Source organism: Kitasatospora sp. NPDC004614, assembly GCF_042873675.1.
Lineage (GTDB): Bacteria > Actinomycetota > Actinomycetes > Streptomycetales > Streptomycetaceae > Kitasatospora.
The window spans coordinates 113,625-171,115 of the sequence record NZ_JBIALR010000012.1; the positions used below are offsets into that span (position 1 = coordinate 113,625).

Consider the following 57,491-nt stretch of genomic DNA (forward strand, 5'->3'; position numbering starts at 1 on the left):
TCGGGGGAGAGCGTCCGGGCGGCCTTCACCTGGTCCATGCCGGGCACCAGGATCGGCTGCTTGAACACCCCGGACTGCACGGTCGCGGCGATCGACGCCATGCCCAGCGGATTGGCGCGCACCTTGCCCTGGCCGATGAACTCGCTGGCCGCGCCCGCCATGTTGGTCTCGGTCGGGATGTCGGTGTCGAAGTTCGACAGGCCGGTCTTCCAGACCAGCCCGATCCCGAACACGTCCTTGGCGAGCGAGGGCAGGCTGTTCGCCTTGAGGGTGTCCTTGCCCTTCTCGATGAACGAGGTGTTGCAGGAATTGATGAACGCGTCGGTGAGCGTGTACTCCGGGTGCGCGCCCTTGAAGTCGTTGCTGATGGACTTGCCGGTGACCATGGTGGTCTCCGGGCAGGGCATCGAGCTGCTCGGCGTCAGGCCGGCCTCCAGCAGCGCGGCGGCGGTCAGCACCTTCAGGGTGGAGCCGGGCGCGGTCGCCCCGGAGAACGCCCGGTTCTGGCCGTTCGTGGGGGAGAAGGCGTAGGCCAGGATGCCGCCGGTGCTGGGCTCGATCGCCACCAGCGAGCCCGGCTTGCCCTGGGCGGAGACCGCGGCCTCGGCGGCCGCCTGGAGGTCCGCGTCCAGGGTCAGCTTCAGGTTGGGGACGGCCTTGGGCTCCTTCAGCGTGAACAGCTTCTCGGAGGCGCCGTTGCCGGCGGCCGGGGAGATCACCACGGCGGTGCCGGCGTCCTCCGGGCTGCCCTGCGGGGCGGCGGCCTTCAGCTGGTTGAGCAGGCCGGTGAGCGAGGCGTAGCCGGCCAGCGGCTTGCCCTTGCGGTCGGTGACGGCGGAGGGCGCGGCGAACACCGGCTTGACGCCGATGGTCTCGTTGGCGTCCAGCTTCGGGTGGATCACGGTGGGTGCCCAGTGCACGGCGGCGGTGCCGTCGCTCATCTTCACCACCCCGAGCACGCCGTCGTAGTTCCACGGGGTGCCGGTGTCGGCGAACTCCAGCGAGGCCTTGAAGCTCTCGAACACCCCGGTCGGACCGGAGTCCGCCGGAGCCGGCGCCGACGCGGATGCCGGCGCCGATGCCGAGGCAGCGGCGGACTTGGAGGCGGACGGGCTGGGCGCGGTGGTGGGGCCGCCGACGGTGAGGTGGACGGCGCTGGGCTTCACGTTGTCCTTGAAGGCCTGCATCGCGGCCTGCGCCTTGTCCGGGTCGTCGGTGAGTTTGGCGGCGGCGGACAGATCGCCCTTGCCCCAGGCGTCCAGGAACGCCTTGGCGCCGGACGCGGCGAGCTCGGGGCTGGGCGGTTCGGCGACCACGGTGCGGGGCTTCTTGGCGGATTCCTTGCTGTCCGAATCGCCGGAGACCAGGGCGTAGGCCCCGTAGCCACCGGCGAGGAGCAACACCGTGGCGGCCGAGGCGATGCCGATCTTCGCGCCGTTGTTCACGTGGAGCCCCCCGAGATGTGTCATGGCCGTCGGAATTCAGCGGCCACGACACCATAAGCAGACACCATCCGTGCACTCACGACACGCCGTCCGTTTGTGACAGATCCGGTACACGGTTTCCGGTGTGGTTCCGGTGGCTCAGATCCAGGTACTGAGCCACATTCGGCCGTTCCAGTCCGACATGGGGATCGTCTGGCCGGTGTAGATCGGATAGAAGTACAGGAAATTCCACATGATCGCTGCGATCAGCAGACCCGCACCCGTGGCCCCCGCCAGCCGGCGGTCCGGCGAGGCGTCGGCGGGGCCCAGCATCGCGCCGATCATCATCGTCACCGCCAGCACCATGAACGGCACGAAGCACACCGCGTAGAACAGGAAGATCGTGCGCTCCTGGTACATGAACCAGGGCAGGTAGCCGGCCGCCACGCCGCTCAGCAGCGCCGCCGCCCGCCAGTCGCGGCGCCACAGCCAGCGGTACAGGCAGTACAGCAGCGCGGCGATGCCCGCCCACCACAGCAGCGGGGTGCCGATCGCCAGCACCTCACGGGCGCAGTCGGAGGTGGTGCAGCCGTCCTGGCCGTTCTTCGGCGACTCGTAGAAGAACGACACCGGGCGGCCCAGCACCATCCAGCTCCACGGGTTGGACTGGTAGGTGTGCGGGCTGTGCAGGTGGGTGTGGAAGTCCCACATCGTGTAGTGGTAGTGCCACAGGCTGCGCAGCCAGTCCGGGCCGAAGCCGCCCGGGTTCTGCACCGCCCAGTCGCGGAAGTAGCCGCCCTTGCCGGGCTGCGTCGAGGACATGATCCAGCCGGTCCAGGTGACCAGGTAGGTGGCCAGTGCGGTGAGGCCGAGAGTCAGGCCGGACCAGAAGAAGTCCCAGGCGTACCGCAGCAGCCGTCCGCCTTCGCCGATCGGCCGCCCGTCCGGGGTGCGGCGGATACCGCCGGCCAGGCGGCGGGCCGAGGAGTCCCAGAACGCGCTGAGCAACAGGAACGCGAGGATCGCCGGGCCGCCGCTCCACTTGGTGCCCATCATCAGGCCGAGACTGACGCCCGCCGCCAGGCGGTAGGGCCGCCAGCCGAGGTGCCACCACTCGCCGCCGAGGCCCTGTTCGAGACGGGCGGCGACCAGGGCACGGCTCCTGTCCCGGTCGATCAGCAGCAGGCCGAACGCGGCCAGGAAGAAGAACATCACGATCAGGTCGAGGATCGCGGCGCGGCTGAGCACGAAGTGCAGGCCGTCGACCGACATCAGCAGCCCGGCCACGCAGCCCAGCAGGGTGGAGCGGAACAGCCGCCGCCCGATCCGGGCCAGCATCAGCACCGACAGGGTGCCGAGCACGGCCATCATGAACCGCCAGCCGAACGGGTTCATGCCGTAGATCTGCTCGCCCAGGCCGATGATCCACTTCCCGACCGGCGGATGCACGATGTACGCCGGGTCGGTGCGGAACGGGACGGTCGGATTCGGGCCGGTGATCAGGTTGTTGGCGTCGTCGGACCAGTTGGTCTCGTAACCGACCTGCCAGAGCGAGTACGCGTCCTTGGCGTAGTACGTCTCGTCGAAGATCAGCGCGTGCGGCCCGCCGAGGTTGACGAAGCGCAGCACGCCGGCGAACGCGGCCACCGCGATGGGGCCGAGCCAGCCGGACCAGCGGCACAGCCACGCCCAGAGCGCGTCCGGCAGCCGGATGCCCAGCCGGGCCAGCAGCGGGGACGGCGCGACGCGCTCCGGAGTGACGCCCGGCCCGTCCGGCATCGGCGGCACCAACTGCTCGTCCACCGCCGTGCGCCGCGGCGCGCGGTAGCCCACGCCGGACAGCGCCCGGGCCCACCGGGAGTCCGGCTCGGGCTCGGCGCGCGGTGCCGGAACGGCTGCCGGATCGGCCGATTCCAGCACGCTCACGCCACCCCATTCGAGGTGGTCCATACCACTGTCCATGTCGCCGCTCACGGGCCACATCGTAGGGGCAATGGCTGAAGCCACAAGGGGTCCCCGCACGGCCCGCGCCGCACCGCGCCGCGTCCGTCCCGGTGAGGACCCCCCTCCGGTAGGGGAGGATGGTGCCGTGACTGGTGTTCTCGTACTGGCAGGTACCCCCATCGGCGACGTCGAGGACGCGCCGCCCCGACTGCGCTCCGAACTCGCCGAGGCGAACGTGATCGCGGCGGAGGACACCCGGCGGCTGCGCCGGCTGACCCAGGCCCTCGGCGTGACGCCGACCGGCCGGGTGGTGTCCTACTTCGAGGGCAACGAGGTCGCCCGCACCCCGGAACTCGTCGCCGCCCTCCAGGACGGCGCCCGGGTCCTGCTGGTCACCGACGCCGGCATGCCCTCCGTCTCCGACCCCGGCTACCGGCTGGTGGACGCGGCCGTCGCCGCCGGGATCAAGGTGACCGCCGTGCCCGGCCCGTCCGCCGTGCTCACCGCGCTGGCGCTGTCCGCGCTGCCGGTCGACCGGTTCACCTTCGAAGGCTTCCTGCCCCGCAAGGCCGGCGACCGCTCCCGGCAGCTCGCCCAGATCGCCGCCGAACCGCGCACCATGGTGTTCTTCGAGGCCCCGCACCGGATCGCCGAAACCCTCGCCGCGATGGCCGAGGCGTTCGGCGCCGAACGGCCCGCCGCGGTCTGCCGCGAACTCACCAAGACCTACGAAGAGGTCAAGCGCGGCCCGCTCGCCGAACTCGCCGCCTGGGCCGCCGACGGCGTCAAGGGCGAGATCACCGTCGTGGTGGCCGGCGCCCCGCCCGCCGCCCCCGAGGAGGTCGGCCCCGCCGAACTCGCCCGCCGGGTCGCCGCCCGCGAGGAGGCCGGCGAACGCCGCAAGGAGGCGATCGCCGCCGTCGCCACCGAACTCGGCCTGCGCAAGTCCGTCGTCTTCGACGCCGTGGTGGCCGCCAAGCACGCCGGCTGACCCGACGAGTTCGGTGCCGTGGTGGCCGCCAAGCACGGCGGCTGACCCGGCGAGTGCCCGTGGCCGAAATCGGTCGTACGTTGGAATGAGCAACCCCAGCGGAGGGCCAATTCGGAACCAAGACTTGGCAAGCCGGGCATCGGACGGACCCTCCCGGGCATTCCCTGGGATGGAAAGACCCGCGCCGGGCCCGCCAGGTCGGGCGACGGGCTCCGAGCGAAGCGAGGTGGCGCATGAGCGACACGATCGACAGCCCCCTGGAAGGCGGAGCGCCCAGCGGCCTCGGGCTGACCACCCGGCCGCGAACCCCCGTGGAGACGGTCCGTGAGGCCTACTCCTTCGTCTGCCTCAACTGCGGCTACGGCTGGGAGCAGGCGTACGACATCGAACACCACATGGACCGGGACGGACACATCCTGGTCGAGTACAAGGCGAACGGCGTCAAGGTGCCGTCCCCGCTGCGTGAACTGGTCTGCCCCGGCTGCGGCGGCGAACGGGTCCGGATCATGCGGGCCGGCCGAGTGGCCGGACTGGCCGCCATGGCCGCCGCCCCCGGATACGCCCCCACCGCTGAACCCGAGGGCCCGCAGAAGCCCCGCAAGCCGAGGGTCCTGCACTGGTGGAACCGCCTCTTCCGGAGCCACCGCCCCCGCTGAACCGACCGACCCCCGGCCCCGGACCGCCCGTGCGGTCCGGGGCCGCGGCGTTCTCCGGTGACTAGGATTTCGTCGGGGGCCACCGCCGTGCCGCAACCCCGTGCCGGGCAACCCGTGGCGCCGTCCGCCGCCCTGCCGCCTCCGCCGCCTTGCCGCTTCGAAGAAAAGACTGCCGCCTGATGGCCAGCAAGAAGAACGACGACCGCAGCACCCCGCCGCCGCTCCCCGAGCCGCTCGCCGTCCCCGTCGCCGACTCGCACACCCACCTCGACATGCAGTCCGGCACCCCCGCCGAGGGACTGGCCCGCGCCGCGTCCGTCGGCGTCACCACCGTCGTCCAGGTCGGCTGCGACGTACCCGGCTCGCAGTGGGCCGCGGACCTCGCCGCCGAGTACGAGCAGGTGCACGCCGCCGTCGCGCTGCACCCCAACGAGGCCCCGCGGATCTTCCTCGGCGACCCCGACAACTGGTCTGGCCAGCGCCGTTCGCCCGGCGGCCAGGACGCTCTCGACAAGGCCTTGGGCGAGATCGACCGCCTCGCCGCCCTGCCGCACGTCCTCGCCGTCGGCGAGACCGGCCTCGACTACTTCCGCACCGGCCCCGAGGGCGTCGACCTGCAGAAGGAGTCCTTCCGCCGCCACATCGAGATCGCCAAGCGCCACGGCAAGGCACTCGTCATCCACGACCGCGACGCCCACGAGGACGTCATCGCCGTCCTGCTCGAAGAAGGCGCCCCCGAGCGCACGATCTTCCACTGCTACTCCGGCGACGCCGCCATGGCCAGGACCTGCGCCGAACACGGCTGGTACCTCTCCTTCGCCGGCCCCGTCACCTACAAGGCCAACCACCCCCTGCGCGAGGCCCTCACCGCCACCCCCCTCGACCGCGTCCTGATCGAGACCGACGCCCCCTTCCTCACCCCCCACCCCTACCGCGGCCGCCCCAACGCCCCCTACCTGATCCCCGTCACCCTGCGCGCGATGGCGGCCCATCTGACGCTGGGGGAGGACGAGTTGGCGACGGCGATCAGCGCCAACACGGCGCGGGCGTTCGGGTACTGACCGCATCCCGGTGCGGGGTCCGCTCGTTAGCATGGAGGCAGTGAGGAGGCTGTGATGAGCGCCGAACCGATCGACTTGATGTACCCGCCGGCGAATGGCTGGACGTACAGCGAGCTCAGCGTGATCGACCTGCCGTTCAAGTGGGAACTGGTGGACGGAGCGATCGTGGTCCGGGGGCAGACGAAGTGGTGGCACGACCGGGTGCGCAACGAGCTGTACTCGGCGCTTCGAGCGGCTCGGGTCGAGCCCTACGTCGCAGACGCCGAGCGCTGTGTGCTGATCGACGAGTACACCGTTCTCCTGCCCGATGTCGTCGTGTTCGACCGGACCGACCTGAACGTTTTCGAGTTGGAGTGCACTCCGCCCGAGTCGGTGGTTCTGGCCGTTGAGGTGGTGTCGCCCGGCTCACGTGTGGCAGACCGTTTCAGCAAGCCCGGGATCTACGCCGAGCAGCGAATCCCGTCCTACTGGCGGGTCGAGCGCGGCGACAACGACCTCCCCGTCGTGCACGAGTTCCGGCGTGACGAGCTGCAGGGCGTCTATCTTCCGGTCGCCGTGCACGAGGGACTGCTCCGTACCGACCTGCCGTTCCCGGTCGAGATCGATCTCAAGCAGTTGGTGGAGCTCTGACCCCCGTATCCTTGGCGGGTGAGCACCACCGAACCCACCTCTGACGGCCACCTGCTGGGGGCTGCCGACATTCGTGCGCTGGCCGAGGCGTTCGGCGTGAAGCCGACGAAGCAGCGCGGGCAGAACTTCGTGATCGACGGGAACACCGTGCGGCGGATCGTGCGGGCGGCGGAGGTGACGGAGAAGGACGCGGTGGTCGAGGTCGGGCCGGGGCTCGGGTCTCTGACGCTGGCGCTGCTGGAGGTGGCGCGGCACGTGACGGCGGTGGAGATCGACCCCCTGCTGGCGCGGCACCTGCCGGACACCGTCAAGGGCCGGATGCCGGGCAAGGCCGCCAATTTCGACCTGGTGCTGAGCGACGCGATGGACGTCACCGAGCTGCCCGGCCCCGCGCCGACCGCGCTGGTGGCGAACCTGCCGTACAACGTCGCCGTGCCGGTGCTGCTGCACATGCTGGAGACGTTCCCGAGCATCGAGCGCACGCTGGTGATGGTGCAGAGCGAGGTCGCCGACCGGCTCGCCGCCAAGCCCGGCAACAAGGTGTACGGCGTGCCGTCCGTGAAGGCCAACTGGTACGCGGACGTGAAGCGGGCCGGCGCGATCGGGCGGAACGTGTTCTGGCCCGCGCCGAACGTCGACTCCGGCCTGGTCTCGCTGATCCGCCGCGACCCGCCGTCCACCACCGCCACCCGCCGCGAGGTGTTCGCCGTCGTGGACGCCGCGTTCGCGCAGCGCCGCAAGACCCTGCGGGCCGCGCTGGCCGGCTGGGCCGGCTCGCCCGCCGCCGCCGAGGAGGCGCTGCGCGGTGCGGGCATCGACCACACGCTGCGCGGCGAGATGCTGACGGTCGAGCAGTTCGCCGCGATCGCCGAGCACAAGCCGAAGGCGCAGGAACAGTAATGGTGACGGTCCGGGTGCCCGCCAAGGTCAACGTGCAGCTCGGCGTCGGCGGGGTCCGCCCCGACGGCTACCACGACCTGGCGAACGTGTTCTTCGCCGTCGCCCTCGGCGACGAGGTCACCGCCACCGCGGCCGACGGCGTCACCCTGACCTGCACCGGCCCCGACGCGGACGCCGTCCCGCTGGACGGCACCAACCTGGCCGCCCGCGCCGCGCGCCTGCTCGCCGCGCACCACGGCCTCGCCGACCCCGGCGTCCACCTGCACATCGCCAAGGCCATCCCGGTGGCCGGCGGCATGGCCGGCGGCAGCGCCGACGGTGCGGCCGCGCTGGTCGCCTGCGACGCGCTGTGGGGCCTGGACACCCCGCTGGAGACCCTGCTGGAGCTGGCCGCCGAGCTCGGCTCCGACGTCCCGTTCGCGCTGCTCGGCGGCGTCGCGCTGGGCCGGGGACGCGGAGAGATCCTGGAGGCACTGCCCGTCTCCGGCACCTTCCACTGGGTGTTCGCGGTCGCCGACGGCGGACTCTCCACCCCGGCGGTGTTCCGCGAGTGCGACCGGATCCGCGAGGAGTCCGGCACCGGCGCCACCATCGACGACGTGCCCACCCCCGACGCCGACCCCGCCCTGCTCGCCGCCCTCGCCGACGGCGACCCCGTCGCGCTGGCCGACGCCCTCAGCAACGACCTGCAGGCCGCCGCCGTCTCCCTGCGCCCCTCGCTCGCCGACACCCTGCACGCCGGCACCGAGGCCGGCGCCCTCGCCGCCCTGGTCTCCGGCTCCGGCCCCACCTGCGCCTTCCTCGCCAAGGACGCCGACGCCGCCGCCCACATCGCCACCACCCTCCGTACCTCGGGCACCTGCCGCACGGCCCACGCCACGTACGGGCCGGTGCCCGGGGCGAGGGTGGTCAGCGCACCCACGCCTTGAACGGTTCGGTGTCCAGGCTGATCCCGACCGGGTCGGGCAGCACGACGGTCTTGCCGAAGGGCCGCCGCACCAGGCTTACGCACTGGCCGTCCTCGGGCCCGCTGTGGACCAACACTTCGCAGCTGTCCCGGTCAATGAGGAGATAGACCGGGATACTGGTCTCCGCGTAGGCCCGCGGCTTCTCGTCCCGGTCGCGGCGGTCGGTGTCGGTGTCGTACGAGGTCACCTCGACCACCATGACGACCTGGTCGGCGTCGGCCCATTCGCCCTGGCCGGCGAAGCCGCCCTTCGGGGCGAGCGCGCCGTCCGGCTTGGCGTGGCCCTTGCGGCAGGTCTCCACCCGCAGCCCGCGTTCGGGGTACAGCCACAGGTCGGGGCGCTGCTGCATGCACTGCTCCATCACCCAGCGGATGATCTCGTCGTGGTCGCCGTCGGGCGCTGCCTTGACTCCGATCCGCCCGTGGATGAACTCCATCCGCACGCCCTCGCGCTCGGCGGCCAGGGCGATGCGTTCGAACTCCTCGACCAGCATCTGCGGCCGGTCCTCCACTGCCGTCATCGCACACCTCCGGCTCTCCGCTTCGCCGTTGTGCTCTTCGCACGGTACCGCTCGGCAGGAACAGGCCGGGCGCTCGCCGTGCGCTGTGCGGTGGTACGGCTTGGCCGCGCGCCCGCGTGGGCCGCTGCTTGACCTGGAGCGCGCTCCGGGTTCGAGACTCGTCTCCGCGGCCCGCACCGGGCGGGCCGCGGAGACGAGGGGAACCCGGATGCGCAAGCGCACCATCGGAACCGACCCGCGCACCCGTCGCGAGGTCAGCGTGCTCAGCCTCGGCGCGATGCTGTTCGGCACGCTCACCGACGAGGCCACCTCCTTCGCGGTGTTGGACCGGTACGTGGAGGCGGGCGGCACCTTCATCGACACCTCCAACAACTACGCGTACTGGCAGGACGGCAGCCAGGGCGGCACCAGCGAGGAGGTCCTCGGGCGCTGGCGGGCCAGCCGGGGCATCACCGACGAGGTGGTGATCGCCACCAAGCTCGGCGCCCGTCCGAAGGCCCCCGGCACCGGGTTCATCGAGAACGGAGAGGGCCTGTCCGCCGAGGTGATCCGCGCCTCGTCCGAGGCCAGCCGCAAGCGACTCGGCGTCGAGAAGCTCGACCTGCTGTACGCGCACATCGAGGACACCGCGGTGCCGCTCGCCGAGACCGTGCACGCCTTCGGGGAGCTCGTGAACGGGGGGACGGTCGGGCTGCTCGGCGTCTCCAACCACTGGTCCTGGCGGGTCGAGCGGGCCCGCCACATCGCTGCGCAGGCCGGGCTGCCCGGCTACGAGGTGCTCCAGTACGGCCACACTTACTTGCGCCGCCGCGGCGACTGGCCCGGCCTGCTCAGCCAGGACGGCGACCAGGCCGCCGTCCAGGGCGACCTGATCGCGTACCTCGAGGAGAGCCCCGAACTCACCCTGGTCGCCTACTCCCCGCTGCTCGGCGGCGCCTACGTCCGCGACGACAAGCCCCTCGGCCCGTCCTTCGACCACGCCGGCACCCCGGCCCGGCTCGCCGCGCTCGATGCGGTGGCCCGCGAGACCGGGGCGACCCGCAACCAGGTGGTGCTGGCGTGGCTGCTCGGCGGCGAGCTTCCGGTGATTCCGCTGGTGGGGGCGTCGTCGGTGGCGCAGCTGGAGGAGAGCTTGGGGGCGCTGGAGCTGGAGCTGACGGCGGAGCAGCGGGATCTGCTGGACCGGGCGCGGTAAGGCGAACCAGGGGCGCGTGGGGGCACCTCCCAGCCCCATGGGGCTGGGGGAGAACTGCGCGAAGCGGAAGGCACCCAACGGCAAGATCGCGATGCAGGGCCATGACTTGCACGTGATCGCGACGTTTCGGACGTGGTGTGCGCTTGTCGCGCAGTTCCCCGCGCCCCTGATCGCTTGCTCGACGGCACTAGGCTGGGGGTTCGTTCCACCCCCCTTCCCCAGGAGTGCAGCTTCGTGGCCGTCAACCTCGCCACCATCGAGTCCGTCACCAAGGTGTACGGCACCAGGGCCCTGCTGGACGGGGTGAGTCTCGGCGTCAGTGAGGGGGACCGGATCGGTGTGGTGGGCCGGAACGGTGACGGCAAGACCACGCTGATCCGGATGCTGGCGAAGCTGGAGGAGCCGGACAGCGGGCGGATCACCCACTCCGGTGGGTTGCAGATGGCGGTGCTGACGCAGCACGACTCGCTGGATCCGACGGCGACGATCCGGCACGAGGTGATCGCGGACCGGGCCGACCACGAGTGGCTGGGCGATGCGCGGATCCGGGACATCATCCAGGGTCTGTTCGGTGGGCTTGACCTGCCGGGGTTCGCGAACGGGCTGGACACCGTGATCGGGCCGCTGTCGGGTGGTGAGCGCAGGCGAATCGCGCTGGCGAAGCTGCTGCTCGGCGAGCCGGACCTGATCGTGCTGGACGAGCCGACCAACCACCTGGACGTGGAGGGCATCGCCTGGCTGGCGAAGCACTTGCAGAACCGCCGGTCGGCGCTGGTCTGCGTCACCCACGACCGGTGGTTCCTGGACCAGGTCTGCACCCGGATGTGGGACGTTCAGCGTGGTGAGGTCCGCGAGTACGAGGGTGGTTACTCGGACTACGTGTTCGCCCGCGCCGAGCGCTCCCGGATCGAGGCGACGGAGGAGCAGAAGCGGCAGAACCTGGCCCGCAAGGAGCTGGCGTGGCTGCGTCGCGGTGCCCCGGCCCGGACGTCCAAGCCGCGGTACCGGATCGAGGCGGCGAACGCGCTGATCGCGGACGTGCCGGAGCCGCGCGACAAGTCCGAGCTGATGAAGTTCGCCAACGCGCGGCTGGGCCGGACGGTCTTCGATCTGGAGGACGTGACCGTCAAGGCGGGCGAGAAGCTGCTGCTGGAGCGGCTGACCTGGCAGCTCGGCCCGGGTGACCGGATCGGTCTGCTGGGTGTGAACGGCGCCGGCAAGACCTCGCTGCTGCGGGCGATGCAGGCCGCGTACGCGACCGAGGGCGACGTGCAGCCGGCCGGCGGCGTGATCAAGGTCGGCAAGACGGTGCGCCTGGCGTACCTCTCGCAGGAGGTGGCCGAGCTGGACCCGGAGACCCGGGTGCTGCAGGCGGTCGAGCAGATCCGTGGCCGGGTGGACCTCGGCAAGGGCCGGGAGATGAGCGCCGGGCAGCTGTGCGAGCAGTTCGGCTTCGGCAAGGACAAGCAGTGGACGCCGGTCGGCGACCTGTCCGGTGGTGAGCGTCGCCGCCTTCAGCTGCTGCGGCTGCTGATGGACGAGCCGAACGTGCTGTTCCTGGACGAGCCGACCAACGACCTGGACATCGAGACCCTCAACCAGCTGGAGGACCTGCTCGACGGCTGGCCCGGCTCGATGATCGTGATCAGCCACGACCGGTTCTTCATCGAGCGGACCACCGACACCTCGTACGCGCTGCTCGGCGACCGCCGGATGCGGATGCTGCCGAACGGCGTCGACGAGTACCTGGAGCGCCGCACCGCGATGGCGGAGGCCGCCGCCGCGGCCGCGGCCGCGCAGATCCCGGCCGCCGCGGAGACCTCCGGCCTGTCGGCGGGCGACCTGCGGGCGGCGAAGAAGGAGATGCAGAAGCTGGAGCGGCAGATCGCCAAGCTGGACCAGCAGGAGTCCAAGCTGCACGCCCAACTCGCCGAGCACGCCGCCGACTTCTCCAAGGTCGCCGAGCTGGACGCGCAGCTGCGCAAGGTCCGCGAGGAGAAGGAGGAGCTGGAGATGGGCTGGCTGGAGCTGGCCGAGCGGGTCTGAGCCCGGCGAGGGCCGCGCACCCGCGGTGCGCGGCCCTCGCGGGTCAGCCGAGCAGGACGTCCAGTTCGTCCGCGGCCCGGGCCAGTGCGCTGCGGGTCGGGTCGTGCGGGCCGGTCGGGCGGGCGGCGCGGCCGGACGGCGGGTGGTGGGCGCGGGCGGCGTCGGTGAGGCGGTCCAGCGAGTGCAGGACGCGTTCGATCACCTCCGGTTCGGGTTCCCGTCCGCCGTAACGGAGTTGGGCGGCGTACGCGGCGACCGCGCCGGCCAGCCGTTCCAGTGCGGAGGTGGCGGGCAGCCACTCCTCGGCGAGGCGTCCGGCGGGCGGGGGTTCGGCCAGGCCCAGGTCGACCTGGCGGCGGGCGTCGGCCAGTGCCCGGTAGGCGGTGCGGCGCAGCCACACCTCGGCGACGGGTTCGACCCGGGCCACCGCGGCCAGGTACTCGTGGACGGTGGCGGCGGCCTTGACGATGCCGGGCTCGATCCGGTGCGGGGCGCGTTCGGGCCACAGCAGGTAGCCGAAGACCAGCACGATCGCGCTGGCCAGCGTGGTGTCCAGGACCCGCGGCCAGAACTCGGCGGCGCCGCTCTCCCCGCCGAGCTGCACCAGGATCAGTGCCACCGGCGTCATCACGGCGGTGTTCAGCCCGTAGTGCGCGGCCGTCGAGTACGGCAGCAGCGCCACGCACAGCGACACCGCGACGCTCAGCGCCCAGGACTCCGTGGTGACGGCCAGCAGGACCGCCGTCGCCGCGATGCCGAGTACGGTGCCCAGCACCCGGCTGACGGCCCGATGGAACACCGAGCCCAGATCCGGCTTCAGGACGAACGCCACCGTCAGCGGCACCCAGTAACTGCGGCTCAGCGTCAGCGCGTTGACGGCCGCCTCGGCGACCGCCACGCACAGCGCGACCCGCAGGCCGTAGCGCACCGAGCCGGGCGAGAGCAGACGGGCGCGCAGCCGCCACGGGTCGGGCGGCGGCGGGGCGGCGGTGTCCAGCGGCGCCCAGCGGCCCGAGACGGTGTCGGCGGCGGCCCGCAGCGCCGTGTCGAACGCCGTCCGGGACGGGGTGTCCGGCTGCCAGTCCGGGTAGGCGGGCTCGGGTCCGCCGGTGATCTGCCGGGCCAGTGCCGCCGGGAACTCCACCAGCTCCGGCGGCACCGGCCGCCACGCCCAGAGCAGCCCGGCGGCGGCCTCGGTGGTGCCCAGCGCGGCCTCGTACGAGCGGCGCAGCCAGCGCAGCCGCGCCGACTCGCGGCGGCCCGGGCGGGTCGGCGGCAGCAGGTCCTGCATCTGGTTGAGGCGTCCGGTCAGCATCCGGCGGGCCGCCGGTCCGTCCGGGGTGCCGACCGCGGCCAGCATGCCGCCGAGCGCCCGGTAGACCTCCGCCAGCGCGACGGTGCGCGGGTCGGTGCGGACGTCGGTGCGGTAGCGCAGGCCCAGCAGCAGGACCAGCGCCGCGCCGCACGGCATCATCGCGGGCGCCGCCCACCACGGGTGGGGCAGCGCCATGCCGCCGCCGAGCGAGGCCGAGACCAGCAGCAGCATCCCGGCTGCCGAGCCGCGCGGGCCGGTCGCGGACAGGGCGCCGCCGGCGAAGCCGATCAGGGTCAGCGCGATGCCGACCAGCAGGCCGCCCGCGCCGAGGTGCTGGAGCGCCGCGCCGATCAGCATGCCGGTGGTGGAGGCGGTCAGCGCCAGCGCGATCCGCGGGGCGCGCAGCCGCAGCGGCTCCACCCGGTCGTTCATGGTGGCGTGCATCGCGCCCAGCCCCGCGAAGACGCCCAGGTCCAGGCGGCCGAACAGCAGGCCCGCCGACAGCGGCACCGCCATCCCGAGCGCCGCCCGCACCATCGGCCGCCACGGCACCGGCGGCCGGGCCGGCCGCAGGGCCAGCGCCCACCAGGCGGAACGGTCGGAGGAAGCACGACTGCGGCCGGGGGCTGACACGGGATCACGCGCTTTCGCTGAACGGGAGTTCGCGGCTGCTGGGCGACATTGCAGAGCAGATCGGGTCTTCTCGGGCAGTTTAGCCCGCCCACCTGGTCGAAGCTGATTTCCCAACCGGTCCGCCGACCATGTAATGTCTTCCTCGTCGCAAGGGGAACCGCAAGGAACCCGGAGCAACAAGCCCCTATAGCTCAGTCGGTAGAGCGTCTCCATGGTAAGGAGAAGGTCTGCGGTTCGATTCCGCATGGGGGCTCAGCAGACGAAGGCCCCGCCACTCGGCGGGGCCTTCGGCGTTTGCCCGTTTCCCGACTCTTGGCCAAACCGCGACGGCGGTTTTTCGGTACGTCCCCTGGCGGCCCGCGCACGAATGCGCTGTGATGGTGCGTCTGTCCTGCCGAACCGGGGAGGGGGCGGCATGAGCGTGCGGCTCGTAGTGGCGGACGATCACCGGCTGATGGCCGAAGCCCTGGGCACCGCCCTGCAACAGCGCGGCCACCGGGTGCTCGGCGTGGGTTCGCCGTGCGGCTCGGTGCTCGACCTGGTCGTCGGGCGGCGCCCCGAGGTGTGCTTACTCGGGACGGCCGCCGGCCCGGACGACCCGTTCGACGTGCTGCGCCGGCTGCGCCGCGACCGGCCGGAGATCGCCGTGGTAGTGCTGGGGCCGCTGAGCGCGCCCGGCCGGGTCGCGGCCGCGTTCGCCGCCGGTGCGGCGGGCTACGTGCGCAGCGACGAGCGGATCGACGTGGTGGACCGGGCGATCGCCCGGGTCCGGGCGGGGGAGGCGGCCGTCGCGGTCGAGGTGCTGCGTGCCGCGTTCGAGCACCTGCTGTGGCCGGTCGTCGAGCCCGACGACGAGGCGGTGCGGCTGCTGCGGCTGCTGACCCGCCGCGAGGTGCAGGTGCTGGGCCGGATCGCCGACGGCGAGGACACCGCGGCGATCGCCGCCGCGATGCGGATCGCCCCGTCCACGGCGCGCACGCACGTCCAGCGGGTGCTGACCAAGCTCGGCGCCCGCTCCCGGCTGGAGGCCGCCGCGCTGGCCGCGCGGACCGGCATGCTGGATCAACTGGCCTGAGTTGCAGCGGTGTTCAGCGCGCCGCGTAGGCAGGGGGCGGGACGCCGACGGTGCGGGTGAACTCGCGGGTCAGGTGCGCGTGGTCGCGGTAGCCGAGCTCGGCGGCGAGCCGGGACCAGTCCGGGGCGCCCGGGCGCTGCGCCGCCTCCAGGGCCTCGTGGATCCGGTAGCGCAGGATCACCCACTTCGGGGGACGCCCACCCGGGCGGCGAACAGGCGTTGCAGGCCGCGCACCGTCAGGCCGCTGCGGGCGGCGAGGTTCGCGACCCGGGCGGACCGGGGCCCGGTCGGGGCGATGGGGATGTTCGCGGAGCCGGTCGGCTACGCCGGTGACGACGCGTTCGAGGCGCTGCTGGCGCTCAGCGGGCGCGACTCCCACTGGGCGGTCAGACCGGCCGTTTAGTCAAGTGCCATATGCTCCGAGCGAGGAACACCGAGTGTTGCGGAGGTCGAGGGCATGAGCAAGTACCTGGTCACAGGCGGAGCCGGCTACGTGGGCAGCGTGGTGGCGGCGCACCTGCTGGAGGCGGGGCACCGGGTGACGGTGCTGGACGACCTGTCGACCGGTTTCGCGGAGGCCGTGCCGGACGGTGCGGAGTTCGTCCGCGGCCGGATCCAGGACGCTTCCGACGTGCTCGACGCGTCCTTCGACGGGGTGCTGCACTTCGCCGCGTCCTCGCAGGTCGGCGAGTCGGTGGCGGACCCGGAGAAGTACTGGCGCAACAACGTGGCCGGCTCGCTGGAGCTGGTGTCGGCGATGCGCAAGGCCGGCGTCGGCAAGCTGGTGTTCTCCTCGACCGCGGCCGTGTACGGCGAGCCGGAGGAGGTGCCGATCAAGGAGACCGCGCGCACCTCGCCGACCAACGCCTACGGTGCCACCAAGCTCGCCGTGGACCACCTGATCACCTCCGAGGCGATCGCTCACGGCCTGGCCGCCGTCAGCCTGCGGTACTTCAACGTGGCCGGGGCGTACGGCCGTTACGGCGAGCGGCACGAGCCGGAGTCGCACCTGATCCCGCTGGTGTTCCAGGCCGCGCTCGGGCAGCGCCCGCACATCGCGGTGTTCGGCGAGGACTACCCGACCCCGGACGGCACCTGCATCCGCGACTACATCCACATCGCCGACCTGGCCGAGGCGCACCTGCTGGCGCTGGACGCCGCCAAGCCCGGCGAGCACCTGATCTGCAACCTCGGCAACGGCACCGGCTTCTCGGTGCGCGAGGTGATCGAGTCGGTCAAGCGGGTCACCGGCCGGGAGATCCCGGTGCAGTTCGCCGGCCGCCGCGCGGGCGACCCGGCGGTGCTGGTGGCCGCCGCGGACCGGGCCCGGGAGGCCCTCGGCTGGGCGCCGAAGCACCCCGAGCTCGACCGGATCGTTGCCGACGCCTGGGAATTCACCCTCGCCCACCGCGCCTGACCAGCCCCGCTCCCGGCCCGACTCCGACCCCCGAAGTCTCTGCGTACAGGAACTTCACCAAATCCCCACGCCGTACGGGCGGCCGCCCGTACGCTGATTGAGGCACCGGTGGGGGTCGGGCCAGGAGCAGGGGGGCAGGACGATGGGGCGGATTCGCGTCCTGGTGGTCGACGGCCACCGTATTTTCGCCGAGGCACTCGCCACGGCGCTCGCCGCCGAGCCCGATGTGGACGTCGGGGCGGCCGGCAGCGCCGCCGCGGCCGAACGCGCGCTGGAACGGGCGGCGGCCGAACGCCGCCCGTACGACGTGCTGCTGGTCGACGCCGACCTCGGCGCCGCCCCGGCACCACCACCCCGTCACCACCTCGGAGTGCCCCAACAGCGGCTCGCCGCCGGACAGTTGACGCGCCCACCGGCCGCCGCCCGGCCGCCCGCCGACGGGATGCGACCGGGCGACGGGATCGCCCTGGTCGGCCGGGCCTGCCGGGCCCACCCGACGCTGCGGGCCGTGATGCTGGCCGTCGCCGACGACCCGCAACGGGCCGTCCGCGCCCTGCAAGCCGGCGCCAACGGCTGGGTGGCACGAGAAAGTTCGCTGGGCGCGCTGATGGCCGTGATCCGCGGCGTGCTGCGCGACGAGACCCACCTGCCGCCCGCCCTGCTGACCGGGGTGGTCCGCGAACTCACCTCCGCCCGCCGGGACCGCTCGGAGAGCGAACGCCTGGTCGCCGCGCTCACCCCCCGCGAGGAGGAGGTGCTGCGCTGCATGGTCGCGGGCCTGGGCAGGCAGGCGGTGGCCGAGCGGCTGTTCCTCTCCCCGCACACCGTCCGCACCCACATGCAGAACGTCCTGGGCAAGCTCGGGGTGCACTCCACGCTCGCGGCGGTCGCCGTCGCCCGCCGTGCCGGGATCGCCCCCTCCGAGCCGCCCGGGCCGCCTATCGTGCCCGCCCCCGCCCCACCGCCGACCGTCGCCTCGACCGCAGGCCCCGGCGCGGGCTGAACGAGCCCCGCCTTCCGAGCAGGTTTCCACTCCGTGAGTCAGCGAGACCGGAGGTCAGATGTTGCCGCACCGCGCTTCCGCACGCCCGCACGCAGCCCGCGCCCGCACCCGCATCCCCGAGCAGCGCTACGGCTCGGCCGGCCTGCGCACCCTGGTCGTCGGGGCCGGCGCGGCCGGCACGGCACTGGTCCGCGACCTGGACCGGACCCCCGAGTTCGGCCTCACCCCCGTCGGGGTACTGGACGACGACCCCGCCAAGGCCGGCCGGCACGTCTCCGGCCGCCCCGTCCTCGGCCCGCTCGCCGACCTCACCCGCCACGCCCTCGCCCACCGCGCCCAGGTGGTCGTCCTCGCCATCCCCGGCCTGCCGCACCAGCGCGTCCGGGAACTCGCCACCGCCGCCGCGGCGGCCGGCGCGGCCGTCCGCTACCTGCCGTCCTTCCTGTCCGCGCTGCGCCGCGCCGTGGTCGGCTCCGACCTGCGCACCCTGGACGTCAACCGGCTGATCGGCCGGCACGAGGTCCACGTCGTCTCGCCCGACGTCCGTACCGTGATCGAGGGCCGCCGGGTCCTGGTGACCGGCGCGGGCGGCTCCATCGGCAGCGAACTGTGCCGCCAGGTCCAGGCGTTCGGCCCCGCCGCGCTGTACATGCTCGACCACGACGAATCCAACCTGCACCGGCTCCAACTCGACATCTGGGGCGAGGCGTTGCTCACCGACGAGTCCCTGGTGATCGCCGACATCCGGGACCGCCCGCGGATCCAGCAGATCTTCCGCGACCTGCGCCCCGAGGTCGTCTTCCACGCCGCGGCGCACAAGCACCTGCCGCTGCTGGAACGCCACCCCAGCGAGGCCGTCAAGTCCAATGTCCTCGGCACCGACCACCTGGTCGAGGCCGCGCTCGCCACCGGCGTCGAACGCTTCGTCCTGATCTCCACCGACAAGGCCGCCGACCCCACCTCCGTCCTCGGCGCGAGCAAGCGTCTCGCCGAGCTGATCGTCCAGGCCAACGCGAGGGACGCCCGCAACCTCGGCACCGGCGTGTTCGCCGCGGTCCGCTTCGGCAACGTCCTCGGCTCCCGCGGCTCGCTGCTGTCCGTCCTGGAGGAACAACTGCGCAGCGGCGGGCCGGTGACGGTCACCCACCCCGACGTCACCCGGTTCTTCATGACCATCGAGGAGGCCGTCGGCCTGGTCCTGGAGGCCGGACGGATGGCCGAGGGCGGCGAGGTCTTCGTCCTCGACATGGGGGAACCGGTGCGGATCGTGGACCTGGTCCACAACTTCGCGGAACAGGTTCAGCTGGACGCGGCGGAGGTCGAGATCCGGTACACCGGGCTGCGGGCGGGCGAGAAACTCAACGAGGCGCTGTTCTCCGACACCGAGGAACGGCTTCCCACCGCGCACCCGCGGATCTACGCGACGGCGGCGAACGCGACCGGCGTCGAGGACCTGGCGGGGGGCCTCACCGCGTTGTACGGGGCCGCGACGGGCAACGAGGATCCTGCGGTTCGCGACTGCTTGGCTGCGCTGCTGCCCGGCTACAAGAGCGCCCCGGACAAGCCTCCGGCGCTCTCGGCCCTGTATCCGGACGGCTTCTGAGTTTTCGGAGGGCTGCGCCACCAGGGGCTCGGGGAACGGCGAGGCCGGGACTGCGGATGGTCGAACCTTGCGATGCGGTCGTGCTGCTTCGGGTGTCTTGAGGTACCGGGAGGCCTAAAACGTATGCACGCCCAGGGCCCTGTTGATCAACCGCAGACTTGGCCCCGCCGTTCCCCGGGCCCCTGAAGAGCCGATCTTCCGGCCCCTCGAAAATCAACCTGCCCGGTCGAAGGGGATGACCAACTGGCGGAGCAGGGACGCGAGTTCGGCGCGCCGGGCGGGTGCCAGCTGCGCGAGGATCTCGCGTTCGTGGGCGAGGAGGCCGGCCAGGGCCTGGTCGGCCTTGTCGCGGCCGGCGTCGGTGAGGCGGACGAGGACGCCGCGGCGGTCGTCGGGGTCGGGGAGGCGGACGACCAGGCCCTTGGTGGTGAGGCGGTCGATGCGGTTGGTCATGGTGCCGGAGGTGACCAGGGTCTGGGTGAGGAGCTGGCCGGGGGAGAGCTGGTAGGGGTCTCCGGCCCGGCGCAGGGCGGTGAGGACGTCGAATTCCCAGGGTTCGAGGCCGTGCTCGGCGAACGCGGTGCGGCGGGCGCGGTCCAGGTGGCGGGCGAGTCGGCTCACCCGACTGAGGACCTCAAGGGGCTCCACGTCGAGGTCGGGGCGCTCTCGGCGCCATGCTGCGACCAGGCGGTCGACCTCGTCCTCCATGACGATCAGTGTATCGGGGGATGTGTCGATGTGAAGTCTCTTGACATCAAGAGATAACAAAGGAACGCTCGGCGTCCGAAAGATATCTTGACGTCGAGATACTTCTGGAGGTTCGCCATGCCCGCCGACTGGGACGCCCACCAGTACCTGCGCTACGCGGAGGAACGCATCCGGCCGCTCAATGAACTGCTCGCCCGGGTCCCCGAACTCCCGCCCCGCCCCACCGTGCTGGACCTCGGCTGCGGCCCCGGCAACTCCACCGCCGTGCTGCGCCGCCGCTGGCCCGAGGCCCGCCTGCTCGGCCTGGACACCTCGCCCGCCCTGCTGGAGACCGCCCGGGCCACCGGCGAGCCCACCGCCGAGTACCGGCTGCAGGACGTCACCGCGTACGACCCCGCGCCCGAGCGGCCCGACCTGATCGCGTCCAACGCCGCCCTGCACTGGATGGACACCCCGACCGCCGACCACCTCGCCCTGCTGCCGCGCTGGGCGGCGGCGCTGCGCCCCGGCGGGGTGATCGCCTTCCAGCTGCCCGGCAACTTCGCCGCCCCCAGCCACACCCTGCTCGCCGAGCTGAGGCAGAGCGCCCGCTGGCGCGAGCGGCTGGGCACCGTCCGCCCGGACGCGTCCTGCCACGCCCCGGCGCGTTACCTGGAGGCGCTGCTGGCCGCGGGCTGCACGGCGGACGTCTGGGAGACCACGTACCTGACGGTGCTGCAGGGGCCGGGCCCGGTGCTGGAGTGGGTCAAGGGCACCGCGCTGCGCCCGGTGCTGGAGCGGCTGCCCGATCCGGGCGAGCGGCAGGCGTTCCTGGCGGAGTACGGGGCGCTGCTGCGCGAGGCGTACCCGGCGAGCGAGTACGGCACGGTGTTCCCGTTCCGCCGGGTGTTCGCGGTGGCGGTCAGGCGCTGAGGGAGGGTCACTTCGCGCTGGGCAGGGCCGGGTGGCGGCCGAGGACCACCACGCCGACCACGATCGCGGCCATCCCGGCGCTCTGCCAGGCCAGCGCGGCGGGGGTGATCCGGACCCGGTCGCCGAGGAATCCGACCGCGCAGGCGATGCCGGCCAGCGGCTGGGCGGCGGTGAGCGCGGGCAGCGACATCCGCAGCGGCGCGGCCTCGAACGCGGACTGCACCAGCAGCAGCCCGACCACGCCGATGCCGATCACGGTGTACGGCTGCCAGGAGGCGAACGCGGCGGTGGCGCCGTGCTGGTCGATCAGGTCGAAGGTGGAGCGGGTGAGGGCGTCCTGGAGGCCGTAGAGCAGGCCGGCGGCCAGCGCGAGCAGGGTGGCCTCCTCGAACAGGGGGAGGCGGCGGGCCACCGAGACCAGCAGCAGGGCGAGGCCGGCGACGGTGCCGATGACCAGCCACTGCCGCACCGGTCCGACGCCGGGGCCGCCGCCCTGGGGCTGTCCGGCGGCGATGAACGCGGTGACGCCGAGCGCGATCAGGGCGACGCCGATCCAGCCGGAGCGGCCCAGCCGGGTGCCGGTGATCCGGCGGGCCAGCAGCATCGCCCAGACCAGGTTGGTGGCCAGCAGCGGCTCGACCAGGGTGACCTCGCCCTGGCTGAGCGCCAGCGCGGACAGCACCTGCCCGGCGATCATGAATCCGATGCCGAGCAGCCAGTCGGGCATCCGCATCAGGTCGAGCAGCAGCCGCCAGCGGAGCATGTCGCCCTTGGGGGCGCGCTGGGCGGCGTGCTGCTGCAGGACGAAGCCGAGTCCGAGGCAGCAGGCCGCGCCGAGGGCCAGCAGGAAGACCGTCAACGGGTTCTCCTGTCGTGCGGGACGGCCCGGTGGCCCCGGTGACGGGGCCGGGCCGGTCAGTTCTTGCGGTCCCCGACCAGCTTGGGGTGCCGTTCCAGGCCCTCCAGGCCGTGCCAGGCGAGGTTGACCAGGTGGGCGGCGACCTCCGCCTTGGCGGGCTTGCGCACTTCCAGCCACCACTGGCCGGTCAGCGCCACCATGCCGACCAGCATCTGCGAGTACATCGGCGCCAGTCGGGCGTCGAAGCCGCGGGACTTGAACTCCAGGCCGAGGATGTCCTCGACCTGGGTGGCGATGTCGCTGATCAGCGAGGCGAACGAGCCGGTGGACTGGGCCACCGGCGAGTCCCGGACCAGGATCTTGAAGCCGTCCGTGGAGGTGTCGATGTAGTCCATCAGCGCGAACGCGGCCTGCTCCAGCAGCTCCCGGGAGTGCCCGCCGGTGAGCGCGCCGGTGACCATGTCCAGCAGGAGCTGCATCTCGCGGTCGACGACCACGGCGTACAGGCCCTCCTTGCCGCCGAAGTGCTCGTAGACGACCGGCTTGGAGACCCCGGCGCGTTCGGCGATCTCCTCCACCGAGGTGCCGTCGTAGCCGCGTTCGGCGAAGACCGTTCGGCCGATCTCCAGCAGCTGCTCGCGGCGCTGCTTGCCGGTCATCCGCACCCGGCCACTTGTCTTCGCGGCGGCGCCGCGGGCCGCGCCGCGCCGCGAAGGCTGCTGATGGCCGGCGCTGTCTCCGTTGGTCCCGTTCACCCCTCCATCATGCTGCAGGCGCTGCCTCATGCGGCGCGGCGGGCGGCGATCCGCTCCGCACCCGGCCAGCGGACGTCGGTGGCCCAGCCCGCCTTCTCGAACCAGCGGATGACCCGCGCCGAGGAGTCGACCTGGCCGCGCAGAACGCCGTGCCGGGCCGAGGTGGGGTCGGCGTGGTGCAGGTTGTGCCAGGACTCGCCGCAGGACAGTACGGCCAGCCACCACACGTTGCCGGACTTGTCGCGGGACTTGAAGGGGCGTGAACCGACCGCGTGGCAGATCGAGTTGACCGACCAGGTGACGTGGTGCAGCAGGGCGACCCGGACCAGCGAGCCCCAGAAGAAGGCGGACAGCGCGCCCTGCCAGCTCCAGGTGGCCAGGCCGCCGATCACCGCGGGCAGCGCCAGCGAGAGCGTCGTCCAGAGCCAGAACAGCCGGGAGATGCGCCTCATGGCCGGGTCGCGGACCAGGTCGGGCGCGTACTTGAGCTGCGGGGTCTGCTCCTCGTCGAACATCCAGCCCATGTGCGCCCACCACAGGCCCTTGAGCAGGGCGGGCACGCTCTCGCCGTAACGCCACGGGGAGTGCGGGTCGCCCTCCTTGTCGGAGAAGCGGTGGTGCCTGCGGTGGTCGGCGACCCAGCGCACCAGCGGGCCCTCGACGGCGAACGAGCCGAGCACGGCGAGGCCGATGCGCAGCGGCCGCTTGGCCTTGAACGCGCTGTGGGTGAAGTAGCGGTGGTAGCCGATGGTGATGCCGTGGCAGGTGAGGAAGTACATGGCGACGGCGAGGCCGGCGTCCAGCCAGGACAGGCCCCAGCCCCAGGCGATCGGGACGGCGGCCAGCAGGGCCAGGAACGGCACCGCGATGAACAGGGCGAGGGTGATTCGTTCTGCGGGGCCCTGTTTCTCGCCACCCCTGGTGGCGGACAGACGGGGGAGAAGGTCCTCGGCGGCGCTCGGCGGCGCCTGCCCGGCCTGGATGGTCATGGCGCTTCCCGGGGGAGGAGGGTGGTGCCAGCGGATACCTACGTTTCCGTAACCTACGGCATCGTAGGTATCGGACGGCGGTAAGCGGAAGGCTCGCGCGCGGACGTGTCGCGGTGTTCGTCCGTCGGATTCCGGCAGGACGGCCACCCGAGTCGGGTGTGTCGTTCGTGTGCTTCGCGGAAGGTGGTGGAGCTACGGGCCGTCAACCCGTAGGCTGTGCTGGGCGCGGCAACCGCGCCTTTCCGCCGTGGTGTAATGGCAGCACAGGGCCCTTTGGAGGCCTTTGTCTGGGTTCGAATCCTAGCGGCGGAGCCTCCACGACCGTTTCGGTCGTTTTCCGCCCGTCTCGTCTCGGTATTCTCGGTGCACCCTCACCCCGCATCGACCGAGGAGTCTTCCCGCGTGAGTGCAAACCAGCCCGCTGCCGTGATCGTGCTCGCCGCCGGGGGCGGTACGCGGATGAAGTCCAAGGCCCTGCCGAAGGTGCTGCACGAGATCTGCGGCCGTTCCCTGGTGGGTCACGCGGTGTCCGCCGCCCAGGAGTTGACGCCCCGTCAGCTGCTGGTGGTGATCGGCCACCTGCGCGAGCTGGTGCAGGCGCACCTGGCAGAGCATTACCCGGCGGCCCGCCCCGTCGTGCAGACCGAGCAGCTCGGCACCGGCCACGCGGTGCGCACCGCGCTGCAGGCGCTGGCCGCCGACGGCGTGGAGCTGGACGGCACCGTGCTGGTCACCACCGGCGACGCCCCGCTGCTGACCGGCGGCACGCTGTCCGCGCTGGCCGCCGCGCACGCCGAGCAGGGCAACGGCGTCACCGTGCTGACCGCCCTCGTCCCCGACGCCACCGGCTACGGGCGGATCCTGCGCGAGAGCGACGGCGCGGTCGCGGCGATCGTCGAGCACAAGGACGCCAGCCCCGAACAGCTGGCGGTCAACGAGATCAACTCCGGGGTGTTCGCGTTCGACGCCAAGCTGCTGGCGCACGCGCTGTCGCTGGTCGGCACCGACAACTCGCAGGGCGAGGAGTACCTGACCGACACCCTGGAGATCCTGCGCCGCGAGGGCCACCGGGTGGGTGCGGTGGTGGCCGCCGACCACCGCGAGATCGTCGGCATCAACGACCGGGTGCAGCTGGCCGAGGCCCGCCGCCTGCTCAACGACCGGCTGCTGGAGCGCGCGATGCGGGCCGGCGTGACGGTGGTCGACCCGGCCACCACCTGGATGGACGTCCAGGTCGGCTACGAGCCGGACGCGCTGGTGCACCCCGGTACCCAGCTGCTCGGCGCGACCCACCTGGGCGAGGGCTGCGAGGTCGGCCCGAACACCACGCTGACCGACACCTCGGTCGGCGCGGGCGCCCGTGTGAGCAACACCACGGCGGAGCGCGCCGAGATCGGCCCGGAGGCCTCGGTCGGCCCGTACGCGTACCTGCGGCCGGGCACCGTGCTGGCCCGGAAGGCGAAGGCCGGCACCTACGTGGAGATCAAGAACTCCCAGCTGGCCGAGGGCGCGAAGGTGCCCCACCTGTCGTACATCGGGGACGCCTCGATCGGTGAGGGCACCAACGTGGGTGCGGCGTCGGTCACAGTGAACTACGACGGTGTGAACAAGCACCGCACGGTCATCGGAGCCCACTGCCGCACGGGTTCCGACAACATGTTCATCGCCCCGGTGACGATCGGTGACGGCTCCTACACCGCCGCCGGATCCGTGATCACCAACGACGTCCCGGCCGGTTCGCTGGCCGTCGCGCGGGCCCAGCAGCGCAACATCGCAGGCTGGGTTGAGCGGAAGCGGCCCGGTTCGGCGTCCGCCCGCGCCGCCGCCGAGGCGTCCTCGCCGGAGTAGCCGGACCGGACGGCCGGGGATCTTGAACGGAGGTCCCCGGCCGTCGGTCACGGTCCGGGGCGCGTAACCTGAAGTACATACGTGCGCCATCGGGCCTGCTGGGCCGTGCCTCGGCGTACTCACTCAGAGTGGCAAATACACGAGGAGACGGTGCAGTGAGCGGGATCACGACCTCCGGTGAGAAGAAGCTCAAACTCTTCTCCGGTCGAGCCCACCCGGAACTTGCCGAGGAGGTTGCCCGCTCGCTGGGCACCGAACTCGTCCCGACCAAGGCCCTGGACTTCGCCAACGGCGAGATCTACGTCCGCTTCCTGGACTCCGCGCGCGGCGCCGACTGCTTCGTGATCCAGAGCCACACGGCTCCGATCAACCAGTGGATCATGGAGCAGCTGATCATGATCGACGCGCTGAAGCGCGCGTCGGCCCGCAGCATCACCGCGATCCTCCCGTTCTACGGCTACGCCCGGCAGGACAAGAAGCACCTCGGCCGCGAGCCCATCTCGGCCCGCCTGGTGGCCGACCTGCTGCGCCAGGCCGGTGCCGACCGCCTGATGGCCGTGGACCTGCACACCGCGCAGATCCAGGGCTTCTTCGACGGCCCGGTCGACCACCTGTTCGCGCTGCCGATGCTCGCCGACTACGTCGGCGACCGGGTCGCCGACCGGTCCAAGCTGACCATCGTCTCGCCGGACGCCGGCCGGGTGAAGGTCGCCGACCAGTGGTGCGACCGCCTGGACGCCCCGCTGGCGATCATCCACAAGCGCCGCGACATGACGCAGGCCAACACCATCCTCTCCGCCGAGGTGGTCGGTGACGTCCGCGGCCGCACCTGCGTCCTGGTCGACGACATGATCGACACCGCCGGCACCATCTGCGCCGCCGCCGACGCGCTGTTCGACGCCGGCGCCGCCGACGTCATCGTGGCCGCCACCCACGGCGTGCTCTCCGGCCCCGCCGCGGACCGGCTGAAGAACTCCCGGGTCAGCGAGTTCGTGTTCACCAACACGCTGCCGACCCCGGCCGAGCTCCAGATGGACAAGATCACCACGCTGTCGATCGCCCCGTCGATCGCCGCCGCCGTGCGCGAGGTGTTCGAGGACGGCTCGGTCACCAGCCTGTTCGAGGGCGTGCACTGACCTCTCGCGGGCGCTGACCCCTTGTCAGCCCCTTGATCGGCCCCCGGTTCCGCCTGGAACCGGGGGCCGATTTCACGTCCGCGCCACCGCCCGGTTAGTCTGGGGAGACTGCTCGGCGAGGGATGCCCGTTTTCGGTGCTCCGTGATCGACGCGCGAGAACGATGCGCTTTGATCGAACCGCCGAGTGTCCCCCCAAACGTTATTGAGGGTGTGGCCCGGCGGTTCTGTCGTTCCTGCACCCCTGCGCATTTCCGAGGAGTGCAGTCGTGTCCGAGATCCGCATCGCCGCTGAGTCCCGCACCGAGTTCGGCAAGGGTGCCGCCCGTCGCGCCCGTCGCGCCGGCTTCGTCCCCGGTGTCGTCTACGGCCACGGCCACGCCCCGGTTCACCTGAACCTGCCCGGCCACGACCTGATGATGGCCCTGAAGACCCCGAACGCCCTGCTGGTCCTGCCGATCGACGGCAAGGACGAGTACGTGCTGCCGAAGGCCGTCCAGCGCGAGGCCATCAAGCGCTCCATCGAGCACGTCGACCTGCTGCTGGTCAAGCGTGGCGAGAAGGTCACCGTCGAGATCCCGGTCCACACCGAGGGCGAGCTGGCCCCCGGCGGCAACCTGGTCGAGCACGTGCTGAACGCGCTCCCGATCGAGGCCGAGGCCACCCACCTGCCCGAGTCGGTCACCGTCTCGATCGAGGGCCTGGAGGCCGGCGCCTCCATCACCGCCGGTGACATCGCCCTGCCGGCCGGCGTCGCGCTGGCCGTCGAGGCCGACGCCGTCGTGCTGCAGGTCATCGGCGCCCAGGCCCCCGAGGCCACCGAGGAAGAGGCCGAGACCGAGGCCGTCGAGGGCGAAGAGGCCGCTGTCGAGGCCTGATCCTCGCGATCTCTCCGTCGCTGCCCCGGCCGCCTTCCGCTTCGTGCGGGCGGCCGGGGCAGCGGCATGTCCGGGATGATGGACGACGCAACGACACCCGCGTGAGGAGCGGCATGAGCGAGTACGACGGCCCCTGGCTGGTGGTGGGCCTCGGCAACCCCGGCGAGGGCTACGCCCGCAACCGGCACAACATCGGCTTCATGGTGGCCGACCTGCTGGCCCAGCGGATGGGCGCCAAGTTCAAGGCCCACAAGAGCCGCGCCCAGGTCGCCGAAGGGCGCCTCTCGGGCAAGCGGGCGATCCTCGCCAAGCCGATGACCTTCATGAACCTCTCGGGCGGTCCGGTCACCGCACTGCGCGACTTCTACAAGGTGCCCGCCTCAGCGATCATCGCCGTCCACGACGAACTCGACCTCGACTACGCGGCGTTGCGGATCAAGCTCGGCGGCGGCGACAACGGCCACAACGGACTGAAGTCGATCACCAAGTCGCTCGGCCCCGACTACCACCGGGTGCGCTGCGGCATCGGCCGCCCGCCCGGCCGGATGGAGGTCGCGGACTTCGTGCTCAAGGACTTCTCGTCCACCGAGCGCAAGGACCTCGACTGGTTCGTCGACCGCTCCGCGGACGCCGTCGAGGCACTGCTCGCCGACGGCCTGGAGCGCGCACAGCAGAACTACAACTCCTGACCTGCTTCGACCACCCTCCGTACACAACATTCATGCAACGCTTGCCTCGTGGAAGCTGACTGGTGGTCAGAACACGCCAGGAATCGGATACCGTCGGACCCGGTGCAAGGATTGAAGTGCCGTCACTGGGGGTATGGAGCGTGATCCGCTCGAAGCGTGTGGGCAAGGTCGTCGGTGGCACCGTGCTGTGCCTGGCCGCCGGAGGATGGGCCGCTGCGCCGGCGCTGGCCGCCGAGCCTGTCGTCGCGGTCACCCCCGAGCCGGCCGCGGCCAAGCTCGCCCCGCCCACCGGCTCCGTCGGCTCGGCCGGCGTGTACGCCGTCGGCGGCGGCCTGGTGGTGGTGGCCGGCGGTGCGGCGACCTGGCTGCGCAAGCGCAAGAAGGCCTAGCGGGAGTCCACAAACGGACGAGGTCCGTTCCGCCGGGGAGTTCCCCCGCGGAGCGGACCTCGCTGTTTCGGTGCGTCAGCCGGTGTTGCGCAGGCCGGCCGCGATGCCGTTGACGGTCAGCAGCAGCGCGCGGGCCCGCAGCGGGTCCTCGGGGCGGCCGTGGGCGACCTCCTCGCGCTGGCGGCGCAGCAGCGCCACCTGCAGGTAGGAGATCGGGTCGAGGTAGGCGTCGCGGACGGTGAAGGTCTGCTTCAGGACCTCGTTGTGCTCCAGCAGCTCGGACTCGCCGGTCAGCCGCAGCACCTCCCGCAGCGTCAGCTCGTGCTCGGCGACGATCTGGTCGAAGACGTGCCGCAACTCGCCCGGCACCAGCTGCTCGACGTAGTGGCGGGCGATCCGCAGGTCGGTCTTGGCCAGCGTCATGGCGACGTTGGACAGGAAGTTGCGGAAGAAGTGCCACTTCCCGTACATCTCGTCGAGCACGTCCGCCAGGCCGGCCGCGCGGGCCGCCGCCAGGCCGGAGCCGACGCCGTACCAGCCGGGGACGATCTGCCGGGACTGGGTCCAGCCGAACACCCACGGGATGGCTCGCAGGCCGTCCAGGCCGGCGCCGCTGTCGGGGCGGCGGGACGGGCGGGAGCCCAGGTGCAGCGAGGCCAGCTGGTCGACCGGGGTGGACGCGAAGAAGTACTTCGGCAGGTCCTCCTGCTCCACCAGCGCCCGGTAGGCGGTGTGCGCGGCCTCCGAGACCCGGTCCATCGCGGCGTCCCAACGGGCCAGCTCCTCCGGGGCCTGGCGCGGGGCGGTGTGCAGCGCGGACGCGGCCAGCGTGGCGGAGAGGGTCAGCTCCAGGTTCTCCCGGGCCAGCGACGGCAGCAGGTACTTGTCGGAGATCACCTCGCCCTGCTCGGTGACCTTGATCTCGCCCTCCAGGGTGCCCCACGGCTGGGCGAGGATCGCCTCGTGCGAGGGGCCGCCGCCGCGGCCCACGGTGCCGCCGCGGCCGTGGAACAGCCGCAGCCGGATCCCGTACCGGTGCGCGACGTCGCGCAGCCGGCGCTGGGCGCGGTGGATCTCCCACTGCGAGGTGGTGATGCCGCCGAACTTCGAGGAGTCCGAGTAGCCGAGCATGACCTCCTGGATGTCGCCGCGCAGCGACACCAGCAGCCGGTACGACGGGTCGGAGAGCATCTCCTCCAGGATCCGGTCGGCCTGCTGGAGTTCGTCGGTGGTCTCCAGCAGCGGCACGATGCCGATCTTGGCGATGCCCGCGTGCAGGTCGATCAGCCCCGCCTCGCGGGCCAGCACCACGGCCGCGAACACGTCGTCCGCGCCCTGGCACATCGAGATGATGTACGACTCGACGATCTCGTCGCCGAACCGCTCGAAGCCCTGCCGGATGGTGCTGAACACGCCGAGCGTCTTCGCGCCCGCCGCGTCCAGCGGGGCCGGGGTCGGGGCCAGCGGGCGGCGCGAGCGCATTTCCTTCGACAGCAGGCGCTGGCGGTACTCGCGCGGCATGTCGGTGTAGCGCCACGCCTCCTCGCCCAGCCGGTCGAACAGCTGGCCCAGCGCGTGGTGGTGCGCCTCGGCGTGCTCGCGGACGTCCATGGTGGCCAGCTGGAGGCCGAACGCCTCGATGGTGCGGATCGCCCGGGCGAGCCGGCCGTCGGCGATCAGGCCGCCGCGGTGGGCGCGCAGCGAGTCCTGGATCAGCTTCAGGTCGGCGATCAGGTCCCGGGTGCCGACGTAGTCCCGGCCGGGGACGTGCGGGGTGCCGGCGGCCAGCCGCTCGCGGGTGTTCTCCAGCTTGATCCGGATGCAGGTGGCCTTCAGCCGGTACGGCTCCTCGGCGTTCATCCGCTTGTAGCGCGGGCTCAGCTCCGGAAGGTGCGTCAGGTCGGCGTCCAGCGAGGCCAGCAGCTCCTCGGAGGCGCCCGCCAGGCGCACCGAGGTGGACAGCGAGGCGCGCAGGTCGTCGATCGCCGCCAGCGCGTCCTTGATGCCGTACTCGTGCTGCAGGTTGAGCACGTCCCAGGTGACCTGCGGGGTGACGTTCGGGTTGCCGTCGCGGTCGCCGCCGATCCAGGTGCCGAAGGTCAGCGGGCGCACCCCCTCCGGCAGGGCCAGGCCGACCCGGGCGAGCTCCTCGTGCAGCTCCTCCAGCACCGCCGGCACCGCCTCGCGGTACAGCTCGTCCAGGTAGTAGACGGCGTTGCGGGCCTCGTCGGTCGGCTCCGGGCGTGCGATCCGCAGCTCGTCGGTCTGCCACAGCAGGTCGATCACCTCGGCCAGGCGGCGGTCCGCCTGCCGGCGCGCGGAGGTCTGCCGGGCCGAGTCGACCTGGCCGGTCGCCGCCTGCTCGCGGTGGATCCGCTCCAGCAGCTCACCGACCCGGCGCAGCTTGTTCAGCACGCTGCGGCGGGCCGCCTCGGTCGGGTGCGCGGTGAAGACCGGACGCACCGCGAGGTTGGCCAGCGTGTCGGCCAGGTGCTTCGGGTCCGCCTCCTTCAGCTGGTCGGCGGTCTGCGACAGCACCGAGCCCTCACGGGCCCGGCGGGACGCGAACTCCCGTCCGCGGTGCACCTGTTCGGTGACGTTCGCGAGATGGAAATAGGTCGAGAACGCGCGCACCAGCTTCGCGGCGGTGTCCAGATCGATCGACGCCAGCAGCTGGGCCGTCGCCTCGCCGTCGGTACGGCTCAGCAGGCGCACCTGTTCGACCAGGCCCAGCAGTTCCGGGCCCTCCTGACGCACGAGGGTCTCTCCGAGCAGGTCGCCGAGGCGGCGGATGTCCGCACGCAGCGCGGCATTGTCCGCCTGGTCGGAGGTCGGGGATGGGTTGTCCGCCGAAGTGGGGACCGGAGCGGTCACGGCTGGCTCCCTGTGGTGGTGGGGTGTTCGGCAACGGCTCTGCCATCACCGCGATGCGGGTGACGGGTGCGGACCGCGCTGTCCGACGGGCAACAGCATAGGTGGCACCCGGTGCCAGAACGGAGAGGTGGCCGGATGGCGGACAGGGGGGCGCGAGCGCAGGCGGGCGAACAATCAGGGGCTCGGGGGCCCCTGCTTTCGCACCGGCCTGCGTAAGGTGTCCGTTATGAGTAATCAGCCGGCGGGGGACGGCGTGTGGTGGTGGGCGCGGAGACGCGGCGCGGCGCTGGACGTGGGATTGGCGTTGGTGGCGGCGTCGGAGTGTGCGGCCGGGGCGTACGGGCTGGTGAGGGTCCGGCTGGAGCTGGGCCTGGGGCCGGCCGTGGTCGGGATCGTGCTCGGGGCGCTGGCCGGGCTCTCGCTGGTGGTGCGGCGCAAGTGGCCGGTGCTGCCGGTGGTGGTGGCGCTGGTGTTCGTGCCGGGCTTCTTCGGCGTGATCCTGCTGGTGGTGTCGTTGTACACGCTGGCGGCGACCTGGGAGTGGCCGGTCAGGCGGGCCCGGGTGATCGTGCTGTCGGCGGTGGCCGCGGTGGAGACCTTCGGCATGGTGGTGCTGGCGATGTTCGCGCCGAACCCGTCGCCGCCGCAGGAGCCGTTGCCGCCGGCGTGGGTACTGGTGATCGCCTCGGCGTTCGTCGCGGTCGGCATGGCGGTGGCCCCGGTGGTGACCGGCCTGTACATCGGGGCGCGGCGCCGCCTGGTGGAGTCGCTGAAGGACCGCGCGGAGGGCCTGGAGACCGAGCTGACGCTGCTCGCCGAGCAGGCCCGGGAGCGGGCCTGGCGGGCCAGGGTCGAGGAACGCACCCTGATCGCCCGGGAGATGCACGACGTGGTCGCGCACCGGGTCAGCCTGATCGTGGTGCACGCGGCGGCGGTGGAGCGGATCATCCCCAAGGACCCGGCGAAGGCCCAGCAGTCGGCGAACCTGATCGGCGAGGTCGGTCGGCAGGCGCTGGACGAGCTGCGGGAGATCCTCGGCGTGCTGCGGATGACCGAGGCGCAGGACCAGGTGGAGGCGCCGGTCGGCGGTCTCGGGGAGCTGCCGGAGCTGGTGGACCAGTCCCGGGCGGCCGGCATGGCCGTCTCGCTGACCGTCAGCGGCGAGCACCTGGTGTACGTCGCGGAGGCCGAGCAGACCGCGTACCGGGTGGTGCAGGAGGGCCTGACGAACGCCCACAAGTACGCCGGCGGGGCGCGGGTGGCGGTGCTGCTGGCGTACGTGCCGAACGGTGTGCGGGTGTCGGTGGTCAACGACTGCCCGGGCGGCGCGGCCGTGCCGGTGGCGCTGCCCAGCGGCGGCAACGGGCTGGTGGGGATGCGCGAGCGGGTGCTGGCGCTGGGCGGGATGTTCCACGCCGGGCCGGAGAGCGACGGCGGCTTCCGGGTCGAGGCGGTGCTGCCGTCCCGGCTGCGGCTGGCCGTCGCACCGCTGGACTGACCTCCGCCTATGCCCCGGCCTCCGCCTATGCCCCGGCCTCCGCCTATGCCTCGGCGGTGCGCAGCCGGTGCGGGGCCAGGCCGAGCACCAGGGTGGCCAGCGCCTGGTCGACGCTGTGGCCGAGGAACCATTCGCCGGTGTGGTCGAGGCTGTAGACCCGGCCCTGCTCGTCGATGGCCAGCAGCGCCTGCCCGTGCAGCTCCTCGCCGAGCGGGGCGAGCCGGGTGCCCAGGGCGCGCCCCAGGTCGGTGAGGGTGCGCGGGGCGTGCAGGCCGCAGCGCGGGTCGAGCAGGAATGGCGTACGGGCCATCGTCCGCCCGGGGCCCGGGACGTCGAAGGCCAGGCCGCCGAACTCGGCCCAGGCCTCGACCGCGGCGGGGAACACCGCGTGCTGCGGGTCCGTCGGACCGCCGTGCGCGACCATCGCATCGGCCCACTGCTCGGCCTGGCGGATCTCCCACCGGCCCGGGTGCCAGCCGGCCTGCTTGAGGGCGGCGGCCACGTCGGCCGGGAAGCGGGGTTGGGTACGGACGGTGCTGGCGTTCAGGACGTGCTCCGGTGGTTCGGGGACGGGGAACAGGAGGGTCAGCGGCGGCCGGGCGGCCCGACCGCGACGCTGGCCACGCTCAGATGATCCAGCAGCGGAGCGCAGGAGCGGCACGGCGGTGCGTGCGTGCCGTGCGCCGGGTCGCCCTCCTCGCGGATCCGCACCGTGGTCATCCGGGCGCCCTTCAGCGCCTTCCGGGCCTCCTGCACCGTCATCGGCTTGCGCGAGGCACGCTTCGAGCGGGACGCGTCGACCTGCCCCAGGTACTGCGACAGCAGTGCCGGCTCCGGGCAGCGGCCGAGGAAACGCTCCCGCTTGTCGACCGGCAGCGCCGCCAGGAACTCGCCGACCAGCGGGTGCAGCATCGGCGACAGGTCGGACTTCTCCCCGGCCAGTGTGTGCACCTCGCCGCCGCGCAGCATCAGCGCCGCGGCCACCGCGGGCAGCAGGCTGTCGCGCTGGTGCCGCAACACGGGCGGCGGGCCCGACTGGTCCATGACTGCTCCTCGACGTTGTACGGCGCACCGGCAGTTTTCCGCTGCCGGGGGTCTGCTGACGGACGGTGAATCCTCACCCCGAAGCATCCAGCCTGCCAAACGGATCCGACTTCTGCCGAGCCGGGGTGCGACACGGGGGCGCGCGGAGGTGTACGGAGGGCTCAACTCCCGTACCGCACGCTCCTGGTGGCGTTCACCGGGTTTTCCGATTGTGCCTCGACCGGACCGGTCGGGCCGGTACCGTTCGAGCGACGCGGCGGCAAGGGGGGTCTTGCGATGGGGTCGAACGTCGTGGCGCACGAGGCGCCTGGGGAACACGTGCCCACACCGGGCAGTACCGACCGAGAACCCGACCGGCGGATCGGACTCGCCGTCGTCGGAGCCGGCTACTGGGGACCGAACCTGGTCCGCAACGCCCAACAGACCGCCGCACTGCACCTGCACTGGCTGTGCGACCTGGACGAACAGCGCTCCCGCAAGGTCCTCGGCGAGTACTCCACCGTCACCGCCACCACCTCCTACGAACAGGTGCTCGCCGACGAACGGGTGCAGGCCGTCGCCATCGCCACCCCCGCCGCCGCCCACCACCGCCTGGCCCGGGCCGCCCTGGAGGCCGGCAAGCACGTCCTGGTCGAGAAGCCGATCACCACCACCGTCGAGGAAGCCGCCGACCTGGTCGCCCTCGCCGAGGAACGCGGCCTGGTCCTGATGTGCGACCACACCTTCTGCTACACCCCCGTGGTGCGCCGGATCCGCGAGTTGGTGCACAGCGGCGACATCGGCGACATCCAGTTCTTCGACTCGGTCCGGATCAACCTCGGACTCGTCCAGCCCGACGTCGACGTGCTGTGGGACCTCGCCCCGCACGACCTGTCCATCCTCGACTTCGTGCTGCCGCCCGGCGTCGAACCCGTCGGCGTCAGCGCCCAGGCCGCCGACCCGATCGGCGCCGGCCGCGCCTGCGTCGCCTACCTGACGGTGCGCCTGTCCAACGGCGCACTCGCCCACTGCCACGTCAACTGGCTCTCCCCGACCAAGGTCCGCACCACCCTGATCGGCGGCTCCCGCCGCACCCTGGTCTGGGACGACCTCAACCCGCAGGCCCGCCTCGCGATCCACGACCGGGGCGTCGACCTCACCCCGCCCGACGAACTCACCGACGCCATCCGGCACCGCGCCCTGATCTCCTACCGGGTCGGCGACATGGTCGCCCCCGCCCTGGTCGAACAGGAAGCCCTGCGCAACGTGATGGCCGAATTCGCCGCCGCGATCGACGAGGGCCGCACCCCGCTCACCGACGGCCGGGCCGGCCTGCGCGTGCTGCGACTGCTGCACGCCGCGTCCCTCAGCCTCGAACTCGGCGGCTCGACCGTCCCCGTGGAGACCACCCGTCAGACCGCCGTGTTGGAGAGGGCCACCGTCCGATGAACGCCGCCGCCCAGCTGGAAGGCTCGCGCTGTGTGGTCACCGGCGGCGCCGGAACCATCGGCTCCACCGTCGTCGACCAACTGATCGAGGCCGGCGCCCGCGAGGTCGTCGTGCTCGACAACTTCGTCCGCGGCCGCACCGAGAACCTGGCCCGCGCCCGCGAAATCGCCGCCCCCGGCCAACTGACCGTGGTGGACGGCGACATCCGCGACCGCGCGCTGCTGCGCGAACTCCTCACCTCCCGCACCGACGTGCTGTTCCACCTCGCCGCGATCCGGATCACCCAGTGCGCCGCCGAACCCCGGCTCGCCCTGGAAGTCATGGTCGACGGCACCTTCGACGTGGTGGAGGCCGCCGCGGAGACGGGGGTGGGAAAGGTGATCGCCTCCTCCACCGCGTCCGTGTACGGGCTGGCCGACACCTTCCCGACGCCGGAGAACCAGCACCCCTACAACAACGACACCCTGTACGGGGCCGCCAAGGTCTTCAACGAGGGCCTGCTGCGCAGCTTCCACAGCATGTACGGCCTCGACTACGTCGCCCTGCGGTACTTCAACGTGTACGGCCCCCGGATGGACGTCCACGGCCGCTACACCGAGGTCTTCATCCGCTGGATGGAACGCATCGCCGCCGGACAACCACCACTGATCTTCGGCGACGGCGCCCAGACCATGGACTTCGTCTACACCGAGGACATCGCCCGGGCCAACCTGCTCGCCGCCACCGCACCTGCCACCGACCGGGTCTACAACATCGCCTCCGGCACCGAAGTGTCGCTGCGCGGCCTCGCCGACGCGCTGCTGGAGGCCATGGAATCGGACCTCGACGTCGAACACGGGCCCGCGCGGGACACCGCCGGGGGCGTGGTCCGGCGGCTCGCGGACATCTCGGCGGCCGAGCACGACCTGGGCTGGAAGCCGGAGCTGGGGCTGGCGGACGGGCTGCGGAAGCTCGTCGCCTGGTGGCGCGAACAGGTCTGACAGGGCGGACTCGAACGTCGGAAAGATCGCGGCAGGACGAGTGACTTGCACGTGGGCGCGACCCAGCGAAGGAGCAACCCGATGTCCACCATTCCCGTCATGATCCCGTGGCTCGGCGAGGAAGAGGCCCGGGCCGCGGCGGATGCCGTCCGTTCCGGGTGGGTCGCGCAGGGCCCGCGCGTCGCCGAGTTCGAGCGGGCGTTCGCCGAGGCGGTGGGCGTGCCGCACGCCGTCGCGGTCTCGTCCTGCACCACCGCGTTGCACCTGGCGCTGATCGGCGCGGGCGTCGGGCCCGGCGACGAGGTCGTCGTCCCGTCGTTCTCGTTCATCGCCACCGCCAACGCCGTCACCTACGTCGGCGCGACACCCGTCTTCGCGGACGTCGACCCGGCCGGCGGCAACCTCACCCCCGAGACCGTCGCCCCCCTGCTCACCGATCGGACCCGGGCGGTGATCGCCGTCGACCAGGGCGGTGTCCCCGTCGACCTGGACGCCATCGAGGAGCTGGTCCGGCCGCGCGGCATCGCCGTCGTCGAGGACGCCGCGTGCGCCGCCGGCTCTGTCTACCGGGGCCGCCCGGCCGGCGCGGGCGCGGACATCGCCGCGTTCTCGTTCCACCCGCGCAAGCTGCTCACCACCGGGGAGGGCGGCATGGTCACCTGCCGGGACGGCGAACTCGCCGCCCGGCTGCGGCGGTTGCGGGAGCACGGCATGAGCGTCTCCGCCGCCGAGAGGCATTCCGGGGCGGGCGGGGCGGCCGTGCTGGAGACGTACGACGAGATCGGCTTCAACCACCGGATGACGGACGTCCAGGCGGCGATCGGGCTGGTGCAGCTCGGGAAGCTTCCGGCGATGGTCGCTCGGCGGCGCGAACTCGCTTCTGCGTACCGGGAGTTGCTGGGGCCGGAGCTCGGGGGGCGGCTGGTGGGCGATCCGGCGCACGGGACGTCGAACTTCCAGTCGCTGTGGCTGCTGCTGCCGGAGGGCGCGCCGGAGCGGGGGCAGGTGCTCGCTTCGCTGGCGGCGGAGGGGGTTTCGGCGCGGCGGGGGATCATGGCTGCGCATCTGGAGGCGCCGTACAAGGGTTCTTCCCGAGTGGGGTTGCCTGTCACGGAGTTGCTGACTTCGAGGACGTTGATTCTGCCGCTGTACCACTCGTTGACGGCGGAGCAGCAGGAGCGGGTGGTTGAGGCTTTGAAGGGAGCACTCTGAGTGCTCGTGGCGCTCTCACGTGCAAGCCGTTCTCTCTGGCGCGATCTTCCGATGTCCGTCTTCCGACTCTCGCAGTTCCCCGAGCCCCTGGTTGGTGATTCTCAGTGAACGACATTCCGCTGGTTGACCTGCACGCCTCGCACGCCGAGATCGCCGATGAGGTCCGGGAGGGCTTCGAGGCGGTGCTGGCGAGCGGGGCGTACATCAAGGGCCCCGACGTTGCCGCGTTCGAGCGGGAGTTCGCGGCGTTCTGCGGGGTGGGGCACGCGGTCGGGACGGCGAACGGGACCGACGCTCTCGAACTGGCGTTGCGGGCACTCGACTTGGCGCCGGGGGGTGGGGTGGTGCTGCCGGCGAACACGTTTGTGGCCACGGCGGAGGCTGTGGTGCGGGCGGGGCTCAGGCCGGTGTTGGTGGATGTGGACGAGGAGTGCTTGCTGATCGATGTGGAGCAGGTGGCCGAGCGGGTGGCGGGGGCCGTCGCGGTGGTGCCGGTGCATCTGAATGGGCAACTCGCGCCGATGGAGGCGGTGTTGGAGATTGCCGGCGGGTTGCCGGTGGTGGAGGACGGGGCGCAGTCGCAGGGGGCGGCGCGGCACGGGCGGGTGTCGGGGAGTTGGGGGCGGATCTCGGCGACCAGTTTCTATCCGGGGAAGAACCTGGGGGCGTACGGGGACGCGGGTGCGGTGGTGACGGACGACGCGGAACTCGCCGGGGCGGTGCGGCTGATCGGGGACCACGGGTCGGCGCGGAAGTACGTGCATGAGCGGTTCGGGTTCAACTCGCGGATGGACACCTTGCAGGCGGTGGTGCTGCGCAGCAAGTTGCGGCGGCTTCCGGCGTGGAACGAGGCCCGGCGGGCGGCGGCCGAGCGGTACGACAAGCTGTTGGGCGGATTGGAGGGGGTGACGTTGCCGCGGACGCTGCCCGGCAACGAGCACGTCTGGCACCTGTACGCGGTACGGGTGGAACGGGACCGGGAGCGGGTGCTCGCGGAGTTGCAGCAGGCCGGGATCGGGGTGGGCGTGCACTATCCGGTGCCGGTGCACCTCCAGCCGGCGTTCCGTGAACTGGGATACCCGGAGGGCGCTTTCCCGGTCACCGAGCGGGCCGCCGGGCAGTTGCTCACGCTGCCGATGTTCCCGCAGCTCACCGAGGGGCAGCAGGTGCGGGTGGCGGAGACGCTGGTGCGGGCGGTGCGCCGGAGCTGACGTGGTGTCGGTCCCGGCCGGGCGGTACCCCGGCCGGGTACCCCCGTGACCCTTAACGTGGTCGGTCGTTGCCCTACGCTGGTCCCCGAGGATTTCGGCTTCTGCTGTGGGGGACCCCAGATGACGACAGGTCGGCCCGGCACCGCTGCCGTGCCCAACGCGGCGTACGCGGGCCAGGTGGTGCAGTTCCCGGACCCGGTCCGGGCCGAGCGGCACCCCCAGGGCGTCCGCATCGACGAGCACGGGTTCCCGGACTTCTCGCCGTACGCGGTCGCCGCCGCCGAGGTCGCCGACCCGCCGGAGGGCTTCGGCGTGGACGAACTGCGGCTCACCGACTACGTGTCGGCGAACGCCGCGCTCTACACCCAGGGCCACGAACTGTGGGCCGACCTGGACACCGCCGTCGCCACCCCGCAGGGCTGGACCTGGCACCACGTGGTCGGCCGCGCCCCGGCGGGCTGGCGGCGGATGGAGCTGATCCCGGTCGAGGTGAAGGCCCTGCTGCGGCACCACGGCGGCCTGGCGGTCTCCACCGCCGACCACGCCCGGCGCGGCACCCGCCCGCTCCAGGAGCGCCGCCCCGTGCACCTCCCGCTGGCGAAGGACGGCGGCGACCCGCTGGCCGTCACCGAGGACCTGGTGCAGCGCGCCGAACAGCGCCTCGGCCACCCGCTGCCGCCCGTCTACCGCGACTTCCTGAAGCTGGCCGGCGGCCGCGCCCCGGCCGGCGCCGCGCTGGACGTCGACCTCGGCCTGCTGGTCGACCAGCCGTTCCTCACCCTCAGCGAGGAGTACGGCACCCAGGACCTGGTGTACGCCAACAAGTGCCTCCGCGACCACCTGACCAAGGACTACCTGGCCATCGCCTACCAGCAGGGCGGCCTGCTCACGCTCAAGGTCCGCGGCGAGCAGACCGGTTCGGTCTGGTTCCTGCCCTACGACGACGCCCGCGACCAGGGCACGGACGAGCCGCCGGAGCAGCGGGTGGCCCGGCTGCTGCTGCCCTGCGGCGACAGCTTCGACGCCTTCCTGCTGCGGCTCGCGGGCAGCCCCCCGGAGCTGGAGACCGTCGCCGAACTCATGGTGGACGGCGGCTTCGCGCGCGCCGTCCCGGTGAACTGACCGAACGACAGGGGTGGGACGAGACGTGGTGACCACGTACGCGCAGGCGCAGGAGACCGCCGAGGACTGGATCAACGCCGGCGTGCCGCGCTCGCTCCAACGCGAGGTGCGGGTCCGGGAGTTCGACCTCGGCTACGTCTGCTGGGCGGTGGACGGCAGCGAGCACGGCGGCGGGCCCGGCACCTCGCCGCGGCTGGTGATCGCCCGCGACAGCGGCGCCAGCATGCTCTGGCCGCCGCTGCCGATCAACGAGGTGGTCCAGCAGTTCGAGGAGCTGTACGGGAGCCCCGCCGAACCCAACCCGGCCGGCGCCGCCAAGCCGGTGCGCGGGGCGGTCGAGGCCACCTCCTTCCTGCTCAGCCCCCCGCAGTGGCTGCAGGACGCCGGTGCCGCGGCGGTGGCCGCCGAGGCCGCGCAACTGTCCGGGTCCGCGACGCCGCCGCCCGCCGCGATGCCGGCTGCGCCGGTGCCGACGCCGCACGTGCCGGTGCCGCCCGCGCCGGTGGCTGCTGCTGCGCCGCCGGTGCCGCCGATGCCGTCCGTGCCGGGTGAGGAGGGCCCCAACTACTTCGACGCGTCCGGGATGCCCGTCCCCGGCGCGCCCATTCCGCCCCCGCCGGGCGCGGAGGCTGCGACCGTGCTGGCGCCGGCCCAGCCGTTCCCGGTCGGTGGGACGCCCGTTCCCGGGACGCCGGTGCCGGTCGGGGCGACGCCGCCGTTCCCGCTCGGCGGGCCGGCAACTCCCGTGCCCGGTACGCCCGTTCCGCCGGACGGCCCCGCGCCGTCGATCGACTACGCGCCGACCATGCTGGCCACCGACGGCCCGCCCGGGCTGATGGGGCTGCCCGGTGCGCCCGGCACGCCCGGCACGCCCGCGCATGGAGTACAGCTCGGCCGGTCCGGTCCGACCGCTCCGCCGCCGCCCCCGCCGAACGACCTGCTGCCGCCGACCGGCGGCCCCGCGCACGTCGGCCTCGGCCGGTCCGCTCCGACCGCTCCGCCGCCGCCCCCGCCGAACGACCTGCTGCCGCCCACCGGCGGCCCCGCGCAGGGCCCCGGCGGCCGCACCGGCCCCGGTGCCCCGCCGCCGCCCGCGCCCGCCGAGCTGAGCGGCGCCGCCGGTGCGCCCGCCGCGCCGCCGGCCGCTCCGGCGCCCGAGGCCGCCGCCGTCGCGTACCAGGCGACCCAGCTGGCCCCGGCGATCGAGATGCCGCCGACGGGTGGCCCGGCGACGCCGCCGTTCCCCGTGCCCGGGCCGCAGCAGGGTGCCCCGTTCCAGGCCCCGCCGCCGTTCCCCGGTCCGCCGCAGGGCATGCCGCCGCAGCCGTTCCCGGGCGCCCCCGTGCCGCCGCAGGGCATGCCGCCGCAGCCGTTCCCGGGCGCCCCCGTGCCGCCGCCGGGCCCCGGCCCGGCGCCGGTCGCGCCGGTGCCGCCGTCCGGTGTGCCGACCACCGGTCCCGGCACCACCGCGGTGGTCAACTACCGGGCGCCGGACGGCTCCGAGCGGAGCCTGGTGATGATGTCCGAGCTCGGCACCCCGCACCCGGAGTGGAAGGCGCTGCAGGAGCTGCGCCGGATCGGCGTGCCCGCCGACCAGGTGCTGGAGGTGCACACCGACCTGGAGCTGTGCGACCTGCCCGGCGGCTACTGCGCCCGGATGGTGAAGGCGTCCTGGCCGAACGCGCGGATCAGCCACACCGCCCCGTACGGCCGGGACACCGCCGCCCGGCAGGCCGGCATGGCGGTGCTGAGCGAGCACGTCGAGCAGCTGCACCAGCTGGTGTCCGCGCCGCCGCGCCCCCGTACCCAGCGGGTGCCGCTGCCGCCGCCCGGCTCGGTGCCGCCGCTGCCGCCGATGGTTCCGCAGCAGCTGGCCGCCGAGCTGGGGCAGCTGTTCGGCCCGGGCGTGTTCCGGTTCGAGCAGCGCGCGGTGGCCCGGCAGGGCGTGCCGGACGCGGTGGCCCAGACCCTGATGTGGGTCGGTCTGCCGCGCGAGTTCCCGCCGTTCTTCTGGGCGCAGGCCCAGGAGGGCCGGCCGATCCCGACGCTGGCCGAGCTGGCCGCCGAGCGCGGCCTGCCGCCCGGCCCGGACTTCGGCGGCTACCTGGTGCTCGGCAACGACTACGGCCGCCAGCTGTGCGTCCAGTACGGCACGGCCGCGGTGGTCGCCGTGGACATCGAGAACCCGGCCGAGCCGCCGCGGTTCGTCAACAGCGGTGTCCCGGAGTTCGTCCGCTGCCTGACCGTGCTGGCCCGGATGTGGCACCTGCGACACGGCCTCACGCCCGAGCAGGCCGGCCGCTGGACCACCGACCTCCAGGCCCAGCTGCTGGCGGCCGATCCGGCCGCCGTGCACACGCCCGAAAGCTGGTGGGCCGTGCTGGTCGAACAGCTCTGGGACGGACTGTTGTAGCCCCTCCCGCGCGGCCGGTTCCCCCGGCCGCGCGGCAGCGGCCTGTTTGGTTTGCGTTCGTATCTGCGCAAAATAGGTCAATGGGACGGACGATTCCGCCCACCGAACCACGCACCCGGCGGGGCTGCGCAGCCCGCGAGCACGAGGAGAACAGCCGAATGAGCGACGCCGTGTCCCAGTACGGCTTCACCGTCTCCCGGCGCGGTTACGCGCCCGAACAGGTCGACGCGGCCGTGTCCGCGCTCAGCCGCGAACGGGACGAGGCCTGGGAGCGCCTCAGCGTGCTCGGCTCCGGGCTGCGCGAGATGGAGAAGCGCCTCACCGACATCCAGCAGGCCGCCGAGGACGCCCCCGACCCCGACTTCGGCGAGCTCAGCGAGCAGGCCGCCGCCCTGCTGAAGATCGCCCAGAACGAGGCCGAGGCGATCCACAACAAGGCCAAGCGCTCCGGCGAGGACGCCCGGGACGCCGCCCACGAGGCCGGCGAGGCCGCCGCCCGGGACGCGAAGCAGTACGCCGCCAAGCAGCGCGAGGACACCGACCGGTTCGCCCGCAGCACCGACGAGCGCAGCCGCGCCGAGGCCGAGCGGATCCGCGCCCAGGCCGACGCCGAGGCCCGCGCCGTCGTGCACGCCGCGACCGGCCACGCCGCCCGGATCCGGGTCTCCGCCGCCGACGCCTCCGAGCAGTCCGAGGTCACCCTCGCCGAGCGCCGCCGCAAGGCCGACGAGGAGTTCGCCACCGCCGAGGCCGACGCGGACGCCGCCGTCGCCAAGATCACCCTCGCCGCCGAGACCCGGGTCAAGGAGGCCGAACAGCACCGCGAGGCGATGCTCGCCGAGGCCCGCCGCCTCGACACCCAGGCCCAGGTCAAGGCCGACGCGGAGATCGCCGCCGCCAAGGAGAAGGCCGCCCGGATCAAGCTCGCCAGCGAGCGCGAGCAGGCCGACTTCACCAAGCGCCTCGACAAGGTGCAGACCCACCTCGACCACATCAAGGGCACCCTGGCCTCGCTCACCGGCGCCGCCGTCGGCGCGATCGAGGACCCGGAGGACGGGACGCCGGCCGCCGCCGCGAAGAAGGCCGACCTCACCAAGGGCCCCGTCGGTACTGCCACGGCCACCAAGCCGGCCGTCGAGAAGCCCGTCGAGAAGCCCGCCGAGAAGCCCGTCGCCGAGAAGGCCAAGCCGGTCGACCAGCCGACCGCGGTGCTGCTGGGCCCCGTCAAGGGCGAGTCGGCCGCCAGGCCCGCGGCCGCCGACCCCCGCAAGCCGTACACCCCGACCGTGGCCGAGCCCCCGGCGCCGCCTACCAAGCCCGCCAGCTTCGCCAAGGACCCGCTGCCGCCCAAGCCCGCGATCCCGCCCGCCGCGTCGGCCGAGCCGGTTGCGCCTGCCGCGCCTGTTGCGTCGGCCGAGCCGGCCGTGCCCGCGCCCGTGACCGCTCCGGAGGCGGAGACCAAGATCGTGCCCAAGATCGTCATCGTCGACGACCTCGGGCTGAACCACGACACCCGCCCGAACCGCGACCGCATCCAGCGCCGGGGCTGAGCGCCCGGAAACACCTCCGCCCCGTTCGGCAGCAGGCAGCTGTCGGACGGGGCGGAGGTGTTTCGTCCGGCGGTCAGCCCAGGAGGGTCTCGCCGATCCAGCCGCCGGGTGCGCAGCCGGGCGGGATGGCGAAGACGGCGGAGCCGATCGGGGTGGTCCACTGGTTGAGCAGGTCGGACGCGGCGAGGGCGCGCTGGATGGGCAGGAACTGGGTGGCGATGTCCCGCTGGAACGAGGCGAAGAGCAGGCCGGTGTCGGGGGTGCCGTCGGCGGCCGGGGCGTCGTCGTAGTTGAACGGGCGGCGGAAGATGCGCTGCCGGGGGTCGCTCACGTGGGCGCGCCGGATGTGGGCGAAGTCGGAGATCACCGGGAAGCCGAGCCGGTCCTTGGCGTCGAAGTCGGGCGGGTCCGTCTCGGCGGTGCCGGTGAGCGGGGCGCCGGTGTCGAGGGTCCGGCCGATCGAGAACTCCTTGGCCTTGGAGTCGGCGGCGTCCCAGGTCTCCAGCTCCATCCGGATCCGCCGCAGCACCATGGTCGTGCCGCCGCGCAGCCAGTCCGGGCCGTCCTCGGCCCACACCGCCTGGGCGAAGATGTCGCTGCCGAGCTCCGGGTTGACGGTGCCGTCGATCTGGCCCATCAGGTTGCGCTGGGTGACGCCGTCGGCCTGGACGCCGCGGCCCCGGCGGAAGCCGCGCTGCGCCCAGCGAAGCCGGGCGAAGGTGCGGGCGTCCTTGATCAGCATCCGCTGGGCGTGGGCCACGGTGAGCGGGTCGTCGGCGCAGATCTGGATCAGCAGGTCGCCGCCGCACCAGTGGTCCTGGAGCCGGTCGATGGAGAACACCGGCAGCTGTTCGACCGAGGCGGGCCGCCGGTCGTCCAGCCCGGCGGCCTTGAAGAAGCCCGGGCCGAACCCGAAGGTGACGGTCAACCTGGCGGGCAGTTCGGCGAGTTGGGCCTCGGTGTCGGCGAGCGCCGGCTCGCCCTGGGTGAGCCGCACGGCGTCGTCGGTGAGCAGCCGCATCATGCGGCCCAGCGCGGCGCGGTCCGTTCCGGCGTCCAGGTCGAAGCCGAGGAACACGCCGTGGGCCTGGGCGGGGGTGTCGATCCCCGCCTGGTGCGGCCCGTGGAACGGGATCTTCTGGACGCCGTACGCGGGCGCTGCCGACCGCTCCTCGCCGGGGCGGCGGGGGCTGTCGGCCACGGCGGCGCCGATACCGCCGCCGGCCAGCGCCCCGCCGAGGGCGAGCGCGCCGCCGGTCAGCAGCCGGCGGCGGCCGACCGCAGCGGTGGCGGGTGCAGCGGCTTCGGTGGGGCTGGTGTCCATCGGGAGCTCAGCCCTTCGTCATGCCGGAGTTGTAGTCCTCCTTGCCGCCCGCGAACGCCTTGGCGACAGCGGTGAACTTCAGCGTCTTGCCGTCGTCGAGGGTCAGCGTGACGGTGACCTCGTCGCCCGGCTTCACGGGCTTGGACAGGCCCATCAGCATCACGTGGTCGGCGCCCGGCTTGAGCTCGTGGCTGCCGTTCGCCTCGATGACGAAGCCGCCTGCCTTCGGGCGCATGGTGGGCTTGCCGTCCACGTCCGCGACCTCGTGCAGTTCGGTCTTCGCCGAGACGGTCGAGGTGCCGGACACGACGGTGACCTTGGCGCCGGTGTTGTTGACCAGGGTGGCGAACACGCCGGTCATCTCGGTGTCGGACGCCTTCACCCACGGGTCCTTGACGGTGACCGGTGCCGAATCGGCCTTCGCGGTGGTGCTGGGCGAGGTGCTGGCCGCCGGGCTCTTGGCCGAGGAGGACGAGTCGCTGCTGCCACAGGCGACGAGGGCGGTGAGGGATATCGCCCCGACCGCCGTGGCGGCGACGAGGCGGCGCAGGCGGGGGGAACGGGCCGGGGCGGTGGTGATCGGCATGGGGGTGCATCGGCTTTCGACTCGGGTGCGGGCGTGGTTGTGTGCCGCAGTTACCGCAGTGGTCGGACCGGGTGGGCGGGAAGTTCCCGCGATGTGCCGGGAACTTCCGGGAGGCCGGCGACGACCACTGACACGTGAAGCCCCGAGTTCCCTCCCGCCCGGCGGTGGTGCCGTTCCTCACCGCACTGCTGCTGGCCACGCTGTCCGTCCTGGTGTCCGCGCCCCGGGCGGCGGCGCACGCGCAGCTGCTCGACTCCAGCCCGGCCGCGGACTCCGTGGTCGCCGAGTCGCCGACCTCGATCACGCTGACCTTCGACAGCGCGGTGCAGGCCGGCTACACCACGATCGTGGTCGCCGGCACCGACGGGACGTCCTACAGCGACGGCGCGCCGACCGCGACCGACCGCGAGGTGCGGCAGAAGGTCACCCGCCTGCCGAGGGGCCTCGTCCAGGTGACCTGGCGGGCGGTCGCGGCCGACGGGGCGCCGCTCCAGGGGCGCTTCAGCTTCACCAACGATGACCAGACCGCCCCGACCCAGCCGCCTCCGCGGCCGTCGGCGTCCGCGCCCGCTTCGGGGGTGCCGTCCGCAGCCGCCACGGCCAAGGCCGAGGACAGCGCCGACTGGCAGTGGTGGGCGGCGGCCGGCGGGCTGTCGGTCGTGGCGGTGATCGTGGTGGCCGTGCTGGTGCGCCGGCCTGCCGCCCGTAAGTGACTCGGCCCGGCGACGCTCACAGCACCTCGACCGAGGCTCCCGTCAGGCGGTGGCGGCAGTCCAGGACGTACTGGGCGTGGGTGGTGACGGCGGTGTAGTCGAACTCGTCGTGGTCGGCGAGCAGGATGACCGCGTCGGCGGCGGCGAGTTCGGCGGGGGTGGCCTCGACGCGGTGGACGGTGGCGAGCGGGCCCGCGTCGTGGGGTTCGGCGACGTGGACGCCGGCGACCACGTGCGGGTCGGCGGCGCGGACTTCGGCGCCCTGGCGGGTGAGGAGTTCGACGATCCGGGCCGCCGGGGTCTCGCGGGCGTCGCCGGTGTTCTTCTTGTAGGCCAGGCCGAGCAGCAGCACCCGGGAGCCGTTGACGCTGCGGCGGCGCCGGTTGAGCGCGTCGGCGAGGCGGCGGACCACGTAGTCCGGCATGTGGCTGTTGACGTCGTTGGCGAGCTCGACGAAGCGGAAGGACTGGCCGAGCGCGCGCTCCACCCGCCAGGACAGGTACGAGGGGTCGATCGGCAGGCAGTGGCCGCCGACGCCCGGGCCGGGCGTGAAGCGCAGGAAGCCGAACGGCTTGGTGGAGGCTGCGTCGATGGCCTCCCAGACGTCGATGCCGAGGTCGTGCGCGAACATCGCCAGCTCGTTGACCAGCGCGATGTTGACGTGCCGGAAGGTGTTCTCCAGCAGCTTGGTCAGCTCGGCCTCCTTGCAGGAGGAGACCGGCACCGTCCGTTCCACCAGCTGCCCGTAGAAGTCCGAGACGGCCGCGAGCCCGTCCGGCGTGGTGCCGGAGACCACCTTCGGGGTGTTCTCCAGCTTCCACACCGGGTTGCCCGGGTCGATCCGCTCGGGGCTGTAGCCGAGGTGGAAGTCGTCCCCCGCCCGCAGTCCGGAGCCGGCCTCCAGCAGCGGGGCGAGCAGCTCCTCGGTGGTGCCCGGGTACGTGGTGGACTCCAGGACGACCGTCGCACCGCGCTTCAGGTGCCGGCCCAGCAGCTTCGCGGACGCCTCGATGTAGGAGAGGTCGGGCGCGCCGTCCCGCAGCGGGGTCGGGACGGTGATCACCGCGATGTCGAACCCCGCCACGTCGGCCGGGTCGGCGGACGGCAGGTACCGGCCGCCGTCCAGCAGCGGGCGCAGCCGGTCGCCGGGGATGTCCTCGACGTACGACTCGCCGACCGCGAGCCGCTTGATCCGGCGGTCGTCCACGTCGTACCCGACCACCTGATGGCCCACCTCGGCGGCGCGGACCGCGAGCGGGAGACCGACATAGCCCTGACCTGCGATGACAACGCGCATGGCGAACCCAACCCCCTGGAAATCCCCCGGTGTCCCCACACCTTCTTCACAAGAGAGTACGGAGGCGCGACCGTCGCGCGGGCGGCTTCGCGGGAAGTGGCCTGAGACGGGCGGGTGACTGAACTCTGCTACCCCGCAAGGCCGGTGGATATCGGCGGACAGCGCGCCGACGCCGAGATCTCGCGGCGCAAGCCCCAGGCAAGCGCCGCGAGTCCCGGCGTGAGTGGCGCGGGCGCCCCCACCCAGGGTCGCCCGGCCTTCGCACTCCCGACCCCCATCGAGGTGCGATCGCGCTTCCGCAGCCATCCCCCACGGTTGGATGCGGCCTGCGCTGTGCTCCATCCTGCGCGGCCACCATGGACAGACAGTGACAGGAGTATGTCGGCTGCATGATCTCTGGACGAGCCTGTACGAATACCGGTAAGTCGCCCCGGCGCCGCCGGTCCAAGACGCCACGCCACGTGCGGGGCCCCCGCGCGGCGTAGGCTGGACACCCCCCGGGCGCACCGCGTTCCGGGACTGTCGCGCTGCCCGGCGGCCGTCTGCTTCCGGGCCAACTCCCCGCCGTGGAGAACTTGACGTATGAGCCTGTCCGGACTGCTCGATGTCGTCGTACGGGACGCCGCAATCGCCGAGGCGATCGAGGCGGCGGCCACGGGGCACAGGCAGCACCTCGACCTGGTCGGCCCGCCCGCCGCCCGGCCGTTCGCGATCGCGGCGCTGGCCCGTTCGCTGGCCGCCCGGGCCGGTGAGAGCGGCCGCCCGGTGCTGGCGGTCACCGCCACCGGCCGGGAGGCCGAGGACCTCGCCGCCTCGCTGCGCTCGCTGCTGCCGCCCGACGCGGTCGCCGAGTTCCCGGCCTGGGAGACGCTGCCGCACGAGCGGCTCTCCCCCCGCTCGGACACCGTCGGCCGTCGCCTCGCCGTGCTGCGCCGGATCGTCCACCCGCGTGCCGACGACCCCGCCGCGGGGCCGGTGCAGGTGGTGGTCGCCCCCGTGCGCAGCGTGCTGCAGCCGCAGGTGAAGGGCCTGGCCGAACTGGAGCCGGTGGCTCTGCGGCGCGGTGAGCAGCACGACCTGAACGAGGTCGCCCACAAGCTCGCGGCCGCCGCCTACGCCCGGGTCGAACTGGTCGAGAAGCGCGGCGAGTTCGCCGTCCGCGGCGGCATCCTGGACGTCTTCCCGCCGACCGAGGAGCACCCGCTGCGGGTGGAGTTCTGGGGCGACGACGTCGAGGAGATCCGCTACTTCAAGATCGCCGACCAGCGTTCGCTGGAGATCGCCGAGCACGGCCTGTGGGCGCCGCCCTGCCGCGAGCTGCTGCTGACCGACGAGGTGCGCGCCAAGGCCGCCGAACTGGCCGCCCAGCACCCCGAGTTGGGCGAGATCCTGGACAAGATCGCGCAGGGCATCGCGGTCGAAGGCATGGAGTCGCTGGCCCCCGTGCTGGTCGACGACATGGAGCTGCTGCTCGACGTGCTGCCCACCGGCTCGATCGCGGTGGTCTGCGACCCGGAGCGGGTCCGCACCCGGGCCGCGGACCTGGTCGCCACCAGCCAGGAGTTCCTGGCCGCGTCCTGGGTGGCCGCGGCCGCGGGCGCCGACCGGCCGATCGACCTGGAGGCGATCGACGTCTCCGCCGCGTCGCTCCGGTCGCTGGCCGACGTGCGCGAGCACGCCGCCGGGATCGGGCTGCCCTGGTGGTCGGTCAGCCCGTTCGCGACCAGTGACTCGACTGTTTCCGAGATCCTCGCCCGCGGCGGAGCCGCTGATTGGCACGGCGACGCCGACACGCTGACGCTCGGCATGCACGCCGTCGAGGCGTACCGGGGCGACACCGCGCGGGCGATCACCGACGCCCGGGAGCGGCTGGCCGCCGACTGGCGCGTGGTGCTGGTGACGGAGGGCCACGGCCCGGCCGCCCGACTGGCCGAGGTGCTCGGCAACGAGGGCATCCCGGCCCGGCTGGTCGCCGACCTCGGCGAGGCCCCGACCCGGGACGTCGTCTACGTCTCCTGCGGCTCGATCGAGCACGGCTTCGTCGACGAGGCCCTCAAGCTCACCGTCATCACCGAGACCGACCTGTCCGGCCAGAAGTCCTCCACCAAGGACATGCGCCGGATGCCGTCCCGCCGCCGCAACGCCATCGACCCGCTGGCGCTGGCCGCCGGCGACTACGTGGTGCACGAGCAGCACGGCGTCGGCCGGTACGTGGAGATGGTGCAGCGCACCGTGCAGGGCGCCACCCGCGAGTACCTGGTGCTGGAGTACGCGCCCGCCAAGCGCGGCCACCCCGGCGACCGGCTGTTCGTGCCCACCGACCAGCTCGACCAGGTCACCAAGTACGTCGGCGGCGAGGCCCCGACCCTGCACCGCCTCGGCGGCGCGGACTGGGCCAAGACCAAGCAGCGGGCCAAGAAGGCCGTCAAGGAGATCGCCGCCGACCTGATCAAGCTGTACTCGGCCCGCATGGCCGCCCCCGGCCACGCCTTCGGCCAGGACACCCCCTGGCAGCGGGAGCTGGAGGACGCCTTCCCGTACGCCGAGACCCCCGACCAGCTGACCACCATCGGCGAGGTCAAGTCGGACATGGAGAAGTCCGTCCCGATGGACCGGCTGATCTGCGGCGACGTCGGCTACGGCAAGACCGAGATCGCCGTCCGGGCCGCCTTCAAGGCCGTGCAGGACGGCAAGCAGGTGGCCGTCCTGGTGCCGACCACGCTGCTGGTGCAGCAGCACTTCTCGACCTTCGCCGAGCGGTACGCGAACTTCCCGGTCAACGTGAAGGCGCTGTCCCGCTTCCAGACCGACACCGAGGCGAAGGCCGTCCTGGAGGGCCTGTTCGAGGGCTCGGTGGACGTCGTCATCGGCACGCACCGGCTGTTCTCCTCGGAGACCCGGTTCAAGGACCTCGGCCTGGTCATCGTCGACGAGGAGCAGCGCTTCGGCGTCGAGCACAAGGAACAGCTGAAGAAGCTCCGGGCCAACGTGGACGTGCTCACCATGTCCGCCACCCCGATCCCGCGCACCCTGGAGATGGCGGTCACCGGCATCCGCGAGATGTCCACCATCACCACCCCGCCCGAGGAGCGCCACCCCGTCCTCACCTTCGTCGGCCCCTACGACGAGAAGCAGATCTCCGCCGCGATCCGGCGCGAACTGCTGCGCGAGGGCCAGGTGTTCTACATCCACAACCGGGTCGAGTCGATCGACAAGGCCGCCGCGCGGCTCAAGGACCTGGTGCCCGAGGCGCGCGTCGCCACCGCGCACGGGCAGATGGGGGAGACCCAACTCGAAAAGGTCGTCGTCGACTTCTGGGAGAAGGAGTTCGACGTCCTGGTCTCCACCACCATCGTCGAATCCGGCATCGACATCTCCAACGCCAACACCCTGATCGTCGAACGCGGCGACACGTTCGGGCTCTCGCAGCTCCACCAGCTGCGCGGCCGCGTCGGCCGAGGACGCGAACGTGGCTACGCGTACATGCTGTACCCGCCGGAGAAGCCGCTCACCGAGACCGCGCACGAACGCCTCGCCACCATCGCCCAGCACACCGAGATGGGCGCCGGCATGTACGTCGCCATGAAGGACCTGGAGATCCGCGGCGCGGGCAACCTGCTCGGCGGCGAACAGTCCGGCCACATCGCCGGCGTCGGCTTCGACCTCTACATGCGGATGGTCGGCGAAGCCGTCGCCGACTTCCGCCAGTCCCTGGAGAGCGGCGGCGCCGAACCGGAGGAGGAGCCGCTCGAAGTCAAGATCGAACTGCCGGTCGACGCACACGTCCCGCACGACTACGCCCCCGGCGAGCGGCTGCGCCTCCAGGCGTACCGGTCGATCGCGGCCGTCAACTCGGAGGCCGACATCGCGCAGGTCCGCGAGGAACTGACCGACCGCTACGGCAAGCTCCCCGAACCGGTCGAGAACCTCCTGCTGGTGGCCGGCCTGCGACTGTTCGCGCGGCGCTGCGGCATCGGCGACATCACCCTGCAGGGCAACTTCGTCCGCTTCGGGCCGGTCGACCTGCGCGAGTCCCAGCAACTCCGGCTGAACCGGCTCTACCCCCGCACCCAGATCAAGTCGGCGGCCCAGCAGCTGCTGGTGCCCCGGCCCAGCTCCGGCGGACGCATTGGCGGCAAGCCGCTGGTGGGGCGGGAGTTGCTGTCGTGGAGTACGGAGTTCCTGAGCACCATGTTCGACGACCTGAAGCGATAAGGCAGGGGGACTCGCGCGAGGGGTTGGGCGCGAGCGGTTGGGCGCGAAACCAGGGGCGCGGGGAACTGCGCGCAGCGGAAGGCATCCGCCAGCAAGATCGCGACGCGGGCAATGACTTGCCATTGATCGCGACCTTGCTGACGTGCGCTCGTTGCTCGCGCAGTTCCCCGCGCCCCTGGTTTCGCGCCCAACCGCGTTTCGCGCCCGCCTGCGTGCCCTTACAGCTTCCACTGCCCCGTCTGCTGCGCGAAGCCGCTGTCCAGCGCGAACTGGATCTTGTCGAGCTTGGCGTCCGCCGGGATCTCGAAGGTGATGAAGCCGAGCGCGGTCTCGCCGGGGGCGATGTTCGCGGGGACGGGGAACTCGGGGCCGGCCTTGGTGTCGGCGACGGTGGAGCTGTAGCCCTGGCCCTTGTCGTCGAGGACCTTCGCGCTGTTGGCGGGGGCGTCGGCGTAGGCCGCGCTGCCGGTGGCCTTGATCCGGAACTGGACGGAGACGAAGCGCTTGCCGTCGGCGGGCTTGGTGTACTCGTCCGCGCCCTCCGAGTTGTCGACGACCTTCACCAGCGTGACGTCCGCGGTGTTGGACTTCTCCACGCCCTTCAGGCCGATGGTGTCGCCGGGCTTGGCCACCGAGGAGCCGGCCGCCTTGCCCTGGTCGCCGCCGGCGCTGGAGGCGCTCGCGGAGTCGGCGGCCTTGGGGGCGGTGGAGACGGAGTTCTTGTCGGGGCCGCAGGCGGTCGCGGCGGCGAGCAGGCAGGCGCCGAGGAGGACGGCGGCGGTGCGGCGGGTGCTGATGCGGATGGACATGACGGGCTCTCCCCCAGGGATTCTGCGGTGGGCCGGGGTTCCGGCGATGACTCCAGTAAAGCCCCGACTGTGAACAGTGTCAATGAGAGTTCACGAAACGTCTCTGTTCACGTGTGAACGCGTCGGGGTGGCGTCCTGGCTATGCTGTGTGGCCACACCCAGCTGCTGAGGAGCCCGCGCATGTCGGAAAGTCCCGAGGTCACGGCCGCCGAGATCGCCCGGCTCGCCGGGGTCGGCAGGGCCGCCGTGTCCAACTGGCGCCGCCGCCACACCGACTTCCCCCGGCCCGCGGGCGGCACCGAGACCAGCCCGACGTTCCGGCTCGACCAGGTCGAACAGTGGCTCCGCGCGCAGGGGAAACTCGCCGAACTTCCGCTGCTGGAACGGGTCTGGCAGCAGCTGGAGCTGCTCCGCGACCCGTCCGGCTCGGCCGTCGCCCCGCTGGTGACGGCCGGTTCGCTGCTGCTCCTGCTGCACCGCGCCCCGTCCGCGTGGGCCGAACTCGCCGAGCAGCCGGACACCTGGCTGGCCACCGCGCTGCCCAAGGCGCTGCGCCGCACCGTCGGGGCGCTGCTCGGCCCGGACGCGCCCGCGACGCTCGACCTGCCGCTGATCGCCGGTGCCACCCACCTGGACCTGGCCCGGCTGCTGGCCCGGCTGACCGCGGAGAGCGCCCCCGCCGCCGCGTACGAGCAGCTGCTGACCAGGTACACCGAGGCCAACCCCCGCCTCCAGCAGCCGATTCCGGCCCAGACCGCCGCCCTGCTGGCCGCCCTCGCCGGACCGCCGGGCAGCGACCAGGCGGTGCTGGACCCGGCGTGCGGCACCGGCGGGGTGCTGCTCGCCGCCGCGCCCGCCGCGCGCCGCGGGCAGGACGCCGACCCGGGCCTGGCCGGCGTCGCACTGCTGCGCCTCGCGCTGGCCGCCCCCGCCGACCTCCCCGGCCCGCTGCCGGTGGACGTCCGGGCCGGGGACGCGCTGCGCGCCGACGCCTTCCCGGGGCTGGCCGCCGACGCCGTGCTGTGCCGGCCGCCGTACAACGAACGCGACTGGGGCCACGACCAGTTGCAGTACGACAGCCGCTGGCCCGGCGGGGTGGTGCCGCCGCGCGGCGAGTCCGAACTGGCCTGGGTGCTGCACTGCCTGGCGCACACCCGCCCCGGCGGGACGGCTGTCCTGCTGCTGCCGCCCACCGTCGCGTCCCGCCGGGCCGGCCGCCGGGTGCGGGCCGAACTCGTCCGCTCGGGCGCGCTGCGAGCCGTGATCGCGCTGCCCGCCGGCGTCGCCCCGCCCTACGGCGTGCCGCTGCACGTGTGGGTGCTGCGCGGACCCGAGCCCGGCGACGACTTCCGGCACCTGCTGCTGCTGGACGCCGCTGCCGACGGAGGCCGGGAACGGATCGACCGCACCGCGCTCCAGCAGGACGTCCTGACGGCGTGGCAGGCGTTCGACACCGCCGCCCGCACCGGCGGCCCGCTGCCCGCCGACCGGCCCGGCCGCTCCCGGGCCGTGCCCGCGCTCGACCTGCTGGACGACGAGACCGACCTCACCCCCGCCCGCCACCTGCCCGCCCTGCCCGCCGAGGCCGCCCCCGACGCACTCACCGCCCTGCGCGAACACCTGGCCGCCGAACTCGCCCGGCTCGCCGACCTGGACGCCGCCCTCCCCGCCCTCGCCGCCACGGGCGCGGCCGCACCCCCGCAGGTCAGCATCGGCGAACTCGCCCGCTCCGGCGCGCTCGAGGTGCACTCCTCCGGCCAGGGCGCCCCCGCCCGCCCCGGCGGCCGCACCCCGCTGCTCACCGACCAGGACCTCCAGGCCGCCGCCCCACCGAGCGCCGCCACCGACGCTTCGGACGCGCTGACGATCCGCCACGGTGACGTGCTGGTACCGGCGTTGGGCGGCGAGGGCGCACAGGCGGTGCGCCCCGGCAGCCCCTACGCGGGCGCCGCACTCGGGGCCCGGCTCCACCTGCTCCGGCCCGACCCCGCACTGCTCGACCCCGACTTCCTGGCCGGCCAGCTCCGCGCTACCGGCGCCGGCCGACGCGCCAGTAGCTACGCATCCACCACCAGCCGCCTCGACATCCGCCGGGTCGAAGTCCCGCGCGTCCCGGTCGAGCAGCAGCGCGCCCTGGGCGCCGCGTTCCGCCAACTCGCCGACTACGAGGCCGCCCTGACCCGCACCACCACCGAGGCCCGCACCCTGACCCGCGCCCTCACCGACGCCCTCGCGGCCGGAACGGCGAAGCCATCCTGACGCGCGCTGGGGAACGGCGAAGCCGTTCAGGGGCTCGTGGGGGCACCTCCCAGCCCCCAAGGGCTGGGGGAGAACGGCGAGGGCGAGTCTGCGGAGGACCAGCGGGGCGGGTGAGGTCCCGCCGTTTCCGGTCCCCGTCTTTGACCCGCCATCAGTCGTGGCAGCAGCTTCCGGTGGGGGTAGCGTGTGCGCAGCACATTCCCGTCGTCGAGGAGCGTCCATGCCCGCCCGCGCCGTCTCCGGCCCGCCCCGGATCTGGGTGACGCTGCTGTGCGCGGCGGTGCCGGTGCTGACCCTCGGGATGCTCGGCATGGTGCCCTCGCTGGTGCTGGCGGTCGGGCGGCGGCGCCGGGCCGACATCGTCGGCGCGGTCGTCATCGGGCTGATGCAGCTGGGGTTGTACGTGGGTGCCGGGCTGACCCCGGAGGGCGGGACGATCAACAACCTGGTGGGTCTGCTGCTGCTGCTCCCGCTGTTCCTCGGCACGCCGGTGCACTACCTGCTGATGAACCAGCGCCGGTTCTGGCCGCAGGCCGTGGCCACCCCGCCGCCGTACCCGTACCCGGCGTACCCCGGGTACTCGGCGTCGGCCCCGACGTACCCCTCCGGCACCCCGTACCCCTACCCGGCCCCGGCCCCGGTCGCGCAGCCCGCCACCCCGCCGCCCGCTGCCGCACCGGGTGGCGCGACCGGCACCGCCGAGCTGCGCGAGCTCGGTGAGCTGCTGCGCCGTCAGGCCGGGGACGGGCAGCCGTGAGCCGCACCGTCGGTGGGCGGTACGTGCTCGAGGAGAAGATCGGGCACGGCGGGATGGGGCAGGTCTGGGCGGCCCGGGACCAGCAGTTGGGGCGGCAGGTCGCGGTGAAGCTGCTGCGCGCCGACGCGGTGCCGGACCAGGCCGGGCGCGGCGACAGCCAGGGCGAGCTGCTGCGGCAGCGGTTCCTGCGCGAGTGCCGAATAGGCGCGTCCCTCGACCACCCGGGCCTGGTCACCGTGTACGACGCGGGCGCCGACGGGGACGAGCTCTACCTGGTGATGCAGCGGGTCCCCGGGATGAGCCTGGCCGACCTGATCGCCGAGGAGGGCCCGCTCGACGTTGTTCGGGCCGTCGCGGTCGCCGGGCAGCTGTGCGCCGCGCTGTCCGCCGTGCACGGGGTGGGGGTGGTCCACCGGGACCTGAAGCCGAGCAATGTGATGGTCCGTCCGGACGGGCGGGTGATCCTGCTCGACCTCGGCATCGCCGCCGCCATCGACCCCACCGCCACCCGGCTCACCCTCACCGGCAGTCCGATCGGCAGCCCCGCCTACATGGCCCCCGAGCAGGCCATGGCCGCCGACACCGACCGACGCAGCGACCTGTACGCGCTCGGCTGCATGCTGCACGAGATGCTGGCCGGCGGCCCCCCGTTCCCCGCACCCACCGCGCTCGGCGTGCTGCGCCGCCAGCTCGACGACCCGCCGCAGCCGTTGCGCGGCCTGCGTCTCGAAGTCCCGCCCGCACTGGAGAAGTTGGTGCTGTGGCTGCTCGCCAAGCAGCCCGACCACCGGCCGGTCGACGCGGCCGAGGTGCACGCCCTGCTGATGCCGCTGCTGCCCGCCCCGACCGGCCGCCCGCGCACCCGGCTGCCCGCCATCCCCGACCCGGCGGACCCGTACCGCTACCCGCACCACCCGGAGCCCGCCGGGGGAGCCGAACTGCCGCCGCCGGAGCCGGTGTTCATGCCTGCCGTGCCGCCGCCCGTCCGGTTCGAGCAGCCGCCCGGGCAGGAGACCCTGGCCGTGGCCTGCGCCCGGCTCTCCGACCTGGTCGCGGCGGGCCGGCACGGCGAGGTGCTCGAGCTGTCCGCACGGCTGCTGCCCCGGGCCGTCGCCGAGCAGGGCGAGGCCGCGCCGCTGGTGAAGACGGTGCGGGCGATCCGGGCCCGCACGCTGCTCGCCGAACGGCAGTGGGCCGAGGCGCTGCCCGAACTGCGCGTGCTGGCCGCCGCCGCGGCGGCCGAGCGAGACCCGGCCGCGCTCGACCACCGCCGCCACGCGGCCCGCTGCCTGGAGCAGCTCGGCCTCACCCGCGAGGCCCTCGCCGAGTACCAGGCCGTCCTCGCGTCCCTGCCGCCCGGCTCCGCGCACGCCCCTGAACTGCGCGAACGCATCGGCCTGTTGCTCGCCGCCACCGGCCACGTCGAGGCGGCCTGGCAGAGCCTGCTGGAACTCCTGCTGGAGACCGAGCGCCGTCAGGGCCCGCACCACCCCGACGTCCGCCGCCTGCGCGCGCACCTGGAGCAGCTCGGCAGCCACCGCACCACCACCAATCCGTACGCGACCTGACCGGGGAGCCGGCCCTGCGGCCTGTATCGGAAGTGGATCCCGGGCGGTGAACGATCGCGGTGCGGGCCGACCGGGCACACACTCGCGAC

At 72.9% G+C, this 57,491-nt stretch carries 46 protein-coding genes, 2 tRNA genes and 1 pseudogene (1 of these 49 only partly in view); 33 read left to right on the forward strand and 16 right to left on the reverse strand.

Features of this window, described 5'->3' with window-relative positions; translation table 11 throughout:
• Positions 1–1,469, reverse strand: partial view of a penicillin-binding transpeptidase domain-containing protein gene (locus ACFYST_RS23825; RefSeq protein ID WP_387865290.1) — the 5' portion only. 259 nt of this gene lie to the left of the window's left edge; the window shows 1,469 of its 1,728 coding nt (coding positions 1–1,469); the start codon lies at positions 1,467–1,469; the stop codon falls past the left edge of the window.
• A gap of 114 nt (positions 1,470–1,583) precedes the next feature.
• Positions 1,584–3,374, reverse strand: coding sequence for a dolichyl-phosphate-mannose--protein mannosyltransferase (locus ACFYST_RS23830; RefSeq protein WP_387865435.1), 1,791 nt, complete (start codon positions 3,372–3,374; stop codon positions 1,584–1,586).
• 139 nt (positions 3,375–3,513) lie between these two features.
• Between ACFYST_RS23830 and rsmI the strand changes: the two genes are divergently transcribed.
• From rsmI to ACFYST_RS23860, 6 genes are all read left to right on the forward strand, one after another.
• Positions 3,514–4,359, forward strand: coding sequence for a 16S rRNA (cytidine(1402)-2'-O)-methyltransferase (rsmI, locus tag ACFYST_RS23835; RefSeq protein ID WP_387638146.1), 846 nt, complete (start codon positions 3,514–3,516; stop codon positions 4,357–4,359).
• Between the two features lie 233 nt (positions 4,360–4,592).
• Positions 4,593–5,015: a hypothetical protein gene (locus tag ACFYST_RS23840; RefSeq protein ID WP_387638144.1), complete on the forward strand. Its 423-nt coding sequence runs from the start codon at positions 4,593–4,595 to the stop codon at positions 5,013–5,015.
• A gap of 179 nt (positions 5,016–5,194) precedes the next feature.
• Positions 5,195–6,076 (forward strand): TatD family hydrolase, encoded by an 882-nt coding sequence (locus ACFYST_RS23845; RefSeq protein WP_387865293.1) that lies wholly within the window; start codon positions 5,195–5,197, stop codon positions 6,074–6,076.
• A 54-nt stretch (positions 6,077–6,130) separates the two neighbouring features.
• Complete coding sequence (locus ACFYST_RS23850) at positions 6,131–6,706, forward strand: Uma2 family endonuclease (protein WP_387638140.1); 576 nt, start codon at positions 6,131–6,133, stop codon at positions 6,704–6,706.
• An 18-nt stretch (positions 6,707–6,724) separates the two neighbouring features.
• Positions 6,725–7,606: a 16S rRNA (adenine(1518)-N(6)/adenine(1519)-N(6))-dimethyltransferase RsmA gene (gene rsmA / locus ACFYST_RS23855; protein WP_387638138.1), complete on the forward strand. Its 882-nt coding sequence runs from the start codon at positions 6,725–6,727 to the stop codon at positions 7,604–7,606.
• Complete coding sequence (locus ACFYST_RS23860) at positions 7,606–8,535, forward strand: 4-(cytidine 5'-diphospho)-2-C-methyl-D-erythritol kinase (protein WP_387865296.1); 930 nt, start codon at positions 7,606–7,608, stop codon at positions 8,533–8,535. Before rsmA ends, ACFYST_RS23860 begins: the two co-directional genes overlap by 1 nt.
• On the opposite strand, the gene ACFYST_RS23865 is transcribed toward ACFYST_RS23860, so the two are convergent.
• The gene (locus ACFYST_RS23865) at positions 8,516–9,094 is read right to left on the reverse strand and encodes a Uma2 family endonuclease (RefSeq protein WP_387865297.1); all 579 of its coding nucleotides are present in this window, start codon (positions 9,092–9,094) and stop codon (positions 8,516–8,518) included. The two genes, ACFYST_RS23860 and ACFYST_RS23865, sit on opposite strands and share 20 nt — an antisense overlap.
• Positions 9,095–9,302: 208 nt before the next feature.
• Here ACFYST_RS23865 and ACFYST_RS23870 point away from each other — a divergent pair, with 208 nt between their 5' ends.
• Both ACFYST_RS23870 and ACFYST_RS23875 read left to right on the forward strand, forming a co-directional pair.
• Complete coding sequence (locus ACFYST_RS23870) at positions 9,303–10,289, forward strand: aldo/keto reductase (RefSeq protein WP_387865299.1); 987 nt, start codon at positions 9,303–9,305, stop codon at positions 10,287–10,289.
• Positions 10,290–10,523: 234 nt separating this feature from the next.
• Positions 10,524–12,335: an ABC-F family ATP-binding cassette domain-containing protein gene (locus tag ACFYST_RS23875; protein ID WP_387865301.1), complete on the forward strand. Its 1,812-nt coding sequence runs from the start codon at positions 10,524–10,526 to the stop codon at positions 12,333–12,335.
• 43 nt (positions 12,336–12,378) lie between these two features.
• On the opposite strand, the gene ACFYST_RS23880 is transcribed toward ACFYST_RS23875, so the two are convergent.
• A complete protein-coding gene (locus ACFYST_RS23880; protein WP_387865303.1) occupies positions 12,379–14,283 on the reverse strand; it encodes an FUSC family protein in 1,905 nt (634 codons plus the stop codon).
• A gap of 180 nt (positions 14,284–14,463) precedes the next feature.
• On the opposite strand from ACFYST_RS23880, the gene ACFYST_RS23885 reads away from it, so the two are divergent.
• Positions 14,464–14,536 (forward strand) — tRNA-Thr (locus tag ACFYST_RS23885).
• 162 nt (positions 14,537–14,698) lie between these two features.
• A complete protein-coding gene (locus ACFYST_RS23890) occupies positions 14,699–15,358 on the forward strand; it encodes a LuxR C-terminal-related transcriptional regulator (RefSeq protein ID WP_387865306.1) in 660 nt (219 codons plus the stop codon).
• 13 nt (positions 15,359–15,371) lie between these two features.
• Here ACFYST_RS23890 and ACFYST_RS23895 read toward each other — a convergent pair.
• Positions 15,372–15,628: pseudogene (locus ACFYST_RS23895) on the reverse strand (helix-turn-helix domain-containing protein); the annotation flags it as partial.
• A gap of 187 nt (positions 15,629–15,815) precedes the next feature.
• Here ACFYST_RS23895 and galE point away from each other — a divergent pair.
• The 3 genes from galE to ACFYST_RS23910 all read left to right on the forward strand — a co-directional run bounded on the left by galE (position 15,816) and on the right by ACFYST_RS23910 (position 19,381).
• A complete protein-coding gene (gene galE / locus ACFYST_RS23900; RefSeq protein WP_387865308.1) occupies positions 15,816–16,775 on the forward strand; it encodes a UDP-glucose 4-epimerase GalE in 960 nt (319 codons plus the stop codon).
• Positions 16,776–16,917: 142 nt separating this feature from the next.
• Complete coding sequence (locus ACFYST_RS23905) at positions 16,918–17,778, forward strand: LuxR C-terminal-related transcriptional regulator (protein ID WP_387865311.1); 861 nt, start codon at positions 16,918–16,920, stop codon at positions 17,776–17,778.
• A 58-nt stretch (positions 17,779–17,836) separates the two neighbouring features.
• Positions 17,837–19,381 (forward strand): polysaccharide biosynthesis protein, encoded by a 1,545-nt coding sequence (locus tag ACFYST_RS23910; RefSeq protein WP_387865312.1) that lies wholly within the window; start codon positions 17,837–17,839, stop codon positions 19,379–19,381.
• A 213-nt stretch (positions 19,382–19,594) separates the two neighbouring features.
• On the opposite strand, the gene ACFYST_RS23915 is transcribed toward ACFYST_RS23910, so the two are convergent.
• A complete protein-coding gene (locus tag ACFYST_RS23915; protein ID WP_387638109.1) occupies positions 19,595–20,089 on the reverse strand; it encodes a MarR family winged helix-turn-helix transcriptional regulator in 495 nt (164 codons plus the stop codon).
• Positions 20,090–20,206: 117 nt separating this feature from the next.
• Between ACFYST_RS23915 and ACFYST_RS23920 the strand changes: the two genes are divergently transcribed.
• Positions 20,207–21,001: a methyltransferase domain-containing protein gene (locus tag ACFYST_RS23920; protein ID WP_387865315.1), complete on the forward strand. Its 795-nt coding sequence runs from the start codon at positions 20,207–20,209 to the stop codon at positions 20,999–21,001.
• Between the two features lie 7 nt (positions 21,002–21,008).
• On the opposite strand, the gene ACFYST_RS23925 is transcribed toward ACFYST_RS23920, so the two are convergent.
• Genes ACFYST_RS23925 through ACFYST_RS23935 form a run of 3 tightly spaced genes read right to left on the reverse strand, consistent with a single transcriptional unit; the run spans position 21,009 to position 23,604 of the window.
• Positions 21,009–21,860 carry a DMT family transporter gene (locus ACFYST_RS23925; RefSeq protein WP_387638104.1) on the reverse strand — a complete coding sequence of 284 codons (852 nt, stop codon included), beginning with the start codon at positions 21,858–21,860 and terminating at the stop codon, positions 21,009–21,011.
• A 56-nt stretch (positions 21,861–21,916) separates the two neighbouring features.
• Positions 21,917–22,615 (reverse strand): TetR family transcriptional regulator, encoded by a 699-nt coding sequence (locus tag ACFYST_RS23930; RefSeq protein WP_387638102.1) that lies wholly within the window; start codon positions 22,613–22,615, stop codon positions 21,917–21,919.
• Between the two features lie 26 nt (positions 22,616–22,641).
• A complete protein-coding gene (locus ACFYST_RS23935) occupies positions 22,642–23,604 on the reverse strand; it encodes an acyl-CoA desaturase (protein WP_387638099.1) in 963 nt (320 codons plus the stop codon).
• 241 nt (positions 23,605–23,845) lie between these two features.
• On the opposite strand from ACFYST_RS23935, the gene ACFYST_RS23940 reads away from it, so the two are divergent.
• The 6 genes from ACFYST_RS23940 (at position 23,846) to ACFYST_RS23965 (ending at position 28,542) form a co-directional block, all read left to right on the forward strand.
• A tRNA-Gln gene (locus tag ACFYST_RS23940) sits at positions 23,846–23,916 on the forward strand.
• A 90-nt stretch (positions 23,917–24,006) separates the two neighbouring features.
• Entirely contained in the window at positions 24,007–25,452 is a 1,446-nt protein-coding gene (glmU, locus tag ACFYST_RS23945; RefSeq protein ID WP_387865317.1) for a bifunctional UDP-N-acetylglucosamine diphosphorylase/glucosamine-1-phosphate N-acetyltransferase GlmU, read from the forward strand.
• A 155-nt stretch (positions 25,453–25,607) separates the two neighbouring features.
• The gene (locus tag ACFYST_RS23950; RefSeq protein ID WP_387638093.1) at positions 25,608–26,588 is read left to right on the forward strand and encodes a ribose-phosphate diphosphokinase; all 981 of its coding nucleotides are present in this window, start codon (positions 25,608–25,610) and stop codon (positions 26,586–26,588) included.
• Positions 26,589–26,855: 267 nt separating this feature from the next.
• Positions 26,856–27,464 (forward strand): 50S ribosomal protein L25/general stress protein Ctc, encoded by a 609-nt coding sequence (locus ACFYST_RS23955; protein ID WP_387638090.1) that lies wholly within the window; start codon positions 26,856–26,858, stop codon positions 27,462–27,464.
• 113 nt (positions 27,465–27,577) lie between these two features.
• Positions 27,578–28,153: an aminoacyl-tRNA hydrolase gene (gene pth, locus ACFYST_RS23960; RefSeq protein WP_387638088.1), complete on the forward strand. Its 576-nt coding sequence runs from the start codon at positions 27,578–27,580 to the stop codon at positions 28,151–28,153.
• Positions 28,154–28,293: 140 nt separating this feature from the next.
• Positions 28,294–28,542 carry a hypothetical protein gene (locus ACFYST_RS23965; RefSeq protein WP_387638085.1) on the forward strand — a complete coding sequence of 83 codons (249 nt, stop codon included), beginning with the start codon at positions 28,294–28,296 and terminating at the stop codon, positions 28,540–28,542.
• 75 nt (positions 28,543–28,617) lie between these two features.
• Here ACFYST_RS23965 and ppc read toward each other — a convergent pair whose 3' ends face one another.
• Positions 28,618–31,416 carry a phosphoenolpyruvate carboxylase gene (gene ppc / locus ACFYST_RS23970; protein ID WP_387865319.1) on the reverse strand — a complete coding sequence of 933 codons (2,799 nt, stop codon included), beginning with the start codon at positions 31,414–31,416 and terminating at the stop codon, positions 28,618–28,620.
• 226 nt (positions 31,417–31,642) lie between these two features.
• Between ppc and ACFYST_RS23975 the strand changes: the two genes are divergently transcribed.
• A complete protein-coding gene (locus ACFYST_RS23975; RefSeq protein WP_387638079.1) occupies positions 31,643–32,914 on the forward strand; it encodes a sensor histidine kinase in 1,272 nt (423 codons plus the stop codon).
• A 43-nt stretch (positions 32,915–32,957) separates the two neighbouring features.
• Here ACFYST_RS23975 and ACFYST_RS23980 read toward each other — a convergent pair whose 3' ends face one another.
• Both ACFYST_RS23980 and ACFYST_RS23985 read right to left on the reverse strand, forming a co-directional pair.
• Entirely contained in the window at positions 32,958–33,416 is a 459-nt protein-coding gene (locus tag ACFYST_RS23980; RefSeq protein ID WP_387638077.1) for an SUKH-3 domain-containing protein, read from the reverse strand.
• 83 nt (positions 33,417–33,499) lie between these two features.
• Entirely contained in the window at positions 33,500–33,958 is a 459-nt protein-coding gene (locus ACFYST_RS23985; protein ID WP_387638074.1) for a YwqJ-related putative deaminase, read from the reverse strand.
• 276 nt (positions 33,959–34,234) lie between these two features.
• On the opposite strand from ACFYST_RS23985, the gene ACFYST_RS23990 reads away from it, so the two are divergent.
• From ACFYST_RS23990 to ACFYST_RS24020, 7 genes are all read left to right on the forward strand, one after another.
• Entirely contained in the window at positions 34,235–35,386 is a 1,152-nt protein-coding gene (locus ACFYST_RS23990; protein WP_387638071.1) for a Gfo/Idh/MocA family protein, read from the forward strand.
• On the forward strand, positions 35,383–36,366 hold the full coding sequence (locus tag ACFYST_RS23995) for an NAD-dependent epimerase/dehydratase family protein (protein WP_387865322.1): 984 nt from the start codon (positions 35,383–35,385) through the stop codon (positions 36,364–36,366). Before ACFYST_RS23990 ends, ACFYST_RS23995 begins: the two co-directional genes overlap by 4 nt.
• An 81-nt stretch (positions 36,367–36,447) precedes the next feature.
• Positions 36,448–37,578, forward strand: coding sequence for a DegT/DnrJ/EryC1/StrS family aminotransferase (locus tag ACFYST_RS24000; RefSeq protein WP_387865324.1), 1,131 nt, complete (start codon positions 36,448–36,450; stop codon positions 37,576–37,578).
• 104 nt (positions 37,579–37,682) lie between these two features.
• Positions 37,683–38,789 (forward strand): DegT/DnrJ/EryC1/StrS family aminotransferase, encoded by a 1,107-nt coding sequence (locus ACFYST_RS24005; protein WP_387865326.1) that lies wholly within the window; start codon positions 37,683–37,685, stop codon positions 38,787–38,789.
• 120 nt (positions 38,790–38,909) lie between these two features.
• Positions 38,910–39,911, forward strand: a complete 1,002-nt coding sequence (locus tag ACFYST_RS24010) for an SMI1/KNR4 family protein (RefSeq protein WP_387638060.1) — start codon at positions 38,910–38,912, stop codon at positions 39,909–39,911.
• Between the two features lie 25 nt (positions 39,912–39,936).
• Positions 39,937–42,324, forward strand: a complete 2,388-nt coding sequence (locus ACFYST_RS24015; protein ID WP_387865329.1) for an SUKH-4 family immunity protein — start codon at positions 39,937–39,939, stop codon at positions 42,322–42,324.
• 158 nt (positions 42,325–42,482) lie between these two features.
• A complete protein-coding gene (locus tag ACFYST_RS24020) occupies positions 42,483–43,874 on the forward strand; it encodes a hypothetical protein (RefSeq protein WP_387865331.1) in 1,392 nt (463 codons plus the stop codon).
• A 73-nt stretch (positions 43,875–43,947) separates the two neighbouring features.
• On the opposite strand, the gene ACFYST_RS24025 is transcribed toward ACFYST_RS24020, so the two are convergent.
• Complete coding sequence (locus ACFYST_RS24025) at positions 43,948–45,198, reverse strand: Dyp-type peroxidase (RefSeq protein ID WP_387865333.1); 1,251 nt, start codon at positions 45,196–45,198, stop codon at positions 43,948–43,950.
• 7 nt (positions 45,199–45,205) lie between these two features.
• Positions 45,206–45,784 carry a copper chaperone PCu(A)C gene (locus ACFYST_RS24030; RefSeq protein ID WP_387638046.1) on the reverse strand — a complete coding sequence of 193 codons (579 nt, stop codon included), beginning with the start codon at positions 45,782–45,784 and terminating at the stop codon, positions 45,206–45,208.
• Positions 45,785–45,918: 134 nt separating this feature from the next.
• On the opposite strand from ACFYST_RS24030, the gene ACFYST_RS24035 reads away from it, so the two are divergent.
• Positions 45,919–46,497, forward strand: a complete 579-nt coding sequence (locus ACFYST_RS24035) for a copper resistance protein CopC (RefSeq protein ID WP_387865335.1) — start codon at positions 45,919–45,921, stop codon at positions 46,495–46,497.
• Between the two features lie 16 nt (positions 46,498–46,513).
• Here ACFYST_RS24035 and ACFYST_RS24040 read toward each other — a convergent pair whose 3' ends face one another.
• Positions 46,514–47,794 (reverse strand): nucleotide sugar dehydrogenase, encoded by a 1,281-nt coding sequence (locus ACFYST_RS24040; protein WP_387865338.1) that lies wholly within the window; start codon positions 47,792–47,794, stop codon positions 46,514–46,516.
• Between the two features lie 582 nt (positions 47,795–48,376).
• Here ACFYST_RS24040 and mfd point away from each other — a divergent pair.
• Positions 48,377–52,009, forward strand: a complete 3,633-nt coding sequence (gene mfd, locus ACFYST_RS24045; protein WP_387638038.1) for a transcription-repair coupling factor — start codon at positions 48,377–48,379, stop codon at positions 52,007–52,009.
• A 218-nt stretch (positions 52,010–52,227) separates the two neighbouring features.
• Here the strand turns inward: mfd and ACFYST_RS24050 are convergent, their stop codons facing one another.
• Positions 52,228–52,818, reverse strand: a complete 591-nt coding sequence (locus ACFYST_RS24050; RefSeq protein ID WP_387865340.1) for a DUF4352 domain-containing protein — start codon at positions 52,816–52,818, stop codon at positions 52,228–52,230.
• Between the two features lie 180 nt (positions 52,819–52,998).
• On the opposite strand from ACFYST_RS24050, the gene ACFYST_RS24055 reads away from it, so the two are divergent.
• From ACFYST_RS24055 to ACFYST_RS24065, 3 genes are all read left to right on the forward strand, one after another.
• The gene (locus ACFYST_RS24055; RefSeq protein ID WP_387865343.1) at positions 52,999–55,077 is read left to right on the forward strand and encodes an N-6 DNA methylase; all 2,079 of its coding nucleotides are present in this window, start codon (positions 52,999–53,001) and stop codon (positions 55,075–55,077) included.
• A gap of 220 nt (positions 55,078–55,297) precedes the next feature.
• Positions 55,298–55,834 carry a hypothetical protein gene (locus ACFYST_RS24060; protein WP_387865346.1) on the forward strand — a complete coding sequence of 179 codons (537 nt, stop codon included), beginning with the start codon at positions 55,298–55,300 and terminating at the stop codon, positions 55,832–55,834.
• Entirely contained in the window at positions 55,831–57,402 is a 1,572-nt protein-coding gene (locus ACFYST_RS24065; RefSeq protein WP_387865348.1) for a protein kinase, read from the forward strand. Before ACFYST_RS24060 ends, ACFYST_RS24065 begins: the two co-directional genes overlap by 4 nt.
• Positions 57,403–57,491 lie beyond the last annotated feature (89 nt).

Bases quoted from the DNA above. Each gene is read 5' to 3' on its own strand.
- ACFYST_RS24040 (WP_387865338.1), bottom strand. From the start codon at position 47,794: ATGCGCGTTGTCATCGCAGGTCAGGGCTATGTCGGTCTCCCGCTCGCG.
- ACFYST_RS23995 (WP_387865322.1), top strand. From the start codon at position 35,383: ATGAACGCCGCCGCCCAGCTGGAAGGCTCGCGCTGTGTGGTCACCGGC.
- ACFYST_RS23865 (WP_387865297.1), bottom strand. From the start codon at position 9,094: ATGACGGCAGTGGAGGACCGGCCGCAGATGCTGGTCGAGGAGTTCGAA.
- ACFYST_RS23990 (WP_387638071.1), top strand. From the start codon at position 34,235: ATGGGGTCGAACGTCGTGGCGCACGAGGCGCCTGGGGAACACGTGCCC.
- ACFYST_RS23920 (WP_387865315.1), top strand. From the start codon at position 20,207: ATGCCCGCCGACTGGGACGCCCACCAGTACCTGCGCTACGCGGAGGAA.
- ACFYST_RS24055 (WP_387865343.1), top strand. From the start codon at position 52,999: ATGTCGGAAAGTCCCGAGGTCACGGCCGCCGAGATCGCCCGGCTCGCC.
- ACFYST_RS24010 (WP_387638060.1), top strand. From the start codon at position 38,910: ATGACGACAGGTCGGCCCGGCACCGCTGCCGTGCCCAACGCGGCGTAC.
- galE (WP_387865308.1), top strand. From the start codon at position 15,816: ATGAGCAAGTACCTGGTCACAGGCGGAGCCGGCTACGTGGGCAGCGTG.
- ACFYST_RS24060 (WP_387865346.1), top strand. From the start codon at position 55,298: ATGCCCGCCCGCGCCGTCTCCGGCCCGCCCCGGATCTGGGTGACGCTG.
- ACFYST_RS24030 (WP_387638046.1), bottom strand. From the start codon at position 45,784: ATGCCGATCACCACCGCCCCGGCCCGTTCCCCCCGCCTGCGCCGCCTC.
- pth (WP_387638088.1), top strand. From the start codon at position 27,578: ATGAGCGAGTACGACGGCCCCTGGCTGGTGGTGGGCCTCGGCAACCCC.
- mfd (WP_387638038.1), top strand. From the start codon at position 48,377: ATGAGCCTGTCCGGACTGCTCGATGTCGTCGTACGGGACGCCGCAATC.
- ACFYST_RS23975 (WP_387638079.1), top strand. From the start codon at position 31,643: ATGAGTAATCAGCCGGCGGGGGACGGCGTGTGGTGGTGGGCGCGGAGA.
- ACFYST_RS23850 (WP_387638140.1), top strand. From the start codon at position 6,131: ATGAGCGCCGAACCGATCGACTTGATGTACCCGCCGGCGAATGGCTGG.
- ACFYST_RS24050 (WP_387865340.1), bottom strand. From the start codon at position 52,818: ATGTCCATCCGCATCAGCACCCGCCGCACCGCCGCCGTCCTCCTCGGC.
- ACFYST_RS23915 (WP_387638109.1), bottom strand. From the start codon at position 20,089: ATGGAGGACGAGGTCGACCGCCTGGTCGCAGCATGGCGCCGAGAGCGC.
- ACFYST_RS23845 (WP_387865293.1), top strand. From the start codon at position 5,195: ATGGCCAGCAAGAAGAACGACGACCGCAGCACCCCGCCGCCGCTCCCC.
- ACFYST_RS24020 (WP_387865331.1), top strand. From the start codon at position 42,483: ATGAGCGACGCCGTGTCCCAGTACGGCTTCACCGTCTCCCGGCGCGGT.
- ACFYST_RS23935 (WP_387638099.1), bottom strand. From the start codon at position 23,604: ATGACCATCCAGGCCGGGCAGGCGCCGCCGAGCGCCGCCGAGGACCTT.
- ACFYST_RS23870 (WP_387865299.1), top strand. From the start codon at position 9,303: ATGCGCAAGCGCACCATCGGAACCGACCCGCGCACCCGTCGCGAGGTC.
- ACFYST_RS23890 (WP_387865306.1), top strand. From the start codon at position 14,699: ATGAGCGTGCGGCTCGTAGTGGCGGACGATCACCGGCTGATGGCCGAA.
- ACFYST_RS23910 (WP_387865312.1), top strand. From the start codon at position 17,837: ATGTTGCCGCACCGCGCTTCCGCACGCCCGCACGCAGCCCGCGCCCGC.
- ACFYST_RS23840 (WP_387638144.1), top strand. From the start codon at position 4,593: ATGAGCGACACGATCGACAGCCCCCTGGAAGGCGGAGCGCCCAGCGGC.
- ACFYST_RS23860 (WP_387865296.1), top strand. From the start codon at position 7,606: ATGGTGACGGTCCGGGTGCCCGCCAAGGTCAACGTGCAGCTCGGCGTC.
- ACFYST_RS23905 (WP_387865311.1), top strand. From the start codon at position 16,918: ATGGGGCGGATTCGCGTCCTGGTGGTCGACGGCCACCGTATTTTCGCC.
- ACFYST_RS24000 (WP_387865324.1), top strand. From the start codon at position 36,448: ATGTCCACCATTCCCGTCATGATCCCGTGGCTCGGCGAGGAAGAGGCC.
- ACFYST_RS24025 (WP_387865333.1), bottom strand. From the start codon at position 45,198: ATGGACACCAGCCCCACCGAAGCCGCTGCACCCGCCACCGCTGCGGTC.
- ACFYST_RS23985 (WP_387638074.1), bottom strand. From the start codon at position 33,958: ATGGACCAGTCGGGCCCGCCGCCCGTGTTGCGGCACCAGCGCGACAGC.
- ACFYST_RS23830 (WP_387865435.1), bottom strand. From the start codon at position 3,374: ATGGACCACCTCGAATGGGGTGGCGTGAGCGTGCTGGAATCGGCCGAT.